The sequence below is a fragment of the Paraburkholderia bengalensis genome, from assembly GCF_037126505.1.
In the GTDB taxonomy this organism is placed as follows: Bacteria; Pseudomonadota; Gammaproteobacteria; order Burkholderiales; family Burkholderiaceae; genus Paraburkholderia; species Paraburkholderia bengalensis.
In genome coordinates, this window is sequence record NZ_JACFYJ010000052.1 from 1 (window position 1) to 56,124 (window position 56,124).

At 64.5% G+C, this 56,124-nt stretch carries 52 protein-coding genes, 4 tRNA genes and 1 pseudogene; 19 read left to right on the plus strand and 38 right to left on the minus strand.

Annotation, left to right across the window (positions count from 1 at the left end; translation table 11 throughout):
* Positions 1–173: 173 nt before the first annotated feature.
* Positions 174–1,415: an NAD(P)/FAD-dependent oxidoreductase gene (locus H3V53_RS26110; protein ID WP_336600420.1), complete on the minus strand. Its 1,242-nt coding sequence runs from the start codon at positions 1,413–1,415 to the stop codon at positions 174–176.
* A 116-nt stretch (positions 1,416–1,531) separates the two neighbouring features.
* Between H3V53_RS26110 and H3V53_RS26115 the strand changes: the two genes are divergently transcribed.
* A complete protein-coding gene (locus tag H3V53_RS26115; protein WP_336600421.1) occupies positions 1,532–2,275 on the plus strand; it encodes a class I SAM-dependent methyltransferase in 744 nt (247 codons plus the stop codon).
* Between the two features lie 63 nt (positions 2,276–2,338).
* Here the strand turns inward: H3V53_RS26115 and H3V53_RS26120 are convergent, their stop codons facing one another.
* The 19 genes from H3V53_RS26120 to H3V53_RS26210 all read right to left on the minus strand — a co-directional run bounded on the left by H3V53_RS26120 (position 2,339) and on the right by H3V53_RS26210 (position 20,288).
* Positions 2,339–2,470, minus strand: coding sequence for a hypothetical protein (locus tag H3V53_RS26120; RefSeq protein WP_419539577.1), 132 nt, complete (start codon positions 2,468–2,470; stop codon positions 2,339–2,341).
* A 15-nt stretch (positions 2,471–2,485) separates the two neighbouring features.
* Positions 2,486–2,914, minus strand: a complete 429-nt coding sequence (locus H3V53_RS26125) for a hypothetical protein (RefSeq protein ID WP_336600422.1) — start codon at positions 2,912–2,914, stop codon at positions 2,486–2,488.
* Between the two features lie 84 nt (positions 2,915–2,998).
* Complete coding sequence (locus tag H3V53_RS26130; protein ID WP_336600423.1) at positions 2,999–4,222, minus strand: beta-ketoacyl-[acyl-carrier-protein] synthase family protein; 1,224 nt, start codon at positions 4,220–4,222, stop codon at positions 2,999–3,001.
* Positions 4,219–5,445: a beta-ketoacyl-ACP synthase gene (locus H3V53_RS26135; RefSeq protein ID WP_336600424.1), complete on the minus strand. Its 1,227-nt coding sequence runs from the start codon at positions 5,443–5,445 to the stop codon at positions 4,219–4,221. Before H3V53_RS26135 ends, H3V53_RS26130 begins: the two co-directional genes overlap by 4 nt.
* Positions 5,445–6,170: a 3-ketoacyl-ACP reductase FabG2 gene (locus H3V53_RS26140; RefSeq protein WP_336600425.1), complete on the minus strand. Its 726-nt coding sequence runs from the start codon at positions 6,168–6,170 to the stop codon at positions 5,445–5,447. Before H3V53_RS26140 ends, H3V53_RS26135 begins: the two co-directional genes overlap by 1 nt.
* The gene (locus tag H3V53_RS26145; protein ID WP_336600426.1) at positions 6,167–6,649 is read right to left on the minus strand and encodes a hotdog family protein; all 483 of its coding nucleotides are present in this window, start codon (positions 6,647–6,649) and stop codon (positions 6,167–6,169) included. The genes H3V53_RS26140 and H3V53_RS26145 overlap by 4 nt, the downstream gene beginning before the upstream one ends.
* Positions 6,650–6,688: 39 nt before the next feature.
* Positions 6,689–7,870: a beta-ketoacyl-[acyl-carrier-protein] synthase family protein gene (locus H3V53_RS26150; protein WP_336600427.1), complete on the minus strand. Its 1,182-nt coding sequence runs from the start codon at positions 7,868–7,870 to the stop codon at positions 6,689–6,691.
* Positions 7,867–10,272 carry an MMPL family transporter gene (locus H3V53_RS26155; protein WP_336600457.1) on the minus strand — a complete coding sequence of 802 codons (2,406 nt, stop codon included), beginning with the start codon at positions 10,270–10,272 and terminating at the stop codon, positions 7,867–7,869. The genes H3V53_RS26150 and H3V53_RS26155 overlap by 4 nt, the downstream gene beginning before the upstream one ends.
* Positions 10,272–10,937, minus strand: a complete 666-nt coding sequence (locus H3V53_RS26160; RefSeq protein ID WP_336600428.1) for a LolA family protein — start codon at positions 10,935–10,937, stop codon at positions 10,272–10,274. Before H3V53_RS26160 ends, H3V53_RS26155 begins: the two co-directional genes overlap by 1 nt.
* Positions 10,925–11,362, minus strand: a complete 438-nt coding sequence (locus tag H3V53_RS26165; RefSeq protein WP_336600429.1) for an acyl-CoA thioesterase — start codon at positions 11,360–11,362, stop codon at positions 10,925–10,927. The genes H3V53_RS26160 and H3V53_RS26165 overlap by 13 nt, the downstream gene beginning before the upstream one ends.
* Complete coding sequence (locus tag H3V53_RS26170; RefSeq protein ID WP_336600430.1) at positions 11,355–12,950, minus strand: HAL/PAL/TAL family ammonia-lyase; 1,596 nt, start codon at positions 12,948–12,950, stop codon at positions 11,355–11,357. The genes H3V53_RS26165 and H3V53_RS26170 overlap by 8 nt, the downstream gene beginning before the upstream one ends.
* Positions 12,937–14,697: a glycosyltransferase family 2 protein gene (locus tag H3V53_RS26175; RefSeq protein ID WP_336600431.1), complete on the minus strand. Its 1,761-nt coding sequence runs from the start codon at positions 14,695–14,697 to the stop codon at positions 12,937–12,939. Before H3V53_RS26175 ends, H3V53_RS26170 begins: the two co-directional genes overlap by 14 nt.
* Complete coding sequence (locus H3V53_RS26180; RefSeq protein WP_336600432.1) at positions 14,694–16,400, minus strand: ApeI family dehydratase; 1,707 nt, start codon at positions 16,398–16,400, stop codon at positions 14,694–14,696. Before H3V53_RS26180 ends, H3V53_RS26175 begins: the two co-directional genes overlap by 4 nt.
* On the minus strand, positions 16,397–17,080 hold the full coding sequence (locus H3V53_RS26185) for a COG4648 family protein (protein WP_336600433.1): 684 nt from the start codon (positions 17,078–17,080) through the stop codon (positions 16,397–16,399). Before H3V53_RS26185 ends, H3V53_RS26180 begins: the two co-directional genes overlap by 4 nt.
* Positions 17,080–17,331 (minus strand): acyl carrier protein, encoded by a 252-nt coding sequence (locus H3V53_RS26190; protein ID WP_028369852.1) that lies wholly within the window; start codon positions 17,329–17,331, stop codon positions 17,080–17,082. Before H3V53_RS26190 ends, H3V53_RS26185 begins: the two co-directional genes overlap by 1 nt.
* 2 nt (positions 17,332–17,333) lie before the next feature.
* A complete protein-coding gene (locus H3V53_RS26195) occupies positions 17,334–17,633 on the minus strand; it encodes a phosphopantetheine-binding protein (protein ID WP_336600434.1) in 300 nt (99 codons plus the stop codon).
* Complete coding sequence (locus H3V53_RS26200) at positions 17,614–18,408, minus strand: lysophospholipid acyltransferase family protein (protein ID WP_336600435.1); 795 nt, start codon at positions 18,406–18,408, stop codon at positions 17,614–17,616. Before H3V53_RS26200 ends, H3V53_RS26195 begins: the two co-directional genes overlap by 20 nt.
* On the minus strand, positions 18,392–19,105 hold the full coding sequence (locus H3V53_RS26205; RefSeq protein WP_336600436.1) for a beta-ketoacyl synthase chain length factor: 714 nt from the start codon (positions 19,103–19,105) through the stop codon (positions 18,392–18,394). Before H3V53_RS26205 ends, H3V53_RS26200 begins: the two co-directional genes overlap by 17 nt.
* Before the next feature lie 478 nt (positions 19,106–19,583).
* A complete protein-coding gene (locus H3V53_RS26210) occupies positions 19,584–20,288 on the minus strand; it encodes a DUF4136 domain-containing protein (RefSeq protein WP_336600437.1) in 705 nt (234 codons plus the stop codon).
* Between the two features lie 194 nt (positions 20,289–20,482).
* On the opposite strand from H3V53_RS26210, the gene pepN reads away from it, so the two are divergent.
* The 3 genes from pepN to H3V53_RS26225 all read left to right on the plus strand — a co-directional run bounded on the left by pepN (position 20,483) and on the right by H3V53_RS26225 (position 24,580).
* Positions 20,483–23,185 carry an aminopeptidase N gene (gene pepN / locus H3V53_RS26215; protein WP_336600438.1) on the plus strand — a complete coding sequence of 901 codons (2,703 nt, stop codon included), beginning with the start codon at positions 20,483–20,485 and terminating at the stop codon, positions 23,183–23,185.
* A gap of 219 nt (positions 23,186–23,404) precedes the next feature.
* Positions 23,405–24,421: a class 1 fructose-bisphosphatase gene (locus H3V53_RS26220; protein ID WP_336600439.1), complete on the plus strand. Its 1,017-nt coding sequence runs from the start codon at positions 23,405–23,407 to the stop codon at positions 24,419–24,421.
* A gap of 83 nt (positions 24,422–24,504) precedes the next feature.
* Positions 24,505–24,580 (plus strand) — tRNA-Thr (locus H3V53_RS26225).
* Between the two features lie 149 nt (positions 24,581–24,729).
* Here H3V53_RS26225 and H3V53_RS26230 read toward each other — a convergent pair.
* Positions 24,730–25,868: pseudogene (locus tag H3V53_RS26230) on the minus strand (acyl-CoA dehydrogenase family protein).
* A 21-nt stretch (positions 25,869–25,889) separates the two neighbouring features.
* Positions 25,890–27,110 (minus strand): CaiB/BaiF CoA transferase family protein, encoded by a 1,221-nt coding sequence (locus H3V53_RS26235; RefSeq protein WP_336600440.1) that lies wholly within the window; start codon positions 27,108–27,110, stop codon positions 25,890–25,892.
* A gap of 98 nt (positions 27,111–27,208) precedes the next feature.
* On the opposite strand from H3V53_RS26235, the gene H3V53_RS26240 reads away from it, so the two are divergent.
* Positions 27,209–28,144: a LysR family transcriptional regulator gene (locus tag H3V53_RS26240; protein ID WP_336600441.1), complete on the plus strand. Its 936-nt coding sequence runs from the start codon at positions 27,209–27,211 to the stop codon at positions 28,142–28,144.
* A gap of 38 nt (positions 28,145–28,182) precedes the next feature.
* Here H3V53_RS26240 and H3V53_RS26245 read toward each other — a convergent pair whose 3' ends face one another.
* The 4 genes from H3V53_RS26245 to H3V53_RS26260 all read right to left on the minus strand — a co-directional run bounded on the left by H3V53_RS26245 (position 28,183) and on the right by H3V53_RS26260 (position 32,858).
* Positions 28,183–28,650 (minus strand): thioredoxin domain-containing protein, encoded by a 468-nt coding sequence (locus H3V53_RS26245; protein ID WP_336600442.1) that lies wholly within the window; start codon positions 28,648–28,650, stop codon positions 28,183–28,185.
* Positions 28,651–29,841, minus strand: a complete 1,191-nt coding sequence (locus H3V53_RS26250; protein ID WP_419539578.1) for an exo-alpha-sialidase — start codon at positions 29,839–29,841, stop codon at positions 28,651–28,653.
* 62 nt (positions 29,842–29,903) lie between these two features.
* Positions 29,904–32,282 (minus strand): TonB-dependent receptor, encoded by a 2,379-nt coding sequence (locus tag H3V53_RS26255; RefSeq protein ID WP_336600443.1) that lies wholly within the window; start codon positions 32,280–32,282, stop codon positions 29,904–29,906.
* Positions 32,283–32,477: 195 nt separating this feature from the next.
* Positions 32,478–32,858, minus strand: coding sequence for a DUF2946 domain-containing protein (locus H3V53_RS26260; protein ID WP_336600444.1), 381 nt, complete (start codon positions 32,856–32,858; stop codon positions 32,478–32,480).
* A gap of 223 nt (positions 32,859–33,081) precedes the next feature.
* Between H3V53_RS26260 and H3V53_RS26265 the strand changes: the two genes are divergently transcribed.
* Together H3V53_RS26265 and H3V53_RS26270 are read left to right on the plus strand one after the other, a co-directional pair.
* Entirely contained in the window at positions 33,082–33,231 is a 150-nt protein-coding gene (locus tag H3V53_RS26265; RefSeq protein ID WP_201653051.1) for a hypothetical protein, read from the plus strand.
* A gap of 330 nt (positions 33,232–33,561) precedes the next feature.
* Positions 33,562–34,158: a chorismate mutase gene (locus H3V53_RS26270; RefSeq protein WP_336600445.1), complete on the plus strand. Its 597-nt coding sequence runs from the start codon at positions 33,562–33,564 to the stop codon at positions 34,156–34,158.
* Here H3V53_RS26270 and H3V53_RS26275 read toward each other — a convergent pair.
* Together H3V53_RS26275 and H3V53_RS26280 are read right to left on the minus strand one after the other, a co-directional pair.
* Complete coding sequence (locus tag H3V53_RS26275) at positions 34,155–35,408, minus strand: exonuclease domain-containing protein (protein ID WP_336600446.1); 1,254 nt, start codon at positions 35,406–35,408, stop codon at positions 34,155–34,157. The genes H3V53_RS26270 and H3V53_RS26275 overlap by 4 nt on opposite strands.
* 322 nt (positions 35,409–35,730) lie before the next feature.
* Positions 35,731–35,934, minus strand: a complete 204-nt coding sequence (locus H3V53_RS26280) for a cold-shock protein (protein ID WP_054916786.1) — start codon at positions 35,932–35,934, stop codon at positions 35,731–35,733.
* A gap of 381 nt (positions 35,935–36,315) precedes the next feature.
* Here H3V53_RS26280 and H3V53_RS26285 point away from each other — a divergent pair, with 381 nt between their 5' ends.
* Together H3V53_RS26285 and H3V53_RS26290 are read left to right on the plus strand one after the other, a co-directional pair.
* Positions 36,316–36,552: a hypothetical protein gene (locus tag H3V53_RS26285; protein WP_336600447.1), complete on the plus strand. Its 237-nt coding sequence runs from the start codon at positions 36,316–36,318 to the stop codon at positions 36,550–36,552.
* Positions 36,553–37,091: 539 nt separating this feature from the next.
* Positions 37,092–38,255, plus strand: coding sequence for a porin (locus H3V53_RS26290; protein ID WP_054916788.1), 1,164 nt, complete (start codon positions 37,092–37,094; stop codon positions 38,253–38,255).
* A gap of 165 nt (positions 38,256–38,420) precedes the next feature.
* Here H3V53_RS26290 and greB read toward each other — a convergent pair whose 3' ends face one another.
* Entirely contained in the window at positions 38,421–38,993 is a 573-nt protein-coding gene (greB, locus tag H3V53_RS26295; protein WP_054916789.1) for a transcription elongation factor GreB, read from the minus strand.
* A gap of 119 nt (positions 38,994–39,112) precedes the next feature.
* Here greB and H3V53_RS26300 point away from each other — a divergent pair.
* A tRNA-Arg gene (locus H3V53_RS26300) sits at positions 39,113–39,189 on the plus strand.
* 90 nt (positions 39,190–39,279) lie between these two features.
* A tRNA-Arg gene (locus H3V53_RS26305) sits at positions 39,280–39,356 on the plus strand.
* An 86-nt stretch (positions 39,357–39,442) separates the two neighbouring features.
* Here H3V53_RS26305 and H3V53_RS26310 read toward each other — a convergent pair.
* From H3V53_RS26310 to H3V53_RS26330, 5 genes are all read right to left on the minus strand, one after another.
* Positions 39,443–39,931 (minus strand): phage protein NinX family protein, encoded by a 489-nt coding sequence (locus H3V53_RS26310; protein ID WP_336600448.1) that lies wholly within the window; start codon positions 39,929–39,931, stop codon positions 39,443–39,445.
* 85 nt (positions 39,932–40,016) lie between these two features.
* On the minus strand, positions 40,017–42,401 hold the full coding sequence (locus H3V53_RS26315) for a RelA/SpoT family protein (protein WP_054916791.1): 2,385 nt from the start codon (positions 42,399–42,401) through the stop codon (positions 40,017–40,019).
* Between the two features lie 75 nt (positions 42,402–42,476).
* On the minus strand, positions 42,477–42,680 hold the full coding sequence (rpoZ, locus tag H3V53_RS26320; RefSeq protein ID WP_054916792.1) for a DNA-directed RNA polymerase subunit omega: 204 nt from the start codon (positions 42,678–42,680) through the stop codon (positions 42,477–42,479).
* A 63-nt stretch (positions 42,681–42,743) separates the two neighbouring features.
* Complete coding sequence (gene gmk / locus H3V53_RS26325) at positions 42,744–43,433, minus strand: guanylate kinase (RefSeq protein ID WP_054916793.1); 690 nt, start codon at positions 43,431–43,433, stop codon at positions 42,744–42,746.
* Between the two features lie 18 nt (positions 43,434–43,451).
* Positions 43,452–44,375 carry a YicC/YloC family endoribonuclease gene (locus tag H3V53_RS26330; RefSeq protein ID WP_336600449.1) on the minus strand — a complete coding sequence of 308 codons (924 nt, stop codon included), beginning with the start codon at positions 44,373–44,375 and terminating at the stop codon, positions 43,452–43,454.
* Positions 44,376–44,683: 308 nt separating this feature from the next.
* Between H3V53_RS26330 and rph the strand changes: the two genes are divergently transcribed.
* The 7 genes from rph to H3V53_RS26365 all read left to right on the plus strand — a co-directional run bounded on the left by rph (position 44,684) and on the right by H3V53_RS26365 (position 50,511).
* Positions 44,684–45,424, plus strand: a complete 741-nt coding sequence (gene rph / locus H3V53_RS26335; RefSeq protein WP_336600450.1) for a ribonuclease PH — start codon at positions 44,684–44,686, stop codon at positions 45,422–45,424.
* The gene (gene rdgB / locus H3V53_RS26340; protein ID WP_336600451.1) at positions 45,417–46,040 is read left to right on the plus strand and encodes an RdgB/HAM1 family non-canonical purine NTP pyrophosphatase; all 624 of its coding nucleotides are present in this window, start codon (positions 45,417–45,419) and stop codon (positions 46,038–46,040) included. The genes rph and rdgB overlap by 8 nt, the downstream gene beginning before the upstream one ends.
* Positions 46,037–47,251 carry a radical SAM family heme chaperone HemW gene (gene hemW / locus H3V53_RS26345; RefSeq protein WP_336600452.1) on the plus strand — a complete coding sequence of 405 codons (1,215 nt, stop codon included), beginning with the start codon at positions 46,037–46,039 and terminating at the stop codon, positions 47,249–47,251. Before rdgB ends, hemW begins: the two co-directional genes overlap by 4 nt.
* A gap of 57 nt (positions 47,252–47,308) precedes the next feature.
* Positions 47,309–47,398, plus strand: a tRNA-Ser gene (locus H3V53_RS26350).
* A 523-nt stretch (positions 47,399–47,921) separates the two neighbouring features.
* Entirely contained in the window at positions 47,922–48,428 is a 507-nt protein-coding gene (locus tag H3V53_RS26355; RefSeq protein WP_336600453.1) for an energy transducer TonB, read from the plus strand.
* Between the two features lie 410 nt (positions 48,429–48,838).
* Entirely contained in the window at positions 48,839–50,146 is a 1,308-nt protein-coding gene (locus tag H3V53_RS26360; RefSeq protein ID WP_336600454.1) for an MFS transporter, read from the plus strand.
* Between the two features lie 185 nt (positions 50,147–50,331).
* On the plus strand, positions 50,332–50,511 hold the full coding sequence (locus tag H3V53_RS26365) for a hypothetical protein (RefSeq protein WP_054916802.1): 180 nt from the start codon (positions 50,332–50,334) through the stop codon (positions 50,509–50,511).
* An 875-nt stretch (positions 50,512–51,386) separates the two neighbouring features.
* Here the strand turns inward: H3V53_RS26365 and waaC are convergent.
* The gene (gene waaC / locus H3V53_RS26370) at positions 51,387–52,394 is read right to left on the minus strand and encodes a lipopolysaccharide heptosyltransferase I (RefSeq protein ID WP_054916803.1); all 1,008 of its coding nucleotides are present in this window, start codon (positions 52,392–52,394) and stop codon (positions 51,387–51,389) included.
* Between the two features lie 310 nt (positions 52,395–52,704).
* Between waaC and H3V53_RS26375 the strand changes: the two genes are divergently transcribed.
* Positions 52,705–54,072, plus strand: a complete 1,368-nt coding sequence (locus H3V53_RS26375) for a chloride channel protein (RefSeq protein WP_336600455.1) — start codon at positions 52,705–52,707, stop codon at positions 54,070–54,072.
* 292 nt (positions 54,073–54,364) lie between these two features.
* Here H3V53_RS26375 and H3V53_RS26380 read toward each other — a convergent pair whose 3' ends face one another.
* The 3 genes from H3V53_RS26380 to minD all read right to left on the minus strand — a co-directional run bounded on the left by H3V53_RS26380 (position 54,365) and on the right by minD (position 56,052).
* Positions 54,365–54,676, minus strand: a complete 312-nt coding sequence (locus H3V53_RS26380; protein ID WP_336600456.1) for a YXWGXW repeat-containing protein — start codon at positions 54,674–54,676, stop codon at positions 54,365–54,367.
* 290 nt (positions 54,677–54,966) lie between these two features.
* On the minus strand, positions 54,967–55,221 hold the full coding sequence (minE, locus tag H3V53_RS26385) for a cell division topological specificity factor MinE (protein WP_007583338.1): 255 nt from the start codon (positions 55,219–55,221) through the stop codon (positions 54,967–54,969).
* Between the two features lie 15 nt (positions 55,222–55,236).
* The gene (gene minD, locus H3V53_RS26390; protein WP_054916806.1) at positions 55,237–56,052 is read right to left on the minus strand and encodes a septum site-determining protein MinD; all 816 of its coding nucleotides are present in this window, start codon (positions 56,050–56,052) and stop codon (positions 55,237–55,239) included.
* Positions 56,053–56,124 lie beyond the last annotated feature (72 nt).

Consider the following 56,124-nt stretch of genomic DNA (forward strand, 5'->3'; position numbering starts at 1 on the left):
TTTCTTTGCCGCTGCAAAGAAAAGTAGGTGCCGCCCCGCACAGGGGCAACGCTAATCAACCAGAGACAAAGAGCGGATGCCCCCGCAAAGGGCACGCACGCACCGGCAACGCCCGCCCCGCGAAGGCAAATCGCCCACAAAAAAAAAGCCCGCTGCACAGCGAACAAAAACCCCTACCCCCTGCACACCTCATACAACGCGTTCAACCGCCGCACCGGCTCCGCAACATACGGATTCGTCTCATCCCACGCATAACCCGCCAGCACCGCGCTGATCATGCGCCGGATCATCGGCGTCTGCTCCGGGAAAAAGATGATGTCCTGCAACTCGCCCGTATACCAGCGCTCGACGAACGCGCGAAACGTATCGATGCCCTTTCTCAGCGGCACGTCATACGCCGCCTGCCAGTCGACGCTCTCGCCATTTAACTGACGCTCAAGCGTCTGCACAGCCAGATGCGCCGAACGCAACGCAATCGTCACGCCCGACGAAAACACGGGGTCGAGAAACTCGCCTGCATTGCCAAGCAACGCGAAACCCGGCCCATGCAGCCGCTCGACATTCGCCGAGTACCCGCCAATGTGCCGCACCGGCATCAGAAACGGCGCGCCGCCGATCAGGCGATTCAGCGTCGGCTCGCTCTGTATCAGCGCGCGCAGCCTGGCTTCGCGCTCCGCCTCGGGCACGTCGAGAAACGCAGCCTCCGCCACGCAGCCCACCGACGAGCGCCCGTTCGCGAGCGGAATCATCCAGTACCACACATCGCGATGCGCCGGATGCACGGCCACCGTGATCTTGTTGCGATCGTGCGCATCGACGGGAATGCCATCGCGTACATGCGTGAAAATCGCAGCGCGCGTCGGCATGCGCGTCGGCGCTTCGAGATTCAACAGACGCGGCAGCACGCGCCCAAAGCCGCTTGCATCGAGCACAAAACGCGCATGCACACGATACGCGTCGCCCGCTTCGTCGGCGACTTCGAGCACGGGCGTATCGCCCGTCTGCATCGCGAGCACCGTGTGACCGAAGCGCACGTCCGCCCCCTGCTGCGCGGCGCACCGGATCAGCAGATCGTCGAACACCGCGCGCTCGACTTGATACGTCGTGCCCCAACCGGCCGAATGCTTGTCGCGGAAGTCGTACGCGGACACCTGGTCGCGATACACGAAATGCGCGCCGTTCTTGTACTGAAAGCCCGCTTCGACGACGGCCTGCAGCATGCCCGCCTCTTCGAGGTAGGCCATGCTCTGCGGCAGCAGACTCTCGCCGATCGAAAAGCGCGGAAAGCGCTGACGTTCGAGCACGAGCACCGAGCGCCCCGACTTGCGCAGCAGCGCCGCAGCGACGGCACCCGACGGGCCCGCGCCGATAATGGCCACATCCACCGTGGCGCTTTTCGACGAATCCTGATTCATAAATCACCCTTCAAATAGCGTGTTGCGCACGCAACGCTTCGAGTACTTTCCAGCGATTACAATGACGCACAATCCAGATCAAAGACCACCAAGACCACCACCGACCGGGGAATAACGTGCAGTCCATCGAATCACCCAACAGCGTGCCGTTCGTTCCAGAAACGGCTTTCGGCGTCTGGTTTTTGCGCACGCATACTTGGGAACATCACGTCCTGCGCGTCGCCATCAACGATCTCAAACGCCTGATCGACACGCCGCTGCCCGCCTCGCCCGTGATCGTCGATGCCGGTTGCGGCCAGGGCATTTCGTTCCGGCTGCTCGCGCAAACGTTTAAGCCGAAGCGCATCATCGGACTCGATTTTCATCAGCCGTCGCTCGAACTCGCTGCACGGTCCGCGCGCCATTGCCGCGAGCGTGCCGACACGGGTGCGACGGAAATCGACGTGCTGCACGGCGACTGCGCGAACCTGCCGCTGCCCGATGCAAGCGCCGACATCGTGTTCTGCCATCAGACGTTTCATCATCTCGTCGAGCAGGAACGCGCGCTCGCCGAATTTCGCCGCGTGCTGAAACCGGGTGGCGTGCTGCTGTTTGCCGAATCGACCGATGCGTACATCAAGTCTTGGGTGATCCGGCTGCTGTTCCGCCATCCGATGCACGTGCAAAAGAGCGCGGACGGCTACCTCGACATGATCCGTCGCGGCGGCTTCGCGTTCGGCACGCGCAATGTTTCGCTGCCGTACCTGTGGTGGAGCCGCGCGAAAGACTTCGGTCTGCTCGAGCGCCTGCGCATCTACACGCCGAAGCCCGGCAAGCGCCGCGAAACGCTCGTCAACGTCGCGGCCGTCAGGACGGCATGAGCGGTCCAGCCGGTCGTCCAGTGCGGCGGCATCGCGCATCGACCCCGCCGCACGCTGCTTCCGTCACAGCGTCGCCACTTCGCCTTCCAACGCAACGCCAGCAATCACCGCGCCTGCGCCGCAGATGAACGCCGTTGCGCGCTCGCGCATCGCAACAGCAACGGCGCAGGTCAACGCGACGCTTTGTCGTTTCACCCCTTCATTCAAGGCTTATTGTGTTTCCAGCGTCACGATGTCGCCACGCACGGCGAGCGTCGAACCGTTCAGGCTCGCGCCGCACTTGAACTCGTTCGGCGACGTAGATTCGTTGTGTTGAAAGCGCGTCGTGACATTGATGACGGCATTCGCGTGCTGCTCGCGAGCAAAATCGCGCAACTGCTGCACCCCTTTCGCAAGCGCGAGGTTGCACGTGAACTCCCGGCTGTCTTGCGGCTGGCGCGGCACACGCACGGCGAACTCCTTGCTGCCGAGCGTCTGCCTGACGGGCGCATGCCGCTGCTCGCCGAAATACAGCGCGACGTCTTGTGCATTCTGCGATTGCAACGCCGCGGGCAGCGGCAGCGACTGGATCTTCGTGGTGCAACCCGCTTGCGTGAGCAACACGGCCGCTACCAGCCCCAACATCATTTTCGTTTTCATTATTCGACTTCCCTCGTTCTCGTTTGTGATCTTGCGTGCTGTTACGTACTGCTCGTGCCTGTGATTGATCCCGACAGGCTGCGGTCAAATTCTTCCGAACATCAGGCTCGCGCAACTGCCGCCAAAGCCGAACGACACCGACATCGCACTGTCGATGCGTGCTTCGCGCGTCGTCTGCACGAGCGGCAGCGCTTGCGCGAGCGGCTCGATCTGCTCGATCCCCGTCGTGCCCGCCATGAAGCCGTCGCGCATCATCAGCAGCGTGTAGATCGCTTCGTGCGCGCCGCATGCGCCGAGGGGATGCCCCGTCAAGCCCTTGGTCGACGAAAACGGCGGCACGTCGTCGCCGAACACGGCTTGCAGCGCGCGTAGTTCTTCGACGTCGCCGAGCGGCGTCGACGGCGCATGTGCATTGATGTAGTCGGGCCGCGTGCCCGCTTCGGCGAGCGCTGCCTGCATCGCGCGTGCGATGCCACGCGCGCGCGGGCTCACCATGCCGATATCGGTGCTCTCGCCAAAACCCGTCAGCTCCGCGTAGATGCGCGCGCCGCGCGCGAGCGCACGGTCGAGCGCTTCGAGCACGAGCACGCCGCCGCCCGACGCAATCACGAAACCATCGCGCGCCGTATCGTAAGGGCGCGACGCGCGTGCAGGCGCGTCGTTGAAACCGCGCGACAACGCGTGCATCGCGTCGAACATCAGCGTCATGTTGTCGTGCAAGCATTCGCTGCCGCCCGCGAGCACGATCTGCTGGCGGCCCGTCTGGATCAGCTGCATCGCCTGGCCGATCGCGAGCGCCGACGTCGTGCACGCCGACGACGGCGAATACGACACGCCATCGATGCCGAACACCTGGGCGACGTTCGCGGACGCCGTGCTGCTCATCGCCTGCGGCACCGTGTACGGCGGCGTTCTCTCGACGCCGCGCGCGTGCGCGATCGCCAGCGCGTCGTCGTACGCGGACATCGTGCCGACGCCCGAGCCGATCACCGCGCCCACTTCAGGCGAGCGCAAAGCCGCAACGTCGAGCCCCGCATCGTCGATCGCCTTGCGCGCCGCGTGACAGGCGAAGCGCGCGGTGTCGCCCATGAAGCGCTCGAGCTTGCGCTCGAACGGCGGCTCGTGCGCCACGGACGCCACGCCCGCGACCTGCGTGCCGAAGCCGCGCTCGCGCCATGCGTCGATGCGCGTGACACCGCTGCGCCCGTCGCGCAACGCGGCACTCACGTCATCGAGCGTATTGCCGATGCACGACACGATGCCCATGCCCGTCACGACGACGCGCTGCAAGCTTTGCCGACGGTTCATCGAAGGCGCCTGAAAATCAGCGACGTGTTGATGCCGCCGAACGCGAAGTTGTTGCTCATCACGTATTCGGCATCGATGCTGCGCGCCTCGCCTTTGATGTAATCGAGCGGCGCGCAGGCAGGATCGACATCAGTCAGATTCAACGTCGGCGCATACCAGTTGCGCTTCATCATCTCGATCGTCCACCAGGCTTCGAGCGCGCCGCATGCGCCGAGCGTGTGGCCGACATAGCTCTTCAGCGATGAAATCGGCATGCGCTCGCCGAAGGTCTGCAAAGTCGCCTGGCTTTCGGCCACATCGCCGCGATCCGTCGACGTGCCGTGCGCGTTCACATACGCAATCGCGTTCGCGTCGAGCTTTGCATCTTCGAGCGCGAGCTGCATCGCGCGCGCCATCGTGCCCGCCGTCGGCTGCGTCATGTGCGCGCCGTCCGAGTTGCAGCCGAAGCCGACGATCTCCGCATGAATCGTCGCGCCGCGCGCCTTCGCGTGTTCGTACTCTTCGAGCACGAGTGTGGCTGCGCCCTCGCCGACCACGAGGCCGTCGCGCTTCGCGTCGAACGGACGCGGCGTCAGATGCGGCTCGTCGTTGCGCGTGCTGGTTGCGTAAAGCGTGTCGAACACGGCGACGGCGGGGCCCGACAGTTCTTCCGCGCCACCTGCGAGCATCAGCGTCTGCTTGCCCGTCACGATGGCTTCGAACGCATAGCCGATCGCCTGGCTGCCCGACGCGCACGCCGATGAAGTCGGCACGACGCGGCCCTTCAGATCCCAGAACAGACTCACGTTGACAGCCGTCGTATGCGGCATCATCTGCACGTAGCTGTTCGACGTGACATTGGTCATCGAGCCCGTTTCGAGCATCGTGCCGAACGCGCGGATCGGTTCAACGGAGCCCGACGACGAGCCATACGCAACGCCCATGCGGCCGTCGCCGATCGACGCATCGTCGGCGAGGCCCGCATCGGCGAGCGCAAGCTCGCTTGCGCGCACCGCGTACATCGACACCGTGCCCATCGAGCGCGTCTTCTTGCGCGGCCAGTCGGCGGGCTGTTCGAACGCGGGCAGCGGACACGCGAGCCGCGTATGCAGCGACTCGAAGTAATCCCATTGCGGCATGCGCCGCACTGCGTTGCGGCCCGCCTTCAGCGCGGCCTCGATCTCGTCCCAGCGGCTGCCGAGCGCCGTGACACCGCCCATGCCCGTAATGACGACGCGCTTCATCAGATCATCCCGCCATTCACGCCGATCACCTGACGCGTCACGTACGAGGCCGCATCCGACATCAGGAAGCTGACCACGGCCGCGACTTCCGCCGGCTGACCGACGCGGTTCATCGGCACGGTTTTCAATGCGTGTTCGAGCGGCACGTCGTCGAGCATGCCCGTTTCGATCAACCCGGGCGCCACGCAATTGACCGTGATGTTGCGCGAAGCCAGCTCGACGGCAAGCGCTTTCGACGCGCCGATCAGCCCCGCTTTCGCCGCGCTGTAGTTGACCTGGCCGCGATTGCCCATCACGCCCGACACCGACGCGATCGTCACGATGCGGCCGCCCTGCTTCGCGCGGACCATCGGCATCGTGAGGGGATGGACCACGTTGTAGAACGCGTCGAGTCCTGTTTCGATCACGATGTCCCAGTCTTCGTCGGTGAGCGCGGGGAACGCGGCGTCGCGCGTCACGCCCGCGCTGCTGACGATGCCGTAGTACGGACCATGCGCGGCGACATCCGCTTCGAGCACTTCGCGGCACGCGGCGCGATCACGCACGTCGAACTGCAGCACGCGCGCCGAGCCGCCTTGCGCGGCGATGCCCGCCGTGACGGCCTCCGCCTCCGCGCGGCCCGTGCGGCAATGCACGGAGACGGCGAAACCGTCCGCGGCCAACTGATATGCAATCGCGCGGCCGATGCCGCGGCTCGCGCCCGTAACCAGTACTCGCCGGCTCATGAACTGACACTCCCCTCGATGAACGTCTGAAAATCGCCCGGTTGATAGACCTTGATGACTGCGTCGGCATACCGCTCGCCGTCGTGTTCGATCGTGCATTCGTACGCGCTGTGACCTTCTTCGCTGCGCAGCACTTCCAGCACGTAGATTGTCAATTGCGCGTCGCGCGCGAAGGCGCTGACGTGCGCCTTGTAGCTGCGCGTGCCGAGCAGCACGCCAGGACGCGCGCGTCCGCCCGCGCGCATCGCGAGCAGCGCGACGTGCGCGGCGACGCCCTGCGCCATCAGCTCGATGCCGAACCAGGCGGGCATCGCGCCGTGTTCGTCGGCGTACCACGCGTCGCCGCGCACGGCCGCATGCGCTGTCAGCGTTTCGTCGCTGAGCGCGCTCACGCCGTCGACGAGCAGCATCGTGCCGCGATGCGGCAGGATCGCGTCGATCGGCGGAAAAGTATCTGAGGTCTCAGGTGTGGCCGTCATGTCGTTATGTCGTGTTGCCCGCTCGCGTTCGCCGCGCGCTCAGCGCGCCAGTATCAGGCTGACATTGCTGCCGCCGAACGCGAACGAATTGCTCATCACATACTGCGTGCCGCTGCGCGCCACGTAGCGTTCGTCCTCCACGAGATCGAGCACGGGCAGCGCCGGGTCCGCTTCACCGTCCCACTGATGGCGCGGCATCGGCACATCGCCGCGCGCAAGCGCGAGCCACGCGAAGCCCAGCTCCGTTGCGCCCGCCGCGCCGAGTTGATGGCCCGTCTGCGGCTTCGTGCCGCTCACGGGCACGCCGTCGGCGAACACGCGCGCCATCAGATGCGCTTCCATGTCGTCGTTCTTGCGCGTGGCCGTGGCGTGCAGATTCACATAGGCAATCGACGATGGTTGAACGCCCGCGTCCTTCAAGGCCGCGCGCAATGCCAGCTCGCCGCCGATGCCCCGCGGGTCCGGCGCGGACACATGATGCGCATCGCTCGATTCGCCCGCGCCCGCCAGGCGCACGGCGCTCTCTTCGCGCGTCATCAGGAACACGGCTGCGCCCTCACCGACGTTGATGCCGTTGCGATTGCGGCTCATCGGATTGGTGCGCGTGATACTCGTCGATTCCAGCGACGCGAAACCCTGCACCGTCAACTCGCACAGCGTATCGACGCCGCCGACGATCATCGCGTCGCACAACCCCAATTGCAGCATGCGCCGCGCGGACACGAACGCCTTCGCGCTCGACGTGCACGCCGTCGAGATCGTGAACGCGGGCCCTTGCACGTCGAGCGCGGCAGCGGCGAACGGCGCGGCCGTGCCGATTTCCATCTGCCGGTAGTTGAAGTTCTCCGGCAACTCGCCTGCCTGCGCCTGATGCACGAATGCGACTTCCGCCGCGTCGATGCCCGATGTGCTCGTGCCCAGCACGACGCCGATGCGATGCGAGCCGTAGCGCTCGCGCGCGGCCTCGATCTGCGGACGGATCTGTTCGAGCGCCGCGAGCAGCATGCGGTTGTTACGGCAGTCGAAGCGCTTGAGCGACGCCGGCGGCGCGACGTCGAGCGGCGTCGTCACGCGGCCGACGAACGCATCGCCAATGCCCGTGTGCATCAATCCCATGCCGGGCGATTGCGCGCCGCCGAGCGCGGACACGATGGCAGCGACGTCGCCGCCAAGCGCATTGACCATGCCGGGCGCGTGCAGATAAACGGGGGGCAACGTCATGCGACTCTCCTTCTTTCGGGCGGCATGCCGATCGGCGCGAGCAGCACCGAAACGAGAATGCCGAGCGCCAGCGTGGCGCCGAAACTCTTCAATGCAGGCATCGCGCTCAACGCGAGCATGCCGAACGACAGCAGCGTCGTTGCCGCCGACAGCAGCACGCCCGTCCACACCGCGCCGAGATCGGCGTGATCGCGCAGACATCCTTCGCGCAGAAACACCGCATAGTTCGCGCCGACGCCGAGCACGAGCATCAGCGCGAGGCAGTTGAACAGATTGAGCGGCACGCGCGCGTAGCCGAACGCGGCGAGCGTCACGCCGACGGCGAGCAGCACGGGCAGCGTCGTCGCGATGCCGCCGCGCGGCGTATAGCGCACCATCAGCAGAAGCAGCACGAGTGCGAGCGCGAGCGCGAGCCAGATGCCGCTATCGACGCGATACGCGCCGAACAGCTTCGATACGCTCGCGGCCTTGTCGACGAATGCGACGCCCTGCACGGCGCGCGCGATGGCGATCAGGGCGGCGACGTTCTGCGGGGTGACGCGCTGCGGAATCACGATAGCTGCATAGCCGCGTTCGCCGCGCGCATCGACGGCACCGAGCCACAGATGGCGATATGGTTGCGACCACGGTGCCGCGAGCCAGTGCTCGATCGTCAAGGGCGCGGTATTCGACTTCGCAAACGAAGCGATCCACGCGTCGGCGACTTCGTCGCGAAAGCCCGCTTGCAACAGCATCGCGCGCAACGCAGCGGGATCATTGAACGCATGCTGTGCGAGCATGGCGCGCGCATCGGCCTGACGTTGCGCCGACGGCACGAACTGCGCCACCGACTGCCAACCGTTCACCGCTTGTGCGCCGTTCAATGCATCGAGCTTCGCGCCGAGCGCTTCGGCGCGCTGCAATACGCTTTCCTGCGACGGTCCGCGCACGACGAAGAATTGCGCGGTGTTGTCGACGCCGATCGCGTTGCGCACCTGATTCTCTTGCGCCACCAGGGCCGGGTCGCGCTGGATCAGCAGATGGATGTCGTCGTCGCTCGTCAGGCGCAGCCAGCCCGGCACTGCGACGATCAGCAGCAGGGCCGCGACGAGCCACGTGCGGCGTCCGCCTATCGTCGCGTGCCATCGGGCGAGCAGCAAACCGGCGCGCAGAAACAGACGCCGCTGCGCCTGCTTCGGTCCCTTGACGAGCAGCACGGGCAGCAGCCACAAAACGGAAGCGAACGCCGTGCAGATGCCCGCGATCGCGAAACACGCGATCTGCTTGAGCGCCGGAAACGGCACCCACGCGAGAATCGCGTAGCCGAGCAAGCTCGTCGCGAGCGCGACACCGAGCGCGGGCCGCACGGAATGCGCCCCTTGCCGCGCGTTCCAGCCCCGCCGCGCGCCGAGATAGACGACGAAATACTGAATCGAATAATCGACAGCCTCGCCGATCAGGCTCGCGCCGAACACGAGCGTGAGCAGATGGAGCTTGCCGAATACGAGCAACGTGACGGCCAGCGCGCAGACGATGCCGAGCGCCGTCGACACGAACCCGAGCAACAACAGGCGTGGCGAGCGGAACACCCATAGCATCAGCAGCGCGATGCCGACCGCGGAAGCCACGCCGATCAGATGCACCTCACGCTCCGACGCGCTGCGCGCCGATTCCGCGTAGAACACGGCGCCCGTGCGCGCGATGCCGGCGTCAGGGTAGTCGGTCTTCAGCGATGCTTGGGCCTGCGCGACGGCCGACAGCACATCGCGCTGCGTCGTCGATTCGTATGCGGAACCGCGCAGCGTCGTGACGACGAGAACGCTCGTCGCGTCGTCGCGATGCGCGACGAGCATGTTGTCTTCGAGATCGAGGTTCGATGTGGCGAGCGGCAATCCGCCCAGCCAGTGTTCGAGCCAACCGAACGGATCATCGGCGAGCTGGGTGGCGAGCGGGCCGCGCACGGGGTTGTAGAGGCGCTGCATCAGCGCGTCGTGCAGCGACGCCGCGTTGCCCGTCAGCGTGTCGCGGTCGTCGCGAGTCAGCAGGCCAAAGCGATACGGCATGTACAGCCCGCCGATCTGCGACATGTCGAACGGCGGCAGCTCCGCCGTCACCGAGCCGAATGCGCCGCTCTTTTGCAGCGCCGCGCCGAACTGCTTCGCCGCTGCTTTCGCGCGCGCAGCGTCCTTGCTGGTGACGAGGAACACCGTGCGATCGCCGAGCGCATTCGCGAGCGTATCGACGGCTTTTTCGGCGACAGGATCGGCTTCCGTTGCAGGCAGCAACGCCAGCAGGTTCGTTTCCAACGGCGACGAGCCCATGAAACGATGGACGCAATACAGGGAAGCGACGAGCGCGAGCACGAGCCATGCGCTCCGGATGCCCCACAACTGCGTCTTCGTCCACTGCCGCGCCATCAGCATCATTGTGCTCCCAGCAGCGTGCGCTCAATGGGCGCGAGATCGTCGATGGCCTCGCTCTTCGTGAACGCGAGCAGTGTGACGTCGCCGTTCGCGAGCGTGATGCGCAGCGTCTGCAGAAACTCGCCGCCTGTCATCTGCAAGCCCTTGATCGACTGCGCGAGCTGCGGCTGATCCGGCTTGAGTTCGAGCTTCCATTGCGACGGCGTGCCTTGCGCGTCGACGTCGAACTGCGAGTACAGCGCCGACAGATCGCCGCCGAGCATCGCGCGCATCATCTTCGAGACCTGCGCGACGCCTCTCACCCCTTGCGCGCTCTTCGTGTTCACGCGCTTGCCGTTCGCATCGACTTCGGTTACGCCCGCATCGGTGATCACATAGGTGGCCTTGTACGGCGTATCGACGCGCCAGATCACGCCGCGCTCGCGAAAGAACACGAGCGTGCCCGTGCTGACGAGCGGCTGCTTCATCGCGGAGAGCGTCTGCGTCTGCGTGAACTGCGCGCGCACCCCCTTCTTCTGCGCGAGACGCGAAGCGACTTGCTGGACCAGCGCCGTGTTGCCGTTGTGCGTCTGCGCTTGTGTCGCGGCCTGCGCGACAACCAAGGTGCTCGTGCCCGCCGCAAGCAAAACCGCCGTCAATGCGATGCGGCGTGTCATCGTGCCCATGCGCGCTCCAGCTTGTCGAACACCACGGGCGGCGACACGAACTGCGTCTCCTGGGTGGCGGCTTCGATCGCCACCTGGATCGTGTAGCCCTTCGTCAGCCGCGTGCCCGTTGCGCAATCGACGATTTCGTAGCCTATTTTCAGGCGGTTTTCGTATTCGAGCAGTTCGGTGCGCACGTCGATGCGCTGGCCGTAGGTCGCGGGCCGCACGTATTTCAGATGCGCCTCGACGATCGGCCACAGATAGCCCGACGCCTGCATCTCGCGATAGTCGTAGTCGAACGCGCGCAGCAGCGCGGCGCGGCCGATCTCGAAGTACTTCAGATAGTGGCCGTGCCAGCAGACGTTCATCGCGTCGACATCGTGAAACGGCACCTCGACGATCGCGCTCGCCTTCAACGTCCGGCGCGGATGACGCTCACTCATGACGCGCACCTCCCGTCACATCGACGAGCGCGCAGTCCGCGATACGCGCCGTCAGCGCGCGCAGATCGCTTTCGAGCGCGCGGTCTTCGTCGACGAACGGCGACAGGGCAGCGACTTCGTCGGCGAACACGCGCAACGGCGTGGGAACCAGCGTCGCTTCGTCGATGCGCATGCGCAGTTTCAACGCCTGAACGGTGGCGAGCGTGTGCGCGGCCGCGACCTGCTCGGTCAGTTCGAGCACGCGCAGGCAGTCGCGCGCGGCGATCGTGCCCATGCTGACCTTGTCCTGGTTGTGCGCTTCCGTCGAACGCGAGAACACGCTGGCGGGCATCGTGTGCTTGAGCGCTTCCGCCGTCCACGCCGACGACGAAATCTGCACGGCCTTGAAGCCGTGATTGATGGGCGCGCGCGCCGACGCCGCGCCCGTCAGGTTGCGCGGCAAGCCGTTGTTGAACTTGTCGTCGACGATCAGCGCGAGTTGCCGGTCCATCAGATCGGCGAGGTTCGCCACGGCGGTTTTCAAGGCATCCATTGCAAACGCGATGTGGCCGCCGTAGAAGTTGCCGCCGTGCAGCACGCGCTCGCCGTCGGGGTCGATCAGCGGATTGTCGTTTGCGCTGTTCAGTTCGTTCTCGACGTCGCGGCGCACCCACGACAGCGCATCGACGGCGACACCGATCACATGCGGCGCGCAGCGGATCGAATAGCGGTCCTGCAGACGATGGCCGGGTGTATCGTCGCGGCCCGCGAGATCGGCGCGTATCCATGCGGCCGCGTCCGCCTGGCCCGCGTGCGGCTTCGCTGCGAAGATCATCGCGTCGAAGTGCGCGGCGCGGCCGTCGAGCGCGACCGTCGCGAGCGCCGTCAAACGTGCGGCCAGCCGCGCGAGATGTCCGGCGCGCACGAACGCGAGACACGCGAGGCCCGTCATCACGGCCGTGCCGTTCATCAGCGCGAGCCCTTCTTTCGGCGCAAGCGTGAGCGGCGCGTGGCCGAGTTGCGCCCACACACCCGCGGCGTCGCGCAGCGCCCCGTCGAACATCACGTCGCGTTCGCCGACAAGCGCGGCCGCGACATACGACAGCGGCGTCAGATCGCCGCTCGCGCCGACCGAGCCTTCCGACGGAATACGCGGCAGCACGCGATGATTGATCAGATCGGCGAGACGTTCGAGCAGCACAGGACGCACGCCAGACAAACCGTAGGCGAGCGAGTTCAGACGCGCGGCGATCACAGCGAGCGTTTGCGCGTCGTCGAGATACGCACCCATGCCGCAGCCGTGATAGCGCGTCAGTTGCAGCGGCAGCGCTTCGACAAGTTCCATCGGCACATCGACGACGCACGCGTCGCCATAGCCCGTGTTCACGCCGTACACCGTTTCGCCCGCCGCAAGATGACGGCGCAGAAAGTCCGCGCCGCGCTGGATGCGCGAGCGCCATGCAGGATCGCCGCTGAGCGCAACGTGCGCCCGTCCCTTGGCGACCGCGACGACTTCCTCGATCGACAGCCTGCGTCCGCCCACCACCACGCTCGCAGCCTGCGCAGTGGAGGCGTGATGCGCGCCGTCGATCAGATCATGTTCGGACATTCGCGTCTCCGTGTGTGATGCCGCGCGTGATCGCTTTTCGGGGACGCGCCCAGAAATCGAAAAAATTGAACCATTGATAAGGTGCCTTGCGGCAATAGTGTTCGAGACGCGACGCGTAACGCTGCGCCCAGGCGGCGATATGCTGCGCGCGCTCGCGGCGCGGCAAGTCGATGCGCTCGGCGAACGGCTCGAAGTAAAGGCGATAACGCTCGCGATTGCGCTCGTCGCGCTCCTTCAGGCAGAAGAACAGATACACCGGGCAGCCGAGCGCATGCGCTAGCACGTACGGCCCTTGCGCAAACGGCGCCGTCGCGCCGAGAAACTGTGCGTCCGTCGTGCGGCCCGATTCGTGCGCGGGCACGCGGTCGCCGACGATCACGAGCAGTTCGCCCGCATCGATGCGCTCCTGCATCATCATCGACGTCTCGGGTCCGAAGTCGCTGACCTGCACGAGACGCTTCGCAAACTCGCCATTCGCCGTCGACAGCACGCTGTTGAAGCGCTTCGCGTGCTCGGTGTAGACGATGGCCGTGACCTTCGCGTGGCCGCCGCTCGCCGCAAGCGCGCGCGTCATTTCGAGGTTGCCCAGATGCGCGCCGATCACGAGCGCCCCTCGCTTGCTCGCGACGAGCGCCTCGAATGCGGACGGATCATCGAACACGACGTCGCTCGAATCGATGCGGCCCGACCATGCGTTGAGCTTGTCGAGACCCGATTGTGCGAACGCGAGCATCTGCCGGTAAGCCGAACGCCAGCCGGGACGCGGCGTGCGCTCACCCGCTGCCGCCTGTTCGAGATGCGCGAAATACGTGTGCGACGCGGCGCGCGCATCGCGGCCCGTCAGCAGGAAATACGCGACGATGGGATGCAGCCACAGCGCCGTGACGCGCATGCCGAGCAGCTTGCAACTGAGCGCGAGCAGCGACATGCCGAGCCGGCTGCCGCGCTCGGCGGCGCGCCACCATTTCGCGCTTTCGTCGGTAGCAACCGACTTGCGCGGCATGAACCTGTGCGCAAGCAGCAGCGGCAGACGCAGCAGCATCCCGCAGACGAGCCGCGTGTGGCTCGCGCTGATGCGCACGTTGTCCCACAGCACGTCGAAATGCGACACACCGTCCGTCGCGTAGGTCACGCGCGTGGGAATTGCGCGGAATGCGAGGCGGCGCCAGTACAGGCGCACCAGGATCTCGATGTCGAAGTCCATGCGCGTCGGCAGATCGACGCAGTCGATCAGCGCGCACGCGGCATCGAGGGGATACAGGCGAAAGCCGCACATCGAATCGCGGATCGTCAGCGACAGCGTTTCGATCCACACCCACACGTGCGTCAGATAGCGTCCATAGAGACGCGACTTCGGCACGCTTTCGTCGTAGACAGGCCGGCCGAGAATCACGGCGCCCGGCTCGGCGCGCGCGGCCTGGAGGAAAAGCGGCACGTCGTTCGCATCGTGCTGACCGTCGGCGTCGATCTGCAGCGCGTGCGTGTAGCCCGCGCGCCGCGCGGCGCGCAGCCCCGCCATCACGGCCGCGCCCTTGCCGCCGTTGACGGGCAGGCGAATCAGCGTCATCAGCTCGCGGTACTGGCAGGCGAGCTTCGCGAGCACGGCTTGCGTCGCCTCGTCGCTGCCGTCGTCGACGACGAACAGCGGCAGCCGATGCATCGACAGACGTTCGACCGTGCCGCCGATCGCGTCCTTGTGGTTGTAGATCGGAATAACGATGCACGCGGCGAATGCGGCTTCGCTCATGTGCGCTCCCGATAGACGATCACGCCCGACGCACAGTCGCGGCCATCGACGCGATACGCGAACTGCACGCGCCGCCGCGCGGCATCGTGCGCGAGCTTCAGGTTGATCACCGCGCCCGGCATCACGGGCGCGGTGAACTTCAACCGGTCGACGGATTCGATGTCGCGCACACCCGTCACGTGCTCGGCGGCAAGGCGGATGGCCCAATCGAGCTGCACGACGCCGGGCAGAATGGGCAGGCCCGGAAAGTGGCCTTCGAAGTGGACGAGCGCGGGCGGCACGCGCAACTCGTAGTGCAGCTGGTCGCCGCTGCGCGCTTCGGACAGCAGCTCGAAGCCTTCATCGCGCGGCTCGAACGCGGCCGCGACGGCGGCCACGGGCAGCTTGCCGCGCGCATCGAACGGCAGCGCGATGCGAAAGCGCCAGTGACGCGGCAGCACGACCACATCGAAATACGCCGCCAGATGACGCCGCAGTGTTTTCGCGAGCGCGACGCGCCCTTCGCTGCGCAGCGCTTCGCCGCCCGCTTCCGTGAGCGCGACCACGGCACCCACGCGTTCGCGCGACGCGCCCGCGAGCGGCACCACGGACGCCTGCGCGACATGTGGATGCAGCACGAGCCGCGCCTCGACCTCGGGCAGCGACACGCGCTTGCCGTCGAGCTTGATCACGCGATCGAGGCGCCCTCGCAGGCGCAAGCGTCCGTCGTCGTCGATCGTGATGGCGTCGTCGGTGCGATGCCAGTCGCCGTGACCGAGATGCCGCGAACGCACGTTTAGCGCGCCGTCATCGCCGCGTCTCACTTCGACGCCGTTCATCGGCTGCCACGCCGACGTTTCGTTCTGGCGGCGCCACGCAATGCCGCCCGTCTCCGTGCTGCCGTAAATTTCGATGGGTGCAGCGCCGAAGGCCGTCGCGTATTCGGCGGCGGCTTCGGCGGAAAGCGGACCGCCTGACGAGAAGAACGCGCGCGGCGCGGGCTCCAATGACGCAAAGCCGGGCAACGCGGGCCAGCGCGACAGTTGCGCGGGCGACGATACGACCACCGTCGCGCCGCACTGCGCGATGCGCGACTGCACATGCTGCGGCTCGATGCAGACTGCGCGGTCGAACGCGCGGCCTGCCGCGAGCGGCCACATCACGCGAAACAGCAAGCCGTAGATGTGATGATGCGGAACGCTCGCGAGCATCGTTGCATCGCCGACGAGCGCGCCCCACTCGCGTTCGAGCGTGTGCACTTCGGCGTCGAATTGCGCGAGCGTCTTGTGAATCGGCTTGGGCGTGCCGCTGCTGCCCGACGTGTAGAGCGTGAGCGGCGCATCGGCAGCGATCTTCAACGGCGTCGCGGCGCGGGCTTCATGCGCGGCATGAACGGAATGTGCAGCATGTGCGCGAACATCGGCGTGCGTCAGCACGGCGTCGTACGCATCGGCGAGATCGGCGAGATACCCGGGCGTCGCGTTCGCCGGGATCACGGGCGTCTTGCCGCATGCGAACAAGGCGAACAGCGCGCAGGCGAAGTCGAACGGATCATCGATGCACAGCGCGTAGCGGCGCGCCCGCGTTTCGCGCAGTTGCGCCGCGAGGCAGGACACGCGCGCGCGAAACGTCGCGAAGTCGATCGTCTGGTTCGCTTCGTCGTCGCGGCACACGGGCACGTGCGCTGCGCGCTCGCATGCAAGCAGATCGTGCAGCGCGATCATGCCGACTCCGAGCGCCGCACGCGCGGCAGGATCACCAGATAGCGCCACGCGATTTCACCGCCCAGCAACAGGCCGATGAGACCATACGCGATCGCGCCGTTATACAGCGACCACGCTTCGCGCGGCCAATAGAGCGCGGTGTAGAGGGAGAACATGCCATTGGCGAGAAAGAACGCGCACCAGATCTGCGTGACGCGGCGCGTGTGGCGGATCGCGGGCTCGCTCAGATCGGGCGTGCCGATGCGCGCGAATTTCTCGATCATCGTCGGACCTCGCACGAGCGTCGCGCCGAACACGATCAGCAGCCCAAGATTGACGAGCGCCGGATAGACGCGCAGCAACTGCTCGCTATTGGTCCACACGATGCCCGCCGATGCGACGCTCAGCATGAACGCCACCGCCCAGTCGACGCGCGTGAGATTGCGCAGCGACGCGCCGAACGCGCCCGTGCCCGCGCAACGCTGCAGCCAGAGCAACGCGAACAGCAGACAGCCCACGTAGCGCGGCGCGTCGAGAAACCATGCGCACAGGATCACAGCGGGATACGCGAGTTTCGCGATCACGCCGAGCGCGAAGCCTGTCCAGCCACGTTGGCGCGCTACATCGTTCGAGTCTCGCGTGGCGCGCGGCGCATCCGTATCGTCCGAAGCGCCTGGGGCGTGCGAACGTCGTGTGTGCATCAGCCTTGCGCCGCGAGCAGCGATTCGACGGCAACGATCACGTCGCCGACCGTGCGCACCGACTTGAATTCCTCCGGCTTGATGCGGCGGCCCGTCATCTCCTGCAGCTTGATCGCGAGATCGACGGCGTCGATGCTGTCCAGATCGAGTTCTTCGAACAGGTGAGCTTCGGGCGTCACGCGCTCGGGCTCGATGGCGAAGTTCTCTTTGAAGATCGCGCGAATGCGCTCAAGGATCTCGGTGTCGGTCACGGTCATACCCCTTTTTTTGTGGTGTCGCCCGATTCATGCGCGAGCTCGCGCTGGCTTGCCACCAGCGCCGCAAGCGAATTGATCGAGCGGAAGTGCTCTCGCGTGCGTTCGTCGTTCGCCGCGATCGTCAATTGGTAGTGTTTGCGCAGCACGATGCCGATTTCGAGCGCGTCGATGGAGTCGAGACCGACGCCGTCGGTATCGAACAGCGGCGCGTCGTCGTCGATGTCGGCGGGCGTCAGGTCTTCCAGATCGAGCGCTTCGATCAGAAGCTGTTTGATTTCAAGCTTTAAAGAATCCATGGTCGAACAGATGCTGGGTTATGTGTGCTTCGATGGCGCTGGTCACGGTGCGCGCGGCGAGCGCGGGCGGCTCGTCATGCGCGAGGAGCGCGTCCGCGCCGACGGGATCGAGCACGTTCACGCGCATGCGGAACGCGCGCTCGGGCACGTTGTACCAGCGCATGCCTTTCGTGAACGCGGGTGGATCGCAATCCATCAGCACGGGGAGGATGGGCGCGCCGGACTTGAGCGCCATGTGCGCGAAACCGCGCGAAAAAGCGTGCATCCGGTTGCGCGCGGGGCTGCGCGTGCCTTCCGGAAAAATGATCATCGTGTAGCCGCGTGCGAGTTGCCGCGCGCCTGCTTCGACGAGTTCGAGGGGATCGGCGTTGCTGACGTACTCGGCGGCCCGCACGACGCCCCAGAAGAACGGATTGCCCCAATGCGCGCTCTTGACGACGCAGCACGCGCGCGGCGTCAGCGACAGCAGCACCATCACGTCGAGCCATGTCGGATGATTCGCGACGACGATGGCGGGCCCGCCCTTGCTGCGGCGCAGCGCGGCGATTCCCCGCGCATCGAGTTCCATCACGCCGACGCGGATCAGCACGGCGACGAGCGCGCGAAAGAACGCGTGAATGATCGCGGTGATGACGCGCTGCTTCGATGAACGATGCGGCCACAGCCACGCGACGGGAAACAGGATCAGCGAGAAGCCGAGTCCGCAGATGCCGAACGCGGTGAATGCGAGCGCCGTCGCGGCGAGGCGCCAGTGATAGTCAAGCCACGCCTTCATCCCAGCTCCAATTCCAGATGGCGTATTCGCTGCGCCACTGCGCGGCCGCGCGTGTATCGAGGCAGTGATGCACGGCCTGGCTCTGGGTTGCAAAGAGATTACCCGGCTCCCGTTCGGGCGATGCGCTCCCGTCTGGTGCCGTCGCCGTGCGCGCGCATGACAGGCGCCCCGTCGCGGCCGCTGCGTCGAGCAGGATCGCGAGCGCGCCTCCGTGCACCTCTTCTTCGATCGTGCCGTATGCAGGGTCGGCCGGTTCGTCGGCGTACACGAGCAGAACGGGCGTGGACGTGTCAGTGGCGTATTGCGCGTGCGCTTCGAGCAGCGCGTAGCCGAGCGTCTCCGCGCCCGCCGACAGCGCGCTCGCCGCCGTGCGATCGCCGCGCGCGATGCCGAACACGCCCGTCATCGCGTTGAGCACGGACAGGCTGAACGAAGTCGGCGAAACGGGCTCGCCGGCGCTGATGCTGCGAAGGATGTCCGTCGTGCGCCGCAACTCGCCGTGGCGCGAAGCGAACACGATACGCACGTTCGGCCGGTCGGCGGCGCAATCGTGTGCGACCTTCAGCCCGACCCGCGACAACGTGCTCAGGCGACGCCGCACCATCGGCTCGATAAAGCCAACGTCAGGGGCGACGGCTGCGACGGCAGGCCAGGAAGACCAGCGAGCAACCGGAATTGTCCAGTGCAGATCGGGCATGTCGGTGTTCGCGCGTGAAGGCTGCTGACGCCATGATGGGCGCACCTGCCGTCGACAGCACGTGAAGCGCGCTACTCCGGGACGGGGCGCGACGCCAGTTTGGGGAGTTCACTTAGTTTTAAGGATTCACCCAAATAACGGCACGCAGCATTGATTATTTAGGGGCGGGCGTATAAACGGGTAATCGTCTGGTCATTACGTCCGCCGCCCGGAATGATACAGGCCATTCTGGCCGAAATCAGCCGGAAAAGACGTATCCATCTGTATCCGTATGCTGCACGCGACGAAAGGTTCGTCTGCCTTCGACGCCCGTTCGGCGCGGGCTTGCGCCCCGCGCGCTCGCGGTCGCTGCGGTGGGTTAAGCGCGACAGCCCTGTCCCCTTAAGACCGGGCTTCAGCCGACAACCGATTCCGCGCACTTTTGGGCACGATTGAGACAATTCAGGCGAAAACTCGCGCGATTTATGCCAACTGACGGCTACTCGACCGTTTTGGCGCCCGAGGCAGGCTGAGGCGGCGCCGCGCTGCCTGCTGCGACCTCGTTAGGGACGGAACCGTGTCCGTCGACGGGCAGCTTGACGGTTCGCACCACGCCGTTGCCCATCGGGAAGTCGGCCATCGCGCTGCGCGCGAGATACGGCATGGCTGCGATCAGCGACGATTGCTCGTCCGTATTGCGCGCCGTCACGTTGTACAGCTCCTTGCCCGTCGCGCGATCCGTGATGCGGATGCCGAGCAGATGCGTGAACACGGGATAGCTCTGGTTTACATAGCTCGCCGGGTACGGGCCCCACGGACCCCAGGGACCCCACGGATCGAACGGGCGCCCCCAGTAGTACGGACCCGGCCATGCGCTGTAATAGTAAACAGGCTGCGCGACGGTCACGGTATCCGAGCGCATGCCGTAAGCGAGCGCCACCAGATAATGCGCGTCGCGTTCGTCGGTTTCGCGGAACGCGTGCGCGGCGAGTTCGCTTGCGACGATCCGCTCGTAGGTGGCCTGCTCGAGACTGTTCCTCTGGTCCGGCGTGCGCGTGAACGCGTAGCTGCGCACCGCGTCGCTGCCGCTCCAGTCGGAAAACGCCGTTACCTGCGTGCTTACGTACGTCGTGCAGCCTGCCAGCAGCGTGGCGAGCGCCACGAGCGCGAGTGCGGCCTGGCGGGTCAGTCGGTCGAGCTTCATGGTCGTCCCTGTTGGCTTCGTCGCCCGCACCTGCCGCGCGAGCGGCCCAATGATACGCTGACCGACCCACGCGGTAAAAAGTTCTCACCGCATGATCGGCCGAGGCTTTGTACAATGGTCCGATCACCCGGCGCGCTTGCACGCGCTTGTACGTGCATACGCGCCGGCTTCGAGCTTATTCCCGTCACGACATCATGGCCGATACCGAAACGCCTCAAGTGATCCGCCGCGCCGACTACGCGCCGCCCGCCTTTCTCATCGATACCGTCGCGCTCGAGTTCGATCTCGTGCCCGAGCGCACTGTCGTCAGGAATACAATGCGTATCCGGCGCAATCCCGACGCCGTGCGCGCCGCCCATCTCGAACTGATCGGCGAGCAGCTGGAGTTCGTCGAAGCGTCGCTCGACGGCAAGCCGTATGCCAGTGTCCACGCGCACGAGCACGGCCTGACCGTCGACAACGTGCCCGATACTTTCGAGCTTGCCGTGACGGGCATCTGCAATCCCGCGGCGAACACGACGCTGTCGGGACTGTATGTGTCGGGCGGCAACTTCTTCACGCAGTGCGAGGCCGAGGGATTTCGCCGCATCACGTGGTTTCTCGACCGCCCCGACGTGATGGCCACCTACACCGTGACCCTGCGCGCCGACAAGGCCGCGTACCCGGTGCTGCTGTCCAACGGCAATCTGCTCGAAGAGGGCGATCTGCCCGACGGCCGCCACTTCGCGCGCTGGGAAGATCCGTTCAGGAAGCCGAGCTATCTGTTCGCGCTGGTCGCGGGCAAGCTCGTCGCGCTCGAAGAACGCGTCACCACGAGCTCGGGCAAGGAAAAGCTGCTGCAGGTCTGGGTCGAGCCGCACGATCTCGACAAGACGCGCCACGCCATGGATTCGCTGATCCACTCGATCCGCTGGGACGAAGAGCGCTTCGGCCTCGAACTGGATCTGGACCGCTTCATGATCGTCGCCGTCAGCGACTTCAACATGGGCGCGATGGAGAACAAAGGCCTCAATATCTTCAACACGAAGTACGTGCTGGCCAACCCCGAAACTGCGACGGATACGGACTTTTCCAATATTGAAGCCGTGGTCGGCCACGAATACTTCCACAACTGGACGGGCAATCGCGTCACCTGCCGCGATTGGTTTCAGTTGAGTCTGAAGGAAGGCCTGACGGTGTTCCGTGACCAGGAATTTTCCGCCGACATGGCAAGCGGCGGCAGTTCCGTCGAGAATCAGGCGGCGCGCGCCACCAAGCGCATCGAAGACGTCCGCGTGCTGCGCCAGATGCAGTTCGCCGAAGACGCCGGCCCCATGGCGCACCCGGTTCGTCCGGAAAGCTACGTCGAGATCAACAACTTCTACACGATGACCGTCTATGAGAAAGGCTCGGAAGTCGTGCGGATGTATCAGACGCTGTTCGGACGCGATGGCTTCCGGCGCGGCATGGACCTGTATTTCAAGCGTCACGACGGCCAGGCCGTCACCTGCGACGACTTCCGTCACGCAATGGCCGATGCGAATGGACGCGACCTCGCGCAGTTCGAGCGCTGGTACAGCCAGGCGGGGACGCCGCGCATCACGGTCGATACGCGCTATGACGCCGCGCGGAAGCGCTATACGGTGAAGCTCGCGCAAGGTTACGGCGACGCGTCGGCGGCTGCGCGCGACACGCAGAAAGGCCCGCTGCTGATTCCGTTCGCGATCGGCCTGATCGGACCGGACGGCAGCGACATGCCGCTGCGTCTCGAAGGCGAAGCGGCCGCGGCGCCGCAGACCACGCGCGTGCTCGAATTCACGGAGCGCGAGCAAAGCTTCACGTTCGTCGATGTCGCCGACAAGCCGCTGCCGTCGCTGCTGCGCAATTTTTCGTCGCCCGTCGTGGTCGAGTACGACTATACGGCCGATGAACTCGCGTTCCTGCTCGCGCACGACAGCGATCCCTTCAACCGCTGGGAAGCGGGCCAGCGCCTCGCGACGCGCGAACTGCTGACGCTCGCCGATCACGCGGCCACGGGCAAGGCGCTCGAACTGGACGATACGGTAGTCGCGGCGTTCGCCCGCGTGCTCAACGACGAGACGCTGTCGCCGGCGTTTCGCGAACTCGCGCTGATGCTGCCGTCCGAGGCGTACCTCGCCGAACAGATGGACGAATCGAACCCCGCTGCCGTGCACAGCGCGCGGCAGTTCGTGCGCAAGCGTCTGGCGTCGGCGCTCAAGGGCGACTGGCTGGCCATTTACGACAAGCATCAGACGCCCGGCGCCTACGAGCCGACGCCCGAAGCCGCCGGCCATCGCGCGTTGAAGAATCTGGCGCTCGCGTATCTGGCCGAACTCGATGATCCCGCCGACGCCGTGCGTCTCGCGAAGGCGCAGTACGACTCGGCGAACAACATGACGGACCGCGCGGCTGCGCTGTCCGCGTTGCTGACGGCGGCGGCGTCGAACGGCGGCGCAGCGGCGGCCGACGCGCTCGACGACTTCTATCGCCGTTTCGAGAAGGAGCCGCTCGTCATCGACAAGTGGTTCGCGCTGCAGGCCATGCAGCGCGGCACGAAGCAGCGCCCGGTGATCGATATCGTGCGCAAGCTGATGACGCATTCCGCGTTCAATCTGAAGAACCCGAATCGCGCGCGCTCACTGATCTTCAGTTTCTGCTCGGCGAACCCGGCGCAGTTTCACGCGGAAGACGGCTCGGGCTATGCGTTCTGGGCCGAACAGGTGATCGCGCTCGACGCGCTCAATCCGCAGGTCGCCGCGCGCCTCGCGCGGGCGCTGGAACTGTGGCGGCGCTTCACGCCCACGCTGCGCGAGCAGATGCGCGCCGCACTGGAAAGCGTCGCGACGCAGGCCAAATCGCGCGACGTGCGTGAAATCGTCGAGAAAGCGCTGGCCTGATCGGTTCCCGCCTCTGCTCGTAAAAGCCGGCACCCGTGCCGGCTTTTTTTATTCGCTCGCGCCGCTGCCACTTTTCCTATGCCGTCCGACCGACTGGTTCGACTCGCCTTCCCGGATCACACTATCGCAACAGAAACAACAACGATTTTTTAAAGTCACGGAACACGAACATCGAAAGGTTAAAATCAGGGAATTCCCAAGCCTCTCCGGAGTACAGCAATGTCTTTGCAACGTCGAACCACTCTCACGAAGTATCTGATCGAGCAGCAGCGCGAGAACAACAATCTGCCCGCCGATCTGCGCCTGCTGATCGAGGTCGTTGCGCGCGCGTGCAAGGCCATCAGCTACCACGTCAGCAAGGGCGCGCTCGGCGACGCGCTCGGCACGGCGGGCAGCGAGAACGTGCAAGGCGAGGTGCAGAAGAAGCTCGACATCCTGTCGAACGAAATCCTGCTCGAAGCAAACGAATGGGGCGGCAATCTGGCCGGCATGGCATCGGAAGAGATGGAACAGTTCTTCCCGATCCCCGCGAATTATCCGAAGGGCGAATACCTGCTCGTGTTCGATCCCCTCGACGGCTCGTCGAACATCGACGTCAATGTGTCGATCGGCACCATCTTCTCGGTGCTGCGCTGCCCGGACGGCCAGCAGCCTACTGAACAATCGTTCCTGCAGAAAGGCACCCAGCAGGTCGCAGCCGGCTATGCGGTGTACGGCCCGCAAACGGTACTCGTGCTGACCACGGGCAACGGCGTCAACTGCTTCACGCTCGACCGCGAACTCGGCTCCTGGGTGCTCACCCAAAGCGACATGCGCATTCCCGTCGAAACGCGCGAGTACGCCATCAATGCGTCTAACCAGCGCCACTGGTACGAGCCCGTTCAGCAGTACATCGGCGAACTGAATGCCGGCAAGGACGGCCCGCGCCACGAGGACTTCAACATGCGCTGGATCGCGTCGATGGTCGCCGACGTGCATCGCATCCTGAATCGCGGCGGCATCTTCATGTATCCGGCCGACAAGCGTGACCCGTCGAAGCCCGGCAAGCTGCGCCTGATGTACGAAGCGAACCCGATGGCGTTCATCGTCGAGCAGGCAGGTGGCGCCGCAACCAACGGCGAGAAGCGCATCCTCGACATTCAGCCGAAGAGCCTGCATGAGCGCGTCGCTGTGTTCCTTGGCTCGAAGAACGAGGTTGATCGCGTGACACGCTATCACCTCGAAAAGAAAAGTTGAGAAAAGTACTTGCCACCCGCAAGTGAGCATTCTATAATCTTGCTTCTTCGTTGCTGACGAACAAAAACGAAAGCAACAACGGAGCCGGAATAGCTCAGACGGTAGAGCAGCGCATTCGTAATGCGAAGGTCGGGGGTTCGATTCCTCTTTCCGGCACCAGCGGAATTAAACAAAAAACCCAGTCCTTGCGACTGGGTTTTTTGTTTTCCGCGAGCCTCTTTCATGCTCGCTCGCGCAGCCTGAACATAAAGGGCATCGAGCGCAAAAAGTCCGTCGATGCGACGACCACTTCGCCCGCCCCTTCGCGCTCAACGCAACACCGCCCTTGCGATGACAGTCCGCTGAATCTCCGACGAGCCTTCGTAGATGCGCAGAATTCGCGCGTCGCGCACGAACCGCTCCAGCGGCATCTCGCGGGTGAAGCCGTAGCCGCCGTGCATCTGCAGCGCTGCATCGGTGACGAACCCGACCATCTCCGACGCATACAGCTTCGCCATCGACGCATCCTGCGTGAACGGCTCGCCCGCCGCGCGCCTCGCGGCCGCCTGCAACGTCAGCAGCCACGCTGCTTCGAGCCGGGTTTTCATGTCGGCGATCATCCACTGCAAACCCTGCCGGCTCGACAGCGGTTCGCCGCCGACCACCCGCGCGCCAATCCATTCGACGGCCGCCGCAAGCGCCGCTTCCGCGATGCCGATACTGGTTGCGGCAACATCGAGCCGGCTGTTGTCGAGCACTTTCATCGCGGTGCGAAAGCCGCTGCCTTCCGTGCCCAAACGGTTGCCGGCAGGGACGGTGCAGTCGAGCGCCACTTCGTGCGCAGGCGCACCGCGAATGCCCATCAACTTCTCGGCGGGCGCCACCTCGACGCCCGCCGCGTGACGGTCGACCACAAACGCGCTGATGCCACGCGCGCCCGCATCGGGATCGGTCTTCGCATACACGACGATGAAGTCCGCCGCATCGGCATTCGAGATGAAGTGCTTGACGCCCGTGATCCGATACCCCTCGCCCTCGCGCGTCGCGCGCGTCGCCATGTCGGCGGGATTCGATCCGGCGCGCGGCTCGGTCAAGGCGAACGCGCCCAGTTTTTTTCCGGCGGCGGCGTCGGGCAGATAGCGCGCGCGCAGCGCATCGTCGCGCCGATCAGCAGCGAGTCGGTGGCGAGATAGTGTGCGCCGATCATCGACGACGTCGACGCGCAAGCCTTCGCGATCGCGACGAGCGAAAGGACGATGGCCGCTGGCGACGCGTCCACGCCGCCCCACCTCTGCGGCAAGTTCATGCCCATCACGCCGAGTTCCGCGAGCTGCGCGACATAGCGCGTGGTGGGAAGCTCTTCGCGATCGACTCGCGCGGCATGCGGCGCAAGTTCGTTGTGCGCGTAGCGCGAAATCGCCTCGGCGATTTCGAGGTCGCTGTCGTCGACGCCCAGACGCTTAAGCATGGTGGCGCTCCCGTTGATCGTTCATGTCGTTCGGGCGCGATGCCGCCATCCGAACGCGCCCCGCTCGCGCAACGACGCCAGATCCTGCGCGTCATAGCCGAGCTGCTGCAACAGCGCCTGGGCATGCTCGCCAAGAGCCGGCGCCGGCGACACGCAATTGGCCCCGTACGCGGAAAACTTCACCGGCTGCGAAGGCATGCGCATCACGCTGCCGTCATCGCGCGGCACGTCTGTCAGCAACCCGCGATGCGCGGCGTGCTCGCTGTCGAGCGCCTGCTGCAGATTACAGATCGGCGCGACGGGAATGCCCGCTGCGCCGAGAATGCGATTGACTTCGTCGACTGTTCGCGTCGACGACCATGTTTCGATCACCGCGCGCAAGTCGGCCTCGTGATGGCAACGCGATGCGTCACTGGCAAAGCGCGGATCGTCGGCGAGTTGCGGCGCATCGATAGCCTGCGCGAACGATGCGAACAGGCGCCCGTTCAGCACCGCGACGACATAAAAACCATCGGCCGCGCGATACGCGCCGAACGGCGCGGACGACGGATGGCGGTTGCCCACGCGCCGCGGCGCGATGCCCGTCGCCGCATAGCGCGCGACAAGCGTCGCGCTCAAGCCGAGGGTCGCGTCGAACATCGACACGTCGACATGCGTGCCCTTGCCGTTCTTCTCGCGCGCGAGTAGCGCAGCGAGCACGCCCCACGACGCGAACAGCCCGCTTGCCACGTCCGACACCGATTCGCCGATCATCGTCGGCGGCCCTTCGGGAGAACCGGTCGCGTCCATCAGGCCACACATCGCTTGCAGGATGATGTCGTAGGCGGGCCGATGCGACTCGGGCCCGGTCTGCCCGAAACCCGACACGCTGGCGTACACGAGCGACGGATTGACCGCGCTCAACGCCGCGTAGTCGATGCCGAGCTTGTCCGCGACGCCCGGCCGGAAGTTCTCGACGACGACATCGGCGTCCGCGCACAGCGCAAGCGCCAGCTCGCGCCCTGCCTCGGCCTTCAGATCGAGCACGATGCTGCGCTTGTTGCGATTCATCGCCGCGAACAGGCCGCTCACGCCGTCCGCCGCAAACGGACCGACCGCGCGATAGTCGTCGCCCGCGGGCGGCTCGATCTTGATCACGTCCGCGCCGAGATCGCCAAGCAGCGCGGCGCAAATTGGGCCCGCCAGCACGCGCGAAAAATCGATCACGCGCAGGCCTTCGAGCGGCAGATTGGTATCGGGCATCGAGCGCTCCTTCATCTGATCTTCGATGCATCCGATTCTCGACGGCGCGGCCTATCAAGTAAAATATGGAATCAAACTAGCACCTATAGGTTTTTCTGATGCGTGTGTCGTTGCGGCTTCTGCGTTATTTCGCTGCAGCAGCGGAAACGGGCAGCACGATGGCAGCGGCCAGGCTGCTGAACGTGTCGCAGCCTTCTATCTCCGTTGCGATCCGCGAACTCGAAGCACTGTTCGACGACACGCTGTTTACCCGCGAGTCGGGTTCGAAAATGACGCTGACGCGCTTCGGCGTACGCAAGCTCGGGGAAGCGCATCAGTTGCTGAAGGCCGCCGCCTCGTTCGAAGCCGACGACAGCGGCGACGCCGCATCGGGCGAAGTGCAGATCGGCGTATTTAGCACGATCGCGCCCGTCTATCTGCCGGCGCTGCTGCGCATTGCGCGCGCACGCTTTCCGGATCTCTTCCTGCGCTTCGTCGAAGGCGACCTGCTACAACTGGAAGACGCGTTGCGCAGCAGCCGCATCGAGCTTGCGCTGATGTACGACGTCGGCCTGCCCGCCGACATCGACCGCGAATGTCTTGCGGAACTGAAGCCCTACGCGCTCGTCCCGGCCGCGTCGAAACTCGCGAAGAGAGCGGGCAAGCTGTCGCTGCACGATCTCGCGAAAGAGCCGCTGATCCTGATCGATCTGCCGCACAGCCGCGAATTTCTGATGGCGCCGTTCTGGCAATGCGGGCTCGCGCCTGAAGTCCGCTATCGCGCCACGTCGCTGGAACTCGTGCGCGGCATGGTGGCGAACGGCCTGGGCGTGTCGCTGCTGATCACGCACGGCGAGCCGGCGCTGCCGGCGGGCGCCGTCGAGCGGCCCATTCGCGAAGAGACGATTCGCCAGCCGCTGGTGATCGCGCGCCCGGCGAAGGCGTCGCGCACGAAGGCGTCCGAACTCGTCGCCCAGTGCGCGCGCGACGCGGTGAGCGAAGCGCTGTCGACCCGTGCGGGACATACGCGCCGCCGCACGTCAAACAAAACCTGACTCGCGTACGCGCGGCCCGGCGTCGCGCGTCGCGCAGGCTAGCGATGCCACGCGTCGAGCGCGGCGGGCTGCAGCAAGCCGCTCGACGCCTGCCGCGCGCCGCGTGCGTCGATCAGCAGCGTGCGCGGCATCTCGCCGCGCCATGCAGGATCAAGGGCGCGGCGCAGCTTGTCGGGGATCGCCTCGGCATTCCCGTAGAGCGCCGTCTGCGGCGGCAACGGCATCGACGCAAGCACTTGCGTGAGCGCGGCCGCGTTGTCGTCGATCGGATCCATCGCGATCATCGTCAGCCGCACGTCGCGATGCCGCTTCTGCCACTCGACGATGCGCGCCGTGTTCTCGCGGCAATAGCTGCAATCCAGCGACCAGATTTCGACGATCTGCGGCTTGCCCTGCGAAGCGGCGAGCATCGGCTCGACGTCCGACGCGCGCAGCGGCTTGATCTCCGCCGCGCCAGCGCCCCACGCGAAGATAATCCCGGCCATCATCAGCAAGAATCGCTTCATTTACTTGTCCCCGTCGACGGGCATGAGCATGTAGCCGTCGTTCTGCGTGCGCCAGGACAGATAGATACGGCCCGCGTCGTCGAGCAATTGCGGGTTGTCGCTGCCGCCCGCCGTCTGTGCGAGCGCGCGCGGCGCGCTCCAGTGCGCGCCTGCGTCGTCGGAGCGGCGCAGCATCAGTTGCATCGTGTCGCCGCCGAAGTCCTTCCACGCGAGCCACAACGTGTTGCCACGCGCGATCAGCGCCGGGTGCGATGCCTGCTCGTCCGGCTTGCCCGTGTCGCCGAATGGCCAAGGCTTGCCGAATGGCTTGCCGAATGGCTCGCCGTTTGCGTCGAGGCGCGAGTAGTAGACATCCGCGCGTCCGTTGACGACGCTGAACCAGGCCATGTGCCGCACACCGTCCGGCGTGATGGCGAGCGCCGGGCCGTGCTCCGGACACGCTTCCATATGCCACCCGGAGAACGTCGCGCGCATCGGCACGACGGGCTCTTGCGTATCGAGGGGCAGCACGGCGAGCGCGTGATCGCGGATCTGCCCTTCGAATACGTTGCGCCACAGCGCTTGCACGCGCCCTTCGCTGTCGAGCGCCAGCGCAATGCGGCAGCACTCGCAGGTGTGATCGGCGACCTTGCGCTCCGGCTGGAACGTCAGGCCGCCGTCGGTCGAAACGGCGTAGTAGACGGCCGCGCCGTCGTACGGCTTGCCGGCCTTCTTTGCCAGCGTGAGGTCGCGCTTGTCGATCCACGCGACGACAATGCGCCCCTGTCCGTCGACGATCAGCGAGTCGAAGCGATGCGTGATCGGCTGGCGGTCGTGATGAACGGTGGCGGGCACGCTCCACGTCGCGCCGCCGTCGGTGGAGCGTGAGAAGCGGACCATGCCCGTGTACGGCGCGTCGAGCGGCATCGACCAGGTTACATAGATCGTCTTCGCATCGGGGCTCGCGGCGATCTTCGGACGATTCTCCGCGCTCGTGTAGATCGGCTCGGGCAGCGCGTTGACGGTCACGGGCGGCGACAGCGTGCGGCCCTTGTCGTCCGAATGTGCGACGACCACGTGCTGCCCTTCGACCCACGCGACCCACAAGCGATGCTTCGCGTCGAACGCGGCGCCTGTCGCGAGCGGCGTCTTCGCGGACTTTGCGGCGCCCGCGCCGCTGCTCCCGCCCATGCCGGCCATGCCGCCCGCCATGTCATGCGCCATCAGCGGCTGGGTCAACGCGAGGCCGGCGGCCAGTGTCGCCATCCATTTTCTTAGAGCGTCCATTTGAGTTCTCCGTAGAACGTGCGGCCCGGATAGGGGTGGAAGACGTAGTAGCGGCGGTCGGTCAGGTTGTCGATGCCGACCGACGCGAGCCATTGCTTGCCGATCTGATAGCGCGCCTTCAGATCGATGACGAAAAACGAACTGGTGCCGCCGTACACATCGGGATTGATGTCGCTGTTGTCGAGCGTGTTGTACTGGCGGCCCGAGTACCGTATGCCCACGCTGCCTTGCCACTGCGGGTTGAAGCGATAGTTCGCGAGCAAATTGGCGCGCACGACGGGAATGCGCGGAAAGCGCTTGTCCACGTACGACGGATTGGCCGCGTCGGCGAGAATGCGCGCGTTGGTGGCGGTGACGTTCGCGTCCAGGTCCAGCCCGTGCAGCAGCACGTTCTGCCCCGAGAACGCCAGCTCCACGCCGCGCACGCGCACCCGGTCCACGTTGGAGATGTTCGTCACCGTGGTCGCGCCGTTGACGGTCGTCTGGCTGTAGATCGAGTCGCGCAGATCGCTCTGGAACACGCTCGCGCGCACGATGCCCACGCCGACGTCGCGCTCGGCCGTGAAGTCCCAGTCGATCGCCTTTTCCGGCCGCAAACCCGGGTTGTTGTTGACGATCGCGTTGTTCGAGATCGTCCCTTGAAACAGCTCGCCGACGGTCGGAAAGCGCGTGCCCGTCGCGAACGACAGGCGGAAGAGCCACGCTTGCGTCGCCTGCCATTGCACCGACGCTTTCGGCGACAGCGCGTTCGCGCTGCGGTCCGCGTAGCCGAATGTCGCGGAACTGTTGCCAAGCGCGCCGTCGTAGGCGTCCCAGCGCTCGTAGCGCAAGCCGAGCGTCGCGAGCCAGCCGGGCGCGAAGCGCCAGGCGTCCTGGCCGTACAGCGCCTGGGTGCGCGTGTAGCCGCGGTACGTGCCGGCGAGCGTCGACGGCGAGCCGTTGAGCCAGTCGGATGCGTTGTACGTCTCGTTGCGCAGGAAGTAATTGTCGAAGTGATAGCCGACGCTCAGCGCATGGCCCGCATAGGCCGGCGATTCGGCTCTCAGGTCGAAGGTGCGCCAGCCGGTGCCGTCGCCGTAGAAGATCGTGCCGGGTCCGCCGCCCAGCGCGGCGGGCGGTGGCGTCGTCGATGAGCGCAGCACGTCGCGCGACACGTCATAGGCCGACGCGATAGCCGATACCTTCCAGCCGGAATCGAGCCGCGCGTTCAGGCCGAACGCGTAGAGCCAGTTCTCCTGGTCGCCGTTGGCGGGCGAGAACGCCGTCGGCGAGATCGTATAGTTCTTGCCGCCGATCGTCACATTGCCCGCGTAGACGGGATTGCCCGCGGCGTCCGTCAGAAACGTCTGGGCGCGGTCCTTATAGTGGTTTTCCCAGTGGCCGAGGGTCAATGTCGCGTCGAGATGGTCCGTCAGCGCATAGCCCATCCGCAAGGATTCGTTGAGCTGCTCGGTGCGCTCCATCATCTGCGGCCCGACGATCACGCGCGGCTGGCCGGTCGGGCCGATATCGCCAGCGGCGCCCGTGACGGGCACGGGCGGCCCGAGCCTCGGGTTGTACGCGCTGTTCGGACTCGCGTACTGCAGCGGCTGGCTGTTGTTTTCGAGGCGATCGAGCGTCAGCGAATACCAGAACCGCCCGACGCGATCGGCGATACGCGCCGACTGGTGATTGCCGCCAAAGTTCTTCGTGAAGCCATACGGGTCGTCGTAGTGCTGCGTGAAGAACTGCGTATCCAGCGATGCCTCGAGCTTGTCCGGCTTGCGCGTCGTGATCTGGACCGTCGAGCCGATCGAGTTGCCCGGATAGAGCGCGGAAAACGGACCGTATAGCACCTCGACCTGCGCGATGTCGTCGGGCGCGATCAGCGACCAGCGCGGCGGATACGCGTAGCTCGAGCCGAGCAGGTTCGACAGCAGCAGGCCGTCGGCATAGACGAGGCCGCGCGCGCTCTGCAGTTCGTTGAAGTCGCGGCCCGCGAACACGGAATTGCGGTCGCCCGTGAAGCGCTTGCGCACCATCACGTTGGGCGCGTACTTCAGCGCGTCCTCCGTATTGACGATGTTGCGCGCGTCCATCTGCTCGCGCGTGACGGTCTCGACCGCGCCGGGCGTGTCGGGCGCAAACGCGGCCGCGGCGCCCGTGGCCGTGACCTTGACGGCTTCGAGCGTGTTGGCCGGTTCAGTCAACGAACTCGTGGAGCTGTTCGTTACAGAAGAATGGGACACCGAAGTATCCGGCGGGGTAGCGGGAGCGGCACGATCGGTCGTACTTTCGACGGCCCAGGCAGGTTGAACGGCGAACACTGCCGCGCACGCCACCGATAACGGCGCGCGAGCGGACAGCGCAACGGAAACGATGCGCATGAAAAATCCTGGAAACGTGATCGGAAGCGCCATGCCGATGCGCGCGATCCCCCGCTCGTTGCCCGATGCGGCGGGCAGAAGCGGCTAGAGCCCCGGAAGGCCCGGCAGGTTTGGAACGACGGCAGGCATGACGGCTCGCAGCCCGCTACGTCTAGACGACGTCAGGCGAATGCGGACGAGCTGGCTGAGAAAGCTTCAGATCAACGAGACAGGCGGGGCACGCGGCTGCGCAACGCGTACGCTGCGGCGCACAGAAACGGCATCCGGTTCGGCGGCTTGCGAGTAGGCAAGCAGGCGAACGGGAGGCGTGACCAACGGGACGCTCGCGCCAAGCGCGAAGTTGGCGGCGAAGCCCGGACAGTAGACACAGTGGGGAACGGCAAGGTGCGGCTTCGGCGTGCTGTCGTGAGAATCGCCGAGGTCGATGACGACGCTCTGCGCGCCGGCCGCATGACAGAGTTCGACGGAGAGCGGACTTCGGCCGCCCGGCGCACGCGCATAGCCGATGACGGGCGACAGTACATTGAGTACCAGCGCCAGCCAAACGAGGCTGATCCAGCGTGTCGAACGTGTCATCGCTACCTGTCGAAGTGAGCGCGCAGTATAGCAAGCGGTCAAAACGCAGTGTTTAGAGGTACTGCAATACGGGTAATCGGTAAATTCTAAACATCGCGCTTGAATCCTTAGGCACGTGTGCCGTTAAAGCAACAAAGCGCGCGCCAAAACTTCGCCTGTGTGCGGCACCGCTGGTGCGTCGCGCATCGTGAGGAAGATAATGTTTTCGTAAAGGAGAAAGATCATGGATACCAAACCGCCGAAGATTCCGACCCCCGACAAGGTGTTCAGCCCGGATCCGGAACCGGCAGGCGTCGAATTTCTGGGTGCAGAGTTGCCGGAGCACGTTCGCGCGTTCTTCGACGAACAACGCAAGTCGTGCGATTCGAAGTAACCGTTCTCGTGTGCATTGCAGCATCGGGGCTCGCGCAGTGACGCATGCGCGCAGGGCTGATGCACGGTCGCGTGCTTCCTTCGCCGGAGCACGGCGTGCGTGTGCGCCGGCGGTTCAGTCGCGCGTGTTGGCTCCGTTCTGCTGAACACCCGCCGATGATGCGGCAATGTGTCGCGTGCTGGCGCGCGTCTATTGGGACGACCGCTCGCCTCTCTTGTCTACCCGCTTAGGCGCATGGGTGCGTATGCTAATCGCATACTTGCGGGCTTAGTCTATTCTTCTGTCTTTTCCATTTTCGTTGCGCAGCCGTGCTGCGTAATGCCCAGTCCAATGCCTCGTCCGACCTTCGCCGCCGCGCTTGCCGCGCTCACGCTGGCATCCGCCCTCGCCTTTGCGTCCTCGCCGGCCCGCGCCGACGGCGATGACACCGCGTTGACCAATCTGATCGCGCTGGTTTCGCAACGTCTCTCGCTCGCGGAGCCCGTTGCGCGTTACAAGTGGGCGCATCATCAACCGATCACCGATACGCCGCGCGAACAGGCGCTGCTCGCCGATGTCGAGAAGCGCGCGGCGCAAGCAGGCGTTGATCCGGCGTTCGCGCACGCGTTCTTCCAAGATCAGATTGACGCAAGCAAGGACGTGCAGAATGCGCTGTTCGATACGTGGCGGACGACCCGCCCGCCCGAAGGTGCCGCGCCCGATCTCGCGACCAGCCTGCGGCCGCAACTCGACAAGCTGACTCAATCGCTGATCGCCGCCCTCTCCCGCGTGCAGACGCTGCGCGCGCAGGACGATTGCCCGACGCGGGTCGCGCGCAGCATCGACAACTGGAAATCGCTCACGCGCTACGACAGCACGCGCAACGCGGCGTTGACGCGCGCGCTCGGGCACGTGTGCGCGACGGGCGGCGTCGGGGCGACGGGTTAGCAGGCGGCGTCGGCGGGCGTTGGCGCAACGATCGCCGTTGTCGCCGTTGTCGGCGTTGTCGGCGTTGTCGGCGTTGTCGGCGTTGTCGGCGTTGTCGGCGTTGTCGCCGTTACTACCGGCTCGACGCTCGGGCGGCTGAGCGGCAGCACGCGCAACCCGCGTGCGAAATGCGACTGCAGAATGCGCCAGGTCGACAGTTCGAACGCGCGCGGCGCTTGCGCTGCCAGCAACGCGGACGCATCGGCCAGCGACGGCGCGTGCCCCAGATAACGCCAGCCGTCGACAATGTGAAAGACCCGCGCGCCGTCGGCGGCGTCGCGTTCTTCGAAAGCGATGGCGCCGTCAAAAGGCCAGGGCGCATCGACGGGATCGGCGCGGCTCGCACGCGGCACGCGATTGTGCGGCGGCCGCAGCGCCGCAATCATCTGCGCTTCGGCGAGCAGCGCGCCGATTTCGCCGCCCGTCGCGCGCCATTCGACGCGTCGCACCTGCTGCGCCAGCTTCAATTCCTTCGACGAGCGCCGCTCGCCCGTCAGATGCGACCGCAAACGCTGACGCACGCGCACGCTGCGCCCGACGTACAGCGGCGCGTCGTTCTCACCGAAAAACGCGTACACGCCGCAGCCGGCAGGCGCCGTATCGAGCAGATCCTCGGTGATGTCGCCCGCGAGGCGGAAGCGCCGCATCGTCTTGTCAATCTGTGCGCGCAGCACGTCGACGGGAACCAGACCGTGCAGCCGCTGCCAGAACTGCCAGATCAGATCGGCATCGGCGAGCGCACGGTGACGGTCCGACGGCACGAGCCCGTGCCGCTCGACGAGCGCGTCGAGACCGTGACGCTTTTCGGCGGGAAATAGCGCGCGCGACAGGCGCACCGTGCACAGCACGTCGGGGTTGAATCTGAGGCCCACTCGCTCGAACTCGCCGCGCAGAAAGCCGCGATCGAAGCTCGCGTTGTGCGCGACGAACAACTTGCCGTCGAGCCGTGCGAACAGGTCGGCGGCTATCGATTCGAAAGCGGGCGCACCGCGCACCATGTCGTTCGTGATGCCCGTCAGCTGCTGGATGAACGGCGGGATCGGCTGACCGGGATCGACGAGCGTCGTCCAGGTGGAAGCGCCATTCGGCCCCACTTCAACCACACCGATTTCGGTGATTCGATGAACGCCGACGGAGCCGCCTGTCGTTTCGAGGTCGACGAATACGATGGGCTTGTCGAAGGCCAGTTTAGACAACAATGGTTCGGACATAGAAAAAACTGTGCGGTGCATAACTTTGCACAAGTATGCCCTATCGCTGGTCTCGCGCTGGTGCAATTTCACCCGAGAGATACGTTCGCAAGCGTTTTGGCGAGCGTGGAAAATAAGCAAATCTGCTTCGGCGCCATAAATAAATCATCAATCAGGGATTACCTGTATATGACGGTTTGATTAAAACAGCGGACCGAGCCGTAGTCAAACTCGAAGTCCTCATGAACGCAGACGCGGGCGGACATAATGCCGTCGCGAGCCAATAAAAAACCCTCGCTGGGCGAGGGTTTTTACCAATAGCGGCTAACGACGCGAAAGTAACTCACAGCGGCTGAATGTTCGCGGCCTGCCGTCCCTTCGGACCCGCCTTGACGTCGAACGATACGCGCTGATTTTCCTTCAGCGACTTGAAGCCTTCCGCGCGGATCTCCGAGAAGTGCGCGAAGAGGTCCTCGCCGCCCGTATCGGACGTGATGAAGCCATAGCCCTTAGCATCGTTGAACCATTTGACGATACCCGTTTCCATGTTCCACTTTCCTCGATTTGACAAAACAGATAATGCGATTAAATGCCGGTTGCGATTAACGATTTGAATGCCCTTAATACCCGCATGTGAATACGTCGCGAAAGCCAGCAGGGAATTTATACGGGTTCGAACACTGCGTCGTCAAGTCGTTTTCAAACAGAATTTTCGATTTTCGTCAAATCAAACGATAAACGACCACCAAGTCGGGAATTTACATATCGGCCGCGAAATATAATCGGTCTGCGTTACCGATGACCAAAACGCATGAGAAAAATTTCCTCGATGCCGGCGATCGTGGCTTTCATAAGTGTTTTCACGAGTTGTGAGGGTTAGCGCTGCCCTGCAAGATTTCAGCCAGCAGTGCGAAATCGGAGAAATGCCATGCTGTTCGATACGTTCCCACGCGTCGCCCGTCAGCTGTTCCACCCGGCGAAAACCCTACAGCCCGCCGAAGCGCCGCAACGGGCGTCGACGCTCGATTTCGATCCCATCTGGCACGGCGATCACTGGCAGAACCTGCTGTCATCCCCAATGGACGCCCGCCACTACGTGGTCGAAGATTGGAGCCTGACACCGGGACTCGAATTTGCACCAGTCGCGCCGGAACGAAAGCGGTAATCCGCGCTTGGCTGTGACAGCCGAGAACAGGCAAAAAAAAAGCGCGACTTGGTGAAGTCGCGCCGACAAAGGTTTGGAGATCTTTTTCGTCAACGAAAAAGTCTGCTTCGAAAAGCAGAGATTTCAGTATAGCGTCCGGCGCGAATTTGATTAGGTGTGGCTTTCGCAATCTACTATTGCGAGGGTGACAACAATCGGTTTTCAACTATTTTTGCGTTGTTTTCACGCATCATTTCATGTCGTAATTGAACAACGCAGCCAGGTTGACACTCGGCGCCCAATCCGCGCAATAGGCCGCAAAGCCTTTATCAATAAGGCTCTCAAGCCATCCATCTATAATTGCCCATCCCGTAATACTTTATTGCGGAAATCGGAACGGCCATCTGGCAGGCCACGTCTCTACACTTTGCCTACCCGGAAACGAACGCACGTCGGTCACCGTGCGTTGTTCACGCGATCCGCGCCTCTCGCAGCGCCCGCGTGAAGTTTCCATCAAGCCTGGGTTTCCAAAACCCATCCTGTTCTCGGAGTTTACAAAGATGAAAAAGACTCTCATGGTCGCTGCCCTGACGGGCGTTTTCGCAACTGCTGCGCACGCGCAAAGCAGCGTCACGCTGTACGGCCTGATCGACGCCGGCATCACCTACACGAACAACCAGGCAACTGCACCGGGCCAAGGTCACAGCAACGTCCAGATGACGAGCGGCTCGGTGAACGGCAGCCGTTTCGGCCTGCGGGGCGCTGAAGACCTCGGCGGCGGCCTGAAGGCAATCTTCACGTTGGAAAACGGCTTCGGCATCAACGACGGCACGCTCAAGCAGAACAGCCGTCTGTTCGGCCGTCAGGCTTTCGTCGGTCTGGCAAGCGACCAGTTCGGCGCGGTGACGCTCGGCCGTCAATATGACAGCATGGTCGACTACGTCGGTCCCCTGTCGCTGACGGGCACGCAATACGGCGGCACGCAGTTCGCCCACCCGTTCGACAACGACAACCTGAACAACTCGTTCCGCGTCAACAACTCGGTCAAGTACCAGAGCGCGAACTACGCCGGTCTCAAGTTCGGCGCGTTGTACGGCTTCTCGAACCAGGCTGACGGCTTCGCGAACAACCGCGCATACAGCGCTGGCGTGTCGTACAGCTTCGCAGGCTTCAACCTGGCTGCTGCTTACCTGCAACTGAACAGCAACGGCGCAACGGGCGCGAGCGCAGCGTTCAACACGGCAGGCGCATTGAACGGCGACACCACGTTCTTCGCTGGCCGTCAGCAGACGTGGGGCGCAGGCGGCAACTACACGTTCGGCCCGGCAACCGTCGGTCTCGTGTACTCGCAGACGAACCTGTCGAACATGGCTGGTATCGGCCAGAGCGCATCGGGCAACCAGGGTCTGACGAACAGCTTCGGCGGCAACAGCGCGCACTTCCAGAACTACGAAGCGAACGCACGTTACGCACTGACGCCGGCAATCAGCATCGCCGGTTCGTACACGTACACGCGTGCGAGCCTGGGCAGCCAGTCGCCGCACTGGAACCAGTTCAACCTGCAAACGGCTTACGCGCTGTCGAAGCGTACCGACGTCTACCTGCAGGGCGAATATCAGCAAGTCAGCGACAACTCAATCGTCAACGCCAACATCAATGGCCTGAACGCTTCGGCGAACGAGAAGCAAGTTGCAGTGACGGCTGGTCTGCGTCACCGCTTCTAAGCATCGAGCAGTACTCGCAGCATGAAAAAGGCGCCGCTTGCGGCGCCTTTTTTCGTTCGGCCGGGCTGCAATATCGCGGCGCCGGTTTGCGTGCACGCCGGTGCCGCTTCGCCGCAACATGCCGCGCTGCCGGACAACACGCCCGCGAGACAGCGCGACGCGCGTTTATGCCCCTTCCTCCTCGCGCGTCGGATAAGACACGTCGAGCACGTCGATTGGCTGCGGGCCGGCGGGCGTGTGCAGCGTCACCTGATCGCCGACCTTCGCCTTCAGCAGCGCTCGGGCAATCGGCGAGATCCAGCTGACGTGCCCTTGGTCGAGATTCACCTCGTCGATACCGACGATCTTCACCGTGTGCGTCTCGCCATCTTCCGTCGCGTATTCGACCGTCGCGCCGAAGAACACCTGGTCGGTGTTTTCCTGGCGGCTGCTGTTGACGACCTCGGCAAGGTCGATCCGCTTGGTCAGGAAGCGGATGCGCCGGTCGATTTCGCGCAGCCGCCGCTTGCCGTAGATGTAGTCGCCATTCTCCGAGCGATCGCCGTTCGACGCCGCCCACGACACCAGCTTCACCACCTCCGGCCGCTCGTCGTCGATCAGATGCAGCAGTTCGTCGCGCAGCCGGCGATAGCCCGCCGGCGTGATGTAATTTTTCGCGCCTGCGGGCATTTCGGGTTGCGCGGCGTCGAGGTCGTCGTCGTTCTCGTCAGTCGATTCTTTGACAAAGGCTTTGTTCATGATCGTTCAGCGTTCCAGCGGATATCCCGCCTCAAGCGTACATGATACGGTTACTGTCACAATTTTCGGAGCGAGCCCTTCCCTTTTTCCGAGACCTTGCTATAATCTCATTTCTGCGTGCGGCTGTAGCTCAGTTGGATAGAGTACTTGGCTACGAACCAAGGGGTCGTGGGTTCGAATCCTGCCAGCCGCGCCACCTTTTCGAGGGCCTTCCTCCAGGAAGGCCCTTTCATTTCAGAGGGCTAAACGCAGCAGTATGTGTTGCCCAGCAGTTCAAGTTTAGCGTGCGGCTGTAGCTCAGTTGGATAGAGTACTTGGCTACGAACCAAGGGGTCGTGGGTTCGAATCCTGCCAGCCGCGCCATCCATGAAGGGCCTTCCATCCGGAAGGCCCTTTGTCTTTTGAGCGACGGTTTCTACCGCCTGTTTTCGCAGCGGTTGCGGCCCGCGTCAGCGCGGCGCCGACCGGATATCGCCGATCTCGCCGTCCGGCTTCGGCAGTTCGTTTTCGATACCCACCGCCGATTGCTCGCCCACAGGCGTCGCCTTGGTGCCGAACAGCGATTGGGGCTGACGCAGCACCTCGTCGACGGTATCGCCGAAGCGGCTGATCACGAAGGCGCGCAACAGCGCGACGCGCAGCGAATCGCCATGCGAGGACACCGTCCGGTGTCCGCCTTCGAAATCCGCCACGCAATGCGCAGCGCCATCGCGCGTGCGCTCGCGCACTTCGAGCCGCTGCGCGCGTTCGAGCACGACAGCCGCTGCCTCCCACGAAACGGAAGGCGTGAAGCGCCCGTCCCACGGTCGGCCGCGATCATTGCCGCGTATCGAAACGACGCGGCCGCTGTCGGTAAAGTGAATTTCGCGCACGAAGTCGTGCAGGCTGCGCGCGACCCAGTAGTCGAGCGCCAGATCGGAAAGATCAGCTACGTTCATCGCGTGGTTCCCGTGGACAGGCAAAGACTGGCGCGCCATCGGATAGCTGCATTGCAAGCGGCGCGCCCGCCTCCCAACTTCGATTTCAGTAATCGGCGCGCTCGCGATCGATCCGCATGCCGCCGTCGTGATGACGATGCCCTTCTTCGCTCGGCCGTTCGCGCGCGATGCGCATCACGTCGAGATTGGTCCGTACGCGGCGCATCACGTTGGCCAGATGCACGCGATCGCTGACCTGAATGACGAAGCGTAGCACCGTCGATTCCTGCGACTGGTCTTCGTCCATCGCAATGTGCACGATGTTCGCGTCCGCCGACGTGATGTCCGCCGCGACGCGCGCGAACACGCCCTTGGTGTTCTTGACCAGCACCTTGACCGCGACGTCGAACAGACGCCCAGGTTGCGGCGCCCAGGCGACGTCGATCCAGCGGCCCGGGTCGCGCCGATGAATGCGCTGCGCGACGCGGCAATCCGTGGTGTGGATCGCCATGCCGAGGCCGATGCCGATGTAGCCCATGATGTCGTCGCCCGGAATGGGGCGGCAGCATGCGGACAGCTGCACCGACATCCCTTCCGTGCCCGTGATGACCACGGGCGGCGCGTTCGGCGTCGGATGCTCGGAGCGCGGATGGTCATCGTCGCCTTCGTGCCCTTCGCGGCCGTTCATCAACACTTCGATACGCTTGGCCATCACCGCGGCCACGCGCCGGCCAAGGCCGATGTCTGCGAAAATTTCCTGACGGTTCTTGTTGCCCGTCCACAGCACGAGCTTGTCCCACACCTCCGGCGTCACGTCGGACAGCGCGAGCCCATAGCCCTTCAGCGACTGGTCGACGAGCCGCTCGCCAAGCTGCACGGACTCGTTCAGGCGCATCGTCTTCAGATAATGGCGGATCGCCGTACGCGCCTTACCCGTGCGCACGAAGCCGAGCCACGCGGGATTCGGCTTCGAGTACGGCGCCGTGATCACTTCAACGATATCGCCGCTCTTCAGCTCGGTGCGCAGCGGCAGCAACTCGTTGTTGATCTTCACCGCGACGCACTGGTTGCCCAGGTCGCTGTGGATCGAATAGGCGAAATCCAACGCCGTGGCGCCGCGCGGCAGCGCCATGATCTTCGACTTCGGCGTAAACACGTAGACGGCGTCCGGGAACAGATCGATCTTGACGTGTTCGAGGAACTCGCTCGAATCGCCGACTTCGCTTTGAATGTCGAGCAGCGACTTGAGCCACTGATGCGCACGCTTTTGCACATCGTTCAGATCCGCGCCGCCGTTCTTGTACAGCCAGTGCGCGGCCACGCCCGCTTCCGCGATCTCGTGCATCTTGCGCGTGCGCACCTGGAACTCGATCGGCGCGCCGAACGGGCCGACCAGCGTGGTGTGCAGCGACTGATAGCCGTTGACCTTCGGAATCGCGATGTAGTCCTTGAACTTGCCCGGCACCGGCTTGTAAAGCGCATGCAGCGCGCCGAGGCACGTATAGCACTCGAGCGGACTCTCGACGACCACGCGGAAACCGTACACGTCGAGCACCTGCGAGAACGACAGCTGCTTGTCGCGCATCTTCTTGTAGATGCTGAAGATGGTTTTCTCGCGGCCCGTCACTTCGGCTTCGATCTTGGCGTCACAAATGGCGCGCTGCACGGATTCGAGAATCTTGCCGACCACTTCGCGCCGATTGCCGCGCGCGGCCTTCACGGCTTTTTCGAGCGTAGCGTAACGATGCGGATTGAAGTTCGCGAAGCTCAGGTCCTGCAACTCGCGATAGGTATTGTTCAGGCCGAGCCGGTGCGCGATGGGCGCATAAATATCCAGCGTCTCGCGCGCGACGCGGCGACGCTTTTCCGGCGGCACGGCGCCGAGCGTGCGCATGTTGTGCAGCCGGTCCGCGAGCTTCACGAGAATCACGCGGACGTCGCGCGCCATCGCGAGCAGCATCTTGCGGAAGTTTTCCGCCTGCGCTTCCTCGCGGCTGCGGAACTCCATCTTGTCGAGCTTCGACAATCCGTCGACCAGTTCCGCGACCTTCGCACCGAAACGCTCCGCGAGTTCGGTTTTGGTCACGCCCTGGTCTTCCATCACGTCATGCAGAAGCGCGGCCATGATCGACTGGGCGTCGAGCTTCCAGGCCGCGCACGTTTCCGCGACGGCAACAGGATGCGTGATGTAGGGTTCGCCGCTTTGACGGTACTGCCCGAGGTGAGCTTCGTCGCTGAAGTGGAAGGCCGCCTTGACCTCCTTGATTTCTTCCGGGCTCAGATAGCCGGACAGCGCGGAGGTCAGCTTGGCGATGGAGACGACGTCATGCCGGCGCGGCTGCTCCGGCGTGGCGGTCGGTCCGAACAGGTGGCGAAACGATTGTTCGAGGACCGCGTCGATGTACTTGCGTGCAGACGAAGGCGAGTCGCTATCGTGTTCGTGGGCAGCGTGGTCCACTTCCGTGGCGGATGGCGAGGGGTTGGTGCTCATGGTCGCCTCCGTATCGATAGTGCCGGGCTGCACGCGTAGGGTTGAGTTACATGACCATCAAAATTGAAGCGCGCCTCAGACGGGCACCTTCTTCAGCATTTCGAGGCCAACCTGGCCAGACGCGATCTCACGCAGCGCGAGCACGGTGGGCTTGTCGCGGCTTTCGATCTTCGGCGTGTGGCCTTGAGCGAGCTGACGCGCGCGATAGGTTGCAGCAAGCGCCAGTTCGAAACGATTCGGGATCTGTTTCAGGCAGTCTTCGACGGTAATGCGGGCCATGTTGAAAATTCCTTCTCTGTATGTTGGTTATTCTACCTTATGTCCTTCCAGGCTCGCCCGTGATCAGGCGTGCGGCAAGTGAATGCCGAGCTGCATGAAGAGCTCCGTGTGACGCGCGTATTGCGACGCGAAGCGCGAACGCGTGGCCGACACCAGGCATTGCAGTTCGCCGAGCGCGCGATCGAAGTTTTCGTTGATCACCACATACTCCGCTTCCGCTGCGTGCGCCATCTCGCTGCCCGCTGCGAGCAGGCGTCGCGTGATGACGTTCGGCTCGTCCTGGCCGCGCTTTTTCAGACGCTCTTCGAGCGCTTCGAGCGACGGCGGCAAGATGAAAATTTCGACGGCATTGCGGAACTGCTTCTTCACCTGCTGCGCGCCCTGCCAGTCGATTTCGAGCAGCACGTCATGCCCGCTTTTCATCTGCTCTTCGATCCACACGCGCGAGGTCGCGTAGTAGTTGCCGTGCACTTCGGCGCTTTCGAGAAACTCGCCCGCGTCGTGACGCTGGAGAAAATCTTCGACGGTCGTAAAGTGATAGTGCTCGCCGTCCTGCTCTTTCGGACGCGGGGGGCGCGTGGTGTACGAAATCGACAGACGGATGGCCGGGTCGCGCGCGAGCAGCGCGTTGACGAGCGTCGACTTGCCAGCGCCCGACGGCGCGACGACCATGAACAGGTTGCCGGGATAGACGCCCGCGTACGGATTGCGGGGCGCGCCTTCGCGCCGGGCTTCGGGTTTGGGTTCGGTCATGCTGGTGAGACTCCCGTATTACTCCAGGTTTTGTACTTGTTCGCGCATCTGTTCGATGAGCAGCTTGAGCGTCATCGACGAATCGGCGAGTTCCTTCGCCGCCGCCTTCGAGCCCAACGTGTTCGCCTCGCGGTTCAACTCCTGCATCATGAAGTCCAGACGCTTGCCGACCTTGCCGCCCTTCTGTATCACATGACGCGTTTCGTTCAGATGCGCGGTGAGGCGCGACAGTTCTTCGGCGATGTCGATGCGAATGCCGTACATCGTCACTTCCTGACGGATGCGCTCGGCAATCTCTTCGCGCGACACGATCGTCGCCGCATGGTCCGGTGCCGCGATGCCGAGTGCTTCCTGCAGGCGCTCGACGATCTTCTGCTGATGCTTCGCGATCAGCTCCGGCACGAGCGGCGTAATCTTCGTGACGATCGCTTCCATCTCGCCGACGTTGTTGAGCAGCATCGTCGCAAGCTGCGCGCCTTCACGCGCGCGCACGTCGATCAGATCCGCGATCGCCTGCTTGCCGCATGCGAGCACGGCGTCGCGCAGCACGTCCGGCGACACGCCGCTCTCGGCCAGCACGCCCGGCCAGCGCAGGATTTCGCCCGTGCGCAGGCGGCCCGCATCGGGAAAGGCGTCGAGCACGGCACCTTCCAGCACGGCGAGTTGCGCGAGCGCGTCGCGGTTCAGCGCGCCCGCGTTCGCCGACTGCTCGCTGCGCTGCAGGTTGATGCGGATATCGACCTTGCCGCGCGACAGCTTGTTCATCAGCATTTCGCGCAGCGTCGGCTCGCAGACGCGCACGTCTTCCGGCATGCGGAAGTTCAGGTCGAGAAAGCGCGAGTTCACCGTGCGCAATTCGACGGACACGCTGACGCCGCCGTTGCCCGATGCTGCTGCGAGTTCGCGCGTGGCGCTCGCATAGCCAGTCATACTGTAGATCATGTCAGGTCTCGCGATTGTGGCCGCGCGAACATCGCATCGCACGACCAGGGATTCGAGTCGCCCGGCGTGTACGAGACGCGAGGCGGAGAACGCGCATTATCCCATTTTTGCCGGAAGCACCTGCCGGATGCCGCCTGCGGGTAAGCCCGGGCGGGCGCCAATCCGAACCCGTTCGCGCGCTCGCCGATGGCAGGCGTTTCCGTTGCACGGCAGCCATGCTGCGCCGTGTTGAACAGCGCGGGCGAAGGCGCGGCGATCGGCGGTAAAATTGCGGTTTCCTTCCGCCCTCCTTTCCTCATTCCCCGACGATGAACGACACCACGAAACGCCCCAGCGGCCGCGCCGCCGACCAGTTGCGCGACGTGCGCATCACGCGCCACTACACGAAGCACGCGGAAGGCTCCGTGCTGGTCGAATTCGGCGACACCAAGGTGATCTGCACGGCAAGCGTCGCCGAGATCGTGCCCGCGTTTCTGCGCGACCGAGGCCAGGGCTGGCTCACGGCGGAATACGGCATGCTGCCGCGCGCGACACATACGCGCAGCGACCGCGAAGCCGCACGCGGCAAGCAGACGGGCCGCACGCAGGAGATCCAGCGGCTGATCGGCCGCGCGCTGCGCTCGGTGTTCGATCTGGAGCGGCTCGGCGCGCGCACGCTGAACATCGATTGCGATGTGATCCAGGCCGACGGCGGCACGCGCACGGCGAGCATCACGGGTGCGTTCGTCGCCGCGCACGATGCCGTCGCGAAGCTGCTCGCAACGGGCCGCATCGAAAGCTCGCCGATCAACGACTACGTCGCGGCCATTTCCGTCGGCGTGTTCGACGGCGTGCCCGTGCTCGATCTCGACTACGACGAAGACTCGAAGTGCGACACTGACATGAACGTCGTGATGACGGGCGACGGCGGCTTCGTCGAAATTCAGGGCACGGCGGAAGGCGTGCCGTTCTCGCGCGACGAGATGAACAAGTTGCTCGATCTCGCGCAAGGCGGCATCGCGACGCTCATCGCGATGCAGAAGGAAGCACTGGAGTTGAAGGGTGAATGATCTTCGCGACAACGCGCTGCGCAGGATCGTGCTTGCATCGAACAACGCGGGCAAGCTGCGCGAGTTTTCCGCGCTGTTCGGCACGGCGGGCATCGAGCTGATTCCGCAAGGCGCGCTGAATGTGCCCGAGGCGGAGGAGCCTCATCCGACCTTCGTCGAGAACGCGCTGACCAAGGCGCGGCACGCGTCGAAGCTGACGGCTCTGCCCGCGATCGCCGACGATTCCGGCCTGTGCGTGCGCGCGCTGCGCGGCGCGCCCGGCGTCTGGTCGGCGCGCTATGCGCAGCTTGCGGGCGGCGAGAAGAGCGACGCGGCCAACAACGCGCGCCTCGTCGGTGAACTGAAGAACGCGACCGACCGCCGCGCGTACTACTTCTGCGTGCTCGCGCTGGTGCGCCACGCCGACGACCCGGAACCGCTGATCGCGGAAGGCCGCTGGCACGGCGAGCTGCTCGATGCGCCGCGCGGCGCGAACGGCTTCGGCTACGACCCATACTTCTTCCTGCCCGCGCTGAACGCGACGGCGGCCGAACTCGATCCCGCCGTGAAGAACGCGAACAGCCATCGCGCGATCGCGTTGCAGCAGCTGTTCGCGCGGCTGAAGGAGGAAGCGTGAGCATCGCATCGACGTCAGGCGCCGGCGTGATCAAGGCGTTCACGTCGCCCGGCAGCATCCGGCTGACGTCACTGCCGCCCCTGGCGCTGTACGTGCATTTCCCATGGTGCGTGCGCAAGTGTCCGTATTGCGACTTCAATTCGCATGAGTCGAAAGGCGGCGCGTTTCCCGAAGACGACTATCTCGACGCGTTGCGCGGCGATCTCGAACAGGCGCTGCCGCTCGTCTGGGGACGGCAGGTGCATACCGTGTTCATCGGCGGCGGCACGCCTAGCCTGATGTCGGCGAAGGGGCTCGACCGGCTGCTGTCGGACGTGCGCGCGCTGCTGCCGCTCGATGCCGACGCCGAAATCACGCTCGAAGCGAACCCCGGCACGTTCGAAGCCGACAAATTCGCCCGGTTTCGCGCGAGCGGCGTGAACCGGTTGTCGGTTGGCATTCAGAGCTTCAACGAGACGCATCTGAAAGCGCTCGGCCGCATCCACGATTCGACGCAGGCGCGCCATGCCGTCGACGTGGCCGCGAAGACGTTCGACAACTTCAATCTCGACCTGATGTTCGCCCTGCCGAAGCAGACTTTGGCGGAATGCCAGGCCGATATCGAAACGGCCTTGTCGTACGCGCCGCCGCATCTGTCGCTCTATCACCTGACGCTGGAACCCAATACGCTGTTCGCGAAGTTCCCGCCGCCGCTGCCCGACGACGACGCATCGGCCGACATGCAGGACTGGATTCACGAACGCACGCGCGAGGCGGGCTACGAGCGCTATGAGGTGTCGGCGTATGCGAAGCCGCATCGGCAGAGCAAACACAATCTGAACTATTGGCGCTTCGGCGACTATCTGGGCATCGGCGCGGGCGCGCATACGAAGCTGTCGTTTCCCAACCGCATCTTGCGGCAGATGCGCTTCAAGCATCCCGCGACGTTCATCGAGCAAGCGCGGGCGGGCAATGCCGTGCAGGAAGAGCATGAAGTCGGTGCGCGCGACCTGCCGTTCGAGTTCATGCTGAATGCGCTGCGACTCGTGGAAGGGTTCCCGGTGCATCGCTTCATCGAGCGAACCGGCCTGCCGATGACATCGATCGAACCGGCCTTGAAGGAAGCGGAACAGCGCGGCCTGATTACGCGAGATCACGAGAAGATCGCGCCGACGCCTCTCGGCCAGGCATTCCTCAACGATCTTCAAGCGCTCTTTCTGAAGGAATCGTGATTGGCCACCTCGTTTAGTGGCCGTGAGGGACGCGTTTCGGGTTACAATTTCGGGCTCGGAGGGTTGGCAGAGCGGTTGAATGCACCGGTCTTGAAAACCGGCAAGGCTTTACGGCCTTCGTGGGTTCGAATCCCACACCCTCCGCCAGGACACGCAATGAATACGGGCCTCTCGGCCCGTTTTTCATTTCTACCCACCCATCTGCCCGCCAATGTCGCCGCCGCAATGTTATTGGTTTGTTCCGCTGTGAGTTCGGTGGCGGGGCGTCCGATTCCCGATGCATAGTGTCCAGCGAAATCCACAGGCGCGAGCTGGTCAGGAGCAGAGGGTATGGGTCATGAAGCCTGCGGCAGAAGTGATGCACATACTTGCGGTTTTCGTCGTAACCGCCGTTAAGCAGGCCGGGGTGGGATATTTCGGGTGTACCTCGCCGTGACACGCGGAATCGGTATACCTGGCACGAAGCCATATTCGGATTGCCAAATATCGTCAGGCAGCAATGGCCGGGAAAGATCGGCTTTCACATACCGGCGGCCCGAGCGAGCTCGCTGCCAATCCCCCGCTCGATGCGTTCCCGATGCGCGCCACCGCTCACATCGGTAGCAACGCTCATTGAATCGCAACACGCTTCGTCTACGATGAAGATATATCTCGCGTACGAGTTATTGCGATGTCCACGCTCTCGTTTTCAGGCCGCATCATTCCGACGTTCAGGCGAGCCGCGGCGCTCGCGTTCGTGCTGCTCGCCACGGCCTGCAATTTCACGGTCACACCGCCGCCGCGATCGGCCGCCGTTGCACCGCCGCCCGCCGCGCTCAACAGCGCGACGCTCGATCAATACCGCTCGGCCGTCGCACGGCACATCCTCGACCGCAATCCCTCGTATGTGCTGCAAGGCACGCCCCAGGCGATGCTGCGCTCGCTGGTCGTCGTGTCGTTCGTCGTCGATCGCGATGGGCAGATCGTCGCCTCGAACGTGTATCGCACGAACGGCGACGACGAAGCCGAGAGCACTGCGCTCGCAACATTGCGTCGCTCGGCGCCGCTGCCGCTGCCGCCTTCGAAGCTGCTGGACGCCAGAGGCCAGGTCGAACTGTTCGAAGACTGGCTCTTCAACGACAACGGCAAATTCCAGTTGCGCACGTTCGCTTCGCCGCAGGCGCAAACCATCGACTGAATTCACTCGCGTGCGGCAAGGCGCCCATGCCCGCCTTGCCGCGCGCGCCCGCCCTCGCTATAATTTTTTAAACACCTGCCGGAATCTCCGGCAATCGCTGCGCGCCACCTGCTCACCCGCTCGCGTCGCGCAGCCCGACCGTCACGTTGCCGCGCCACCCGCGCGCGCGTCCGCCCGGCTTGCATCGCGAGGCTGCCGCGTCTGCCCGCCCTGTTGAACGGACAGGCGAGGCGCGCCGGAGCGTCCGCGCGTTGCAGGCTGTCGACTCGTTGCACATGCAACGTCTCGCGTCGCGAGCACGCCGCCTTCGATCCCCGTCCGATTGCGCGCGTCCCCGCTTCGCCCCACACTTCACCACACAAAGACGCGCCGCCCGCCCGCGGCAGCGTCGCGACATCTGGAGACCCTGCATGTCCTCATCACCCCTTTCCAGCGCCCAGCCCGGCGCGGGACGCCGGAGCAGCGCGTCGCGCGTGATCTTCGCGAGCTTCATCGGCACGGCGATCGAGTTCTACGACTTCTACGTCTACGCGACGGCCGCCGCGCTCGTCATCGGCCCGGTCTTTTTCCCGCACGGCTCGGCGACGGCGCAGGCGCTCTCGGCATTCGTGACGTTCGGCATCGCGTTTATCGCGCGGCCGATCGGCTCGTTCCTGTTCGGCCACTTCGGCGACCGCATCGGCCGCAAATCGACGCTCGTCGCCTCGCTGCTCGTGATGGGCCTGTCGACGACGCTGATCGGCTTCGTCCCCGGCTACGATTCGATCGGCAGCCTCGCGCCGATCCTGCTGTGCGTGCTGCGCTTCGGCCAGGGCATCGGGCTTGGCGGCGAATGGGGCGGCGCCGCGCTGCTCGCGACCGAAAATGCGCCCGCCGGCAAGCGCGGCTGGTTCGGCATGTTCCCGCAGCTCGGGCCGTCGATCGGCTTCCTGGCGTCGAACGGCTTGTTCTTCGGACTCGCGCTGTCGCTGTCGGACGAGCAGTTCCGCAGTTGGGGCTGGCGCGTGCCGTTCCTCGTCAGCGCGGTGCTGGTCGCGCTCGGCCTCTACGTGCGCCTGAAAATCGCCGAAACGCCAGCCTTCCAGGCTGCGATCGACCGCCACGAGCGCGTGCGCGTGCCGGTCGCGACGCTGCTCGGACGCCATCTGTGGCCCGTGCTGCTCGGTGCGTTCGCGATGGTCGTCTGCTACACGCTGTTCTATATCTCGACAGTGTTCTCGCTGTCGTACGGCGTGTCGACGCTGCACATTCCGCGGCAGAGCTTTCTTGGCATGTTGTGCGTAGCCGTCGTGTTCATGGCGCTCGCGACGCCGATCTCCGCGTGGGCGAGCGACCGCTTCGGCCGCAAGCCGGTGCTGGTCGTCGGCTGCATCGCGGCGATCCTTTCGGGCTTTACGATGGCGCCGCTGCTCGGCAGCGGCTCGATGCCGCTCGTGCAGCTGTTCCTTGTCATCGAACTGTTCCTGATGGGCGTGACGTTCGCGCCGATGGGCGCGCTCTTGCCCGAGCTCTTCCCGACCAACGTGCGCTATACGGGCGCGGGCGTCGCGTACAACCTGGGCGGCATCCTGGGCGCGTCCGTCGCGCCCTACATCGCGCAGATGCTGGCGGCGCAGGGCGGGCTGTCGTGGGTGGGCATGTACGTGTCGGCGGCTGCGGTGCTCAGCCTCGTCGGCGTGCTGTGCATGCGCGAAACGCGCGACGCACGCCTGATGTAACTATCAGGCGACTAGCGGCTTCAACGCAAAAACCCCGGCGCGAAGCGACGCGCCGGTTTTTTTGCCTGACTTGTCTGTCGATAACGGCTTGTCGATAAGCGCGTGGCCGGGCAGGTGAAAAACGCGTAACCCTTTTCGATCTGCCTATACTCGAGCAGGAACCAGGCGGTGTCGGCGAGGCATCGATGAACTTTCATCTGGGTAACGCGGATATCGTCGTGATCATCGCGCTGGCGCTGCTTGGCTCGCTGCTGCTTGCGCTGCGCTTCAAACCGGCGACCTGGCGCGGCATCGTCGTCGAGGCCGTGGCGGCGAATCTGGCTGCGATCGCCGCCGTCGTCGCGTTCGAAATGCTGACGGCCTGAGCCTGAGCGGCCATCAGCATTTGTCGCCCGATTAGCGATAGTAGTAGCCGTGATGGTGATAGCCGCCGTCCGGCACCACGATACAGCCGCTGAGCGATGCCGCCAGCAGCGCGCCCGTCACCAAAGCCAACATCAGTCGTTTCACTTTCTTCTCCCTGTGAGTCAGTGTCGTTATTCGAGCGAACCCCGAATGACCTCGATTGAACACGAACCGGTCAGCGGCGACCGTTGCAATTTGTAAGCGTCCACTGGACTCGTGTTACAGGCGGCAAAGCGTTACGCCGACCGGCGACGCGCGCAGATAGCGTGCGAACGGCACATCGAAACCCGTGACACGACGGGGAAGCCCGCCGGCAAAGCCTTGGCGGACAGGCGTGCGCGCGGACGACCGGGCCTGGCGCCGCGAGCGCACGTCCAGCGCGCCGATGCGTTCGCCGGAAGGTGAAAGAAAAGCGACAGTTTTAACAGGCGTGTAATGGAGAAGACGCGGGAGAAGACGCGGGAGAAGACGCGGGAAGAACCGCGGAACGACGGCGGGACAGACGGTAGGTGAAGGAATGAAGCCGCCGATCAGGCCGGCGCGCCTAGCCGGAAAAGCCCGACGCGACAGGCAAAGCGATGGCCGGCGGAAACCGTCCACGGACGCCACAACGCACGGCCTGCCGAAAAATCAACAAAATGGCAAAAATGGTTGAACTTGTCCGCGGACGCGCTGTCTCTAGGGATGTTGTACCCGTTTGTTCTGCAGGTTTCCTCTCGGTCCGCGCGCTTCAGGCGCGGGCTTTTCAGAGGCGTCTCGCGACGGCGTCCGAAATTGGGCGAATTGCGCGTGCGCCTCTTTTCTTTTTTCTCGTTTCAGCCCGCCCCGCCTGCCTTCAGGCAGCCGCCGCCGATTCGCCATGCCCGTCGAGCGCGCGCGCATCGGAATGGACGTGATCGATCGCGGCAAGCGCTTCCGCGACGGGCGGCACGGAGTTGCCGTCGCCAATCGAAACCGACCGGAACGGCACGTTGTTGCCAAAGGTTTCCCGCGACGTCGCGATGAAAATCATGACGGTGCGCTTCTCGAGCGCATGCGCGAGATGGACGAAGCCGGTGTCGACGCCGATCACGAAGTCCGAGGCCGCGATCGTCTGCGCGATTTCGGTCACGCTCAGTTGCGGCAGCAGTTCGGCGCCCTCCACCTGGCTGACGATAGCGAGTCCTTCGCTGCGCTCCGCGGCCGAGCCCCACGGCACGGCCACATAAAAGCCGCGCCGCACGAGATCGCGCGCGATCTCGACCCAATGCGCCGTCGGCCACTTCTTGTCGTCCTTCGACGCCGCATGGAACAGCAACGCGAGCGGCCGCCCGCCCGTGTCGACGATGGGGCGCGCAGGCGCAGGGATGCGCAGGTTGTAGTCGGCGGGCCCGTCGAGCGGATAGCCGAGCGCCGTGCTCACCGTTTCACGCATGCCATTCCAGGCGTTGCGATCGCGCGGCGGCGCGAACCGGCCGGTATAGGCGAACGCCGCGCCGCGTTCGCCGAGATCTTGCGAGCGGTAGCCGAGCCGCCGCCGCGAGCGCGACAGAAACGCGATGATCGCGCTCTTGTACACACCGTGGATATCGACGACGACGTCGTACGGCTTCGCGCGCAGTTCGGCGATGGACTGAGCGATGGCCCTGAAATCCTCCCAGCGCCGCGCCTTCTTGAAGCGGCGCAACGGCGCGCACAGCACGCGATCGATGCCGGGATTCCAGCGAGCGATCTCCGCAAAGGACTCGTCCACCGCCCAGTCGACCTCGACGCCCGGAAACGCGCGCTTCAGATCCGAGACGATTGGCTGCGCCTGGATCACGTCGCCCATGGAGGTAACTTTGACGATGAGAATTCGCTTCATTGATTGCCCGTTTGAGCTGCTGGGTCGTAATCAGCAAGTGTAGCCGAGCGCAATGATAATTGCCCGCGAAACAGGCAGAGGAAAATCTTGCCGGAACCGTTCCGTGGTTACCAGACGTTACCGCGCTTGACAGCATTGGCAGGTGATACGGTCTACGCGCGCCGGTCGGCACCGCTTGTGCACCGCTTGTGCGCCGCCTCTGGCCGCCTTCACCCGCGTTTTGGCACCGTTTAGCCCCGTGCTTTTCGCACCGCCGACTATAATTTGCCCACCCGTTTGCCCCTTTTGCCCATTTTCCGCCCGACTCCACATGTCACGGACACCCCTGCTGTCCTCGAGCATCGGCCGTCGCGTGCGGCGCCTGTGGCGCCAGTACGGCATCTTCTGGCTGGGCGCGATCGCCGTCGGCCTTGTCGCCGTGTTCTATGCGCGGCTGATCGATTTTGGCTACAACGCCTTCCTCGAACTGCAGAACCGGCACCGCTGGCTCACGCTGCTGCTGACGCCCGCGGTCGCCGCGGCGTCGGTGTGGCTCACGCGTCGTTACTTTCGCGGCGCAGAAGGCAGCGGCATTCCGCAAGTGATCGCGACGCTGCATTCGAATACGAGCGCATCGGGCGCTCGGCTGCTCACCTTTCGGCTTCTACTCGGCAAGATCGCCGTGTCGTTTCTCGCGATTCTGGGCGGTTTCACGATCGGCCGCGAAGGGCCGACGGTGCAGGTCGGCGCAGCGCTGATGTTCAACCTGCGCCGGCTGTACCCGCGCTCGAACGCGCTGATCGAGCGGCAACTGGTGCTGGCGGGGGCGGCCGCGGGGCTGTCGGCGGCCTTCAACACGCCGCTAGCGGGCATTGTTTTCGCGATCGAAGAACTAACGCGCAGCTTCGAGGCGCGCGCAAGCGGCGTGCTGATCACGGCAATCATCATCGCCGGCATCATTGCGCTCGGGCTGAATGGCAACTACACCTATTTCGGCACGATAGACATCGGCGCGCATTTCCCCAATCTGCTTGCCGTGGCCGTCGTCATCACGGGCATCGTCACGGGCATTGCGGGCGGCGTGTTCGGCTGGCTGCTGCTCAACACGTCGCGCTGGATTCCGGCGCCGCTGCGCCGGCTGAACGAAGAGCGGCCCGTCGCTTTTGCGGCGCTGTGCGGGCTCGCGATCGCGGTGATCGGCCTCGTATCGGGCGGCACGACGTTCGGCAGCGGCTATTCCGAAGCACGTGGACTGCTCTATGGCACCGAGCACCTGTCCGTGTTCTATCCGCTGCTGAAGTTCGCGTCGATGGTCGGCTCGTATTTGCCGGGCATTCCCGGCGGCATCTTTGCGCCGTCGCTGTCGATCGGCGCGGGTTTCGGCAATGTCCTGCACATGATCTTCAGCGACATGCAGCTGCCGATGCTGATCGCGCTCGCGATGGTCGGCTATCTGGCCGCCGTCACGCAGTCGCCCATCACATCGTTCGTGATCGTGATGGAGATGATCAACGGGCATGCGCTCGTGATCTCGCTGATGGCGACGGCGCTCGTGTCCAGCAGGATTTCGGCGCTGTTCGCGCCGCCGTTGTACGAGGCGCTGTCGGCGCGCTATCTGACACCACCGACCCCGGCAGCGACCGACCAGACCGCGAGCGCTACTGAACCCGCGACGCCGCGTGCCGAAGCCAAGGAATGAAGCCGGTTGGGACGCGTGCTGCCGAAGACAAAATCGGGCGCATCCGTAGAACGCGCCCGACCTCCCACAATCGTCAATACACGAGCACGCCCACGGGATGGTAGTACACGGGGCGTGCCGGCACGACGACGCAACCGGCCAACGTGACCGCCAGCACGGCGATCGCGAGCAAGGTTCTTTTTCTCATCTGACAGCTCCCTTGATGGTTGCGATAAGCGCGCTCTCGGGCGCGTTCGTTGAACAGGCGGATGGCCTACGCGTGATCGCCGCCTGTTCGCTGGTCACCTCGCGATCACGCCCAATGACCCTGGACCCAGCGCCAGTTCGGGCCGTGCGCAACCCAGTGGCCCGGCACCCAGTGATAGCCGGCGCGCTCGATCTGCCAATGCCCCGCGACCCAGACATAACGGCCGTGATCCCAGCGCCAGTGGCCCTTGTCCCACACATAGCCGGCGCGCGGCGCGGGCACGGCTTCGAAGCGTTCGACGGGCGGCGCGGACGGCGCGACGACGATCACTTCAGCCGCGCAAGCGCTCGCGACCGCGGACAGGCCGGATACCGCGAGCACAGCCGAAACGGCCAGCAGACGAATCGATTTGTTCATGTTTTCACCTCTCGTGTCAGCACCGGATAACGGCGTTGTCCGTTCAATGCGCGAGGTGACGAAAGGGCTGACAGACGACGTGTTACGGCACGCCCTCAAGTGCAACGGATTATTTCGCGCGCGGGCGCGCTGAGACAAAGCGGGAAACGCGGGACGGAAGAGGCGGGGACAAAGCGAAAGGAAAAGCCGAGAAAAACGGCTAGGAAACAGAAGCGCTGTCTCACCGGCATGCGAAGCGCGCCACCGCTACACGATGGCGCGCATCCCGCGAGTGCCGCGACGCGGGCCGCTCAAGCCTGCGGAATCTCGATCTTGACCTCGAGCACCTCGAGGTCGTCGTGACGTTCGAGATTGACGCGGATATCGTCGTCGGAGATTTTCACGTACTTCGAAATCACGGCGACGAGTTCACGTTGCAACGCGGGCAGATAATCAGCCGGCGCTTTACCGCCGACGCGCTCGTGCGCAATGATCAGCTGCAGGCGTTCCTTCGCTATCGACGCGGACTTCTTCTTCTCGCCCAGCAGAAACGAAAGAATCGACATCAGGTGCGCCTCCCTTTACTTGGTGCCGAAGAGGCGCTGCAGCAGGCCCGGCTTCTGGTAATCGGTAAAGCGAAGCGACTTCTGCTCGCCGAGGAAACGCGACACGACGTCCTTATACGCTTCAGCGACATCCGTGCCTTCGAGATGCACGGCGGGCAAGCCCTGGTTCGACGCATGCAGCACAGCTTCCGATTCCGGAATCACGCCGATCAGGTCGATGCGCAGGATTTCCTGGATGTCGGTGAGCGACAGCATTTCACCTTCGCTGACGCGCTTCGGATTGTAGCGCGTGATGAGCAGATGCTCCTTGATCGGCTCCTTGCTTTCGATCGCGCGCTTGGTCTTCGACGACAGGATGCCGAGAATGCGGTCCGAGTCGCGCACCGACGACACTTCCGGGTTCGTCACGATCAGCGCTTCGTCGGCGAAGTGCATCGCAAGCAGCGCGCCCGACTCGATCCCCGCCGGCGAATCGCAGACGATGTATTCGAAGTCCATCGCGATCAGGTCGTTGATGACCTTCTCGACGCCTTCCATCGTCAGCGCGTCTTTATCGCGCGTCTGCGACGCCGGGAGGATGAACAGGTTCTCGCACTTCTTGTCCTTGATCAGCGCCTGGTTCAGGTTCGCTTCGCCCTGGATCACGTTGATCAGGTCGTACACCACGCGGCGCTCGCAACCCATGATGAGATCGAGATTACGCAGGCCGACGTCGAAATCGATCACGGCCGTTTTCGAACCGCGCAGCGCGAGACCGGAGGCAAAGCTCGCGCTCGTGGTCGTCTTGCCTACGCCACCCTTGCCCGAAGTCACCACAATGATTTTTGCCATTTACCCTTTACCTTGTGTTCGTCAATTCGTCTATTGAGTCCGGCGGGAGTTCCATCGCGCGACACGCGCACT

What these genes read in the sequence shown, in the direction of transcription:
- rph (WP_336600450.1), top strand. Translation starts at nt 44,684, where the DNA reads ATGAACGACACCACGAAACGCCCCAGCGGCCGCGCCGCCGACCAGTTG.
- minE (WP_007583338.1), bottom strand. Translation starts at nt 55,221, where the DNA reads ATGTCGATTCTTTCGTTTCTGCTGGGCGAGAAGAAGAAGTCCGCGTCG.
- H3V53_RS26245 (WP_336600442.1), bottom strand. Translation starts at nt 28,650, where the DNA reads ATGAAGCGATTCTTGCTGATGATGGCCGGGATTATCTTCGCGTGGGGC.
- H3V53_RS26355 (WP_336600453.1), top strand. Translation starts at nt 47,922, where the DNA reads ATGTCCACGCTCTCGTTTTCAGGCCGCATCATTCCGACGTTCAGGCGA.
- H3V53_RS26145 (WP_336600426.1), bottom strand. Translation starts at nt 6,649, where the DNA reads ATGACGGCCACACCTGAGACCTCAGATACTTTTCCGCCGATCGACGCG.
- H3V53_RS26375 (WP_336600455.1), top strand. Translation starts at nt 52,705, where the DNA reads ATGTCACGGACACCCCTGCTGTCCTCGAGCATCGGCCGTCGCGTGCGG.
- H3V53_RS26250 (WP_419539578.1), bottom strand. Translation starts at nt 29,841, where the DNA reads ATGGCGGGCGGCATGGCCGGCATGGGCGGGAGCAGCGGCGCGGGCGCC.
- rpoZ (WP_054916792.1), bottom strand. Translation starts at nt 42,680, where the DNA reads ATGGCCCGCATTACCGTCGAAGACTGCCTGAAACAGATCCCGAATCGT.
- H3V53_RS26365 (WP_054916802.1), top strand. Translation starts at nt 50,332, where the DNA reads ATGAACTTTCATCTGGGTAACGCGGATATCGTCGTGATCATCGCGCTG.
- H3V53_RS26290 (WP_054916788.1), top strand. Translation starts at nt 37,092, where the DNA reads ATGAAAAAGACTCTCATGGTCGCTGCCCTGACGGGCGTTTTCGCAACT.
- H3V53_RS26240 (WP_336600441.1), top strand. Translation starts at nt 27,209, where the DNA reads ATGCGTGTGTCGTTGCGGCTTCTGCGTTATTTCGCTGCAGCAGCGGAA.
- H3V53_RS26360 (WP_336600454.1), top strand. Translation starts at nt 48,839, where the DNA reads ATGTCCTCATCACCCCTTTCCAGCGCCCAGCCCGGCGCGGGACGCCGG.
- H3V53_RS26235 (WP_336600440.1), bottom strand. Translation starts at nt 27,110, where the DNA reads ATGCCCGATACCAATCTGCCGCTCGAAGGCCTGCGCGTGATCGATTTT.
- H3V53_RS26205 (WP_336600436.1), bottom strand. Translation starts at nt 19,105, where the DNA reads ATGCCCGATCTGCACTGGACAATTCCGGTTGCTCGCTGGTCTTCCTGG.
- H3V53_RS26255 (WP_336600443.1), bottom strand. Translation starts at nt 32,282, where the DNA reads ATGCGCATCGTTTCCGTTGCGCTGTCCGCTCGCGCGCCGTTATCGGTG.
- H3V53_RS26140 (WP_336600425.1), bottom strand. Translation starts at nt 6,170, where the DNA reads ATGAGCCGGCGAGTACTGGTTACGGGCGCGAGCCGCGGCATCGGCCGC.
- H3V53_RS26210 (WP_336600437.1), bottom strand. Translation starts at nt 20,288, where the DNA reads ATGAAGCTCGACCGACTGACCCGCCAGGCCGCACTCGCGCTCGTGGCG.
- H3V53_RS26330 (WP_336600449.1), bottom strand. Translation starts at nt 44,375, where the DNA reads ATGATCTACAGTATGACTGGCTATGCGAGCGCCACGCGCGAACTCGCA.
- minD (WP_054916806.1), bottom strand. Translation starts at nt 56,052, where the DNA reads ATGGCAAAAATCATTGTGGTGACTTCGGGCAAGGGTGGCGTAGGCAAG.
- H3V53_RS26175 (WP_336600431.1), bottom strand. Translation starts at nt 14,697, where the DNA reads ATGAGCGAAGCCGCATTCGCCGCGTGCATCGTTATTCCGATCTACAAC.
- H3V53_RS26125 (WP_336600422.1), bottom strand. Translation starts at nt 2,914, where the DNA reads ATGAAAACGAAAATGATGTTGGGGCTGGTAGCGGCCGTGTTGCTCACG.
- H3V53_RS26270 (WP_336600445.1), top strand. Translation starts at nt 33,562, where the DNA reads ATGCCTCGTCCGACCTTCGCCGCCGCGCTTGCCGCGCTCACGCTGGCA.
- H3V53_RS26280 (WP_054916786.1), bottom strand. Translation starts at nt 35,934, where the DNA reads ATGGAAACGGGTATCGTCAAATGGTTCAACGATGCTAAGGGCTATGGC.
- H3V53_RS26220 (WP_336600439.1), top strand. Translation starts at nt 23,405, where the DNA reads ATGTCTTTGCAACGTCGAACCACTCTCACGAAGTATCTGATCGAGCAG.
- H3V53_RS26275 (WP_336600446.1), bottom strand. Translation starts at nt 35,408, where the DNA reads ATGTCCGAACCATTGTTGTCTAAACTGGCCTTCGACAAGCCCATCGTA.
- H3V53_RS26310 (WP_336600448.1), bottom strand. Translation starts at nt 39,931, where the DNA reads ATGAACGTAGCTGATCTTTCCGATCTGGCGCTCGACTACTGGGTCGCG.
- H3V53_RS26200 (WP_336600435.1), bottom strand. Translation starts at nt 18,408, where the DNA reads ATGAAGGCGTGGCTTGACTATCACTGGCGCCTCGCCGCGACGGCGCTC.
- gmk (WP_054916793.1), bottom strand. Translation starts at nt 43,433, where the DNA reads ATGACCGAACCCAAACCCGAAGCCCGGCGCGAAGGCGCGCCCCGCAAT.
- H3V53_RS26170 (WP_336600430.1), bottom strand. Translation starts at nt 12,950, where the DNA reads ATGTCCGAACATGATCTGATCGACGGCGCGCATCACGCCTCCACTGCG.
- H3V53_RS26165 (WP_336600429.1), bottom strand. Translation starts at nt 11,362, where the DNA reads ATGAGTGAGCGTCATCCGCGCCGGACGTTGAAGGCGAGCGCGATCGTC.
- H3V53_RS26315 (WP_054916791.1), bottom strand. Translation starts at nt 42,401, where the DNA reads ATGAGCACCAACCCCTCGCCATCCGCCACGGAAGTGGACCACGCTGCC.
- H3V53_RS26265 (WP_201653051.1), top strand. Translation starts at nt 33,082, where the DNA reads ATGGATACCAAACCGCCGAAGATTCCGACCCCCGACAAGGTGTTCAGC.
- waaC (WP_054916803.1), bottom strand. Translation starts at nt 52,394, where the DNA reads ATGAAGCGAATTCTCATCGTCAAAGTTACCTCCATGGGCGACGTGATC.
- H3V53_RS26180 (WP_336600432.1), bottom strand. Translation starts at nt 16,400, where the DNA reads ATGATCGCGCTGCACGATCTGCTTGCATGCGAGCGCGCAGCGCACGTG.
- H3V53_RS26155 (WP_336600457.1), bottom strand. Translation starts at nt 10,272, where the DNA reads ATGCTGATGGCGCGGCAGTGGACGAAGACGCAGTTGTGGGGCATCCGG.
- H3V53_RS26160 (WP_336600428.1), bottom strand. Translation starts at nt 10,937, where the DNA reads ATGGGCACGATGACACGCCGCATCGCATTGACGGCGGTTTTGCTTGCG.
- H3V53_RS26110 (WP_336600420.1), bottom strand. Translation starts at nt 1,415, where the DNA reads ATGAATCAGGATTCGTCGAAAAGCGCCACGGTGGATGTGGCCATTATC.
- H3V53_RS26150 (WP_336600427.1), bottom strand. Translation starts at nt 7,870, where the DNA reads ATGACGTTGCCCCCCGTTTATCTGCACGCGCCCGGCATGGTCAATGCG.
- H3V53_RS26380 (WP_336600456.1), bottom strand. Translation starts at nt 54,676, where the DNA reads ATGAACAAATCGATTCGTCTGCTGGCCGTTTCGGCTGTGCTCGCGGTA.
- H3V53_RS26130 (WP_336600423.1), bottom strand. Translation starts at nt 4,222, where the DNA reads ATGAACCGTCGGCAAAGCTTGCAGCGCGTCGTCGTGACGGGCATGGGC.
- pepN (WP_336600438.1), top strand. Translation starts at nt 20,483, where the DNA reads ATGGCCGATACCGAAACGCCTCAAGTGATCCGCCGCGCCGACTACGCG.
- H3V53_RS26195 (WP_336600434.1), bottom strand. Translation starts at nt 17,633, where the DNA reads ATGGATTCTTTAAAGCTTGAAATCAAACAGCTTCTGATCGAAGCGCTC.
- greB (WP_054916789.1), bottom strand. Translation starts at nt 38,993, where the DNA reads ATGAACAAAGCCTTTGTCAAAGAATCGACTGACGAGAACGACGACGAC.
- H3V53_RS26185 (WP_336600433.1), bottom strand. Translation starts at nt 17,080, where the DNA reads ATGCACACACGACGTTCGCACGCCCCAGGCGCTTCGGACGATACGGAT.
- H3V53_RS26135 (WP_336600424.1), bottom strand. Translation starts at nt 5,445, where the DNA reads ATGAAGCGCGTCGTCATTACGGGCATGGGCGGTGTCACGGCGCTCGGC.
- H3V53_RS26285 (WP_336600447.1), top strand. Translation starts at nt 36,316, where the DNA reads ATGCTGTTCGATACGTTCCCACGCGTCGCCCGTCAGCTGTTCCACCCG.
- H3V53_RS26260 (WP_336600444.1), bottom strand. Translation starts at nt 32,858, where the DNA reads ATGACACGTTCGACACGCTGGATCAGCCTCGTTTGGCTGGCGCTGGTA.